The organism is Streptomyces chengmaiensis, assembly GCF_029846775.1.
In the GTDB taxonomy this organism is placed as follows: Bacteria; Actinomycetota; Actinomycetes; order Streptomycetales; family Streptomycetaceae; genus Streptomyces; species Streptomyces chengmaiensis.
The window spans coordinates 1-57671 of the sequence record NZ_JARWBG010000034.1; the positions used below are offsets into that span (position 1 = coordinate 1).

The following is a 57671-nucleotide window of genomic DNA, read 5'->3' on the forward strand; positions in this document are numbered from 1 at the left end:
CGGGGCGCGCCCGGCCCCGGGGGCCGCCGGGACTCCGCCCGCCTCCCGCGCGGGCGCGGCCTGCCCTCCAACCGGATTGCGGCCCGCCTCGGCCGCCGGGGGCCCGCCGCGGGGCCACGCCGTTCCGGACGCGGCGGCGAGGGCCTCGGCCAGGCCGCCGATCTCGACGTGGACGACCGCGACCGGCTTTGCCGGGGAGGCGGCCGCTGCGTCCTGGAGCGCGGCGGCCAGGACCTCCCCGTCGCCGAACTCCGTCACACCGTCCTCGGCGACCCAGGGGATCGCCGTGACCACGACGGCGTCGCACGCCTCGTCCGCCAGCGCCTCGGCGAGCGCGGCGCGGAAGTCGGCGGGCGTCGCGGCGGTCGTCAGATCGCGCGGCGGCAGCGGACGCAGCCCCTCCGTGCGGCAGGCGTCGTAGGTGAGGAGCCCGAGGGACTCGGAGTTGCCGAGGATCGCGACGCGCGGACCGGCCGGGAGAGGCTGGTCCGCGAGCAGCAGACCGGCGTCGACGAGTTCCGTGACGGTGTCCACCCGGATCACGCCCGCCTGGCGCAGCAGCGCCGAGACCGTGGCGTCCGGGATGCGGGTCACGGGCACCGCGTGCCCCGGCGGCGCACTCCCGCTGTGGCGGGCGCCCTTGACGACCACCACGGGCTTGACGGCCGCCGTGCGCCGGGCCAGCCGGGTGAACTTGCGCGGGTTGCCGATCGACTCCAGGTAGAGGAGGACGACGTCGGTGTCGGGGTCCTCGTGCCAGTACTGGAGGAAGTCGTTGCCCGACACGTCCGCCCGGTTGCCGGACGAGATGAAGGCGGACAGGCCGGCGCCGCGCCGGTGCAGGCCGGACAGCAGGGCGATGCCGATCGCGCCGGACTGGGTGAAGAGTCCGATGCGGCCGCGCGCCGGGGACCGCGGCGCGAGGGAGGCGTTGAGCCGGACGGCGGGCGCGGTGCTGATGATCCCGAAGGAGTTGGGGCCGATGATCCGCATCCCGTACGACCGGGCCTGGCGCACCAGTTCGCGCTGGCGCTCCCGTCCGTCCGGCCCGCTCTCCGCGTATCCGGCGGTGACCACGACCAGTCCCTGCACGCCGTGCTCGCCGCAGTCGGCGACCGCGTCGGGGACCCGCTCGGCCGGTACGGCGACGACGGCCAGGTCGACCCGTTCGCCGGTGCGTTCCACGATCTCGCCGACGGAGCGGAAGGCGGGTACGCCGTCCGCCTCGGTCCAGTCCTCGGGGAAGGCGCGGTTGACCGCGTAGGTGCGGCCGGTGTAGCCGCCTGCGAGGAGGTTGCGCAGCACGGTGCGCCCGACGCCGCCGGGCGCCCGGCCGACGCCCACGACCGCCACGGAGCCGGGGGCGAGCAGCCGCCGCACGGAGCGGGCCTCGGCGCGTTGCTCGCGGGCGCGCTGGACCGCGAGGGATCTGGCCGTCGGCTCCAGGTCGAGCGTCAGATGAACGGAGCCGTCCTCGAAGCTGCGCTTCTGGGTGTAGCCGGCGTCCGTGAACACCTTGATCATCTTGTTGTTGGCGGGCAGCACTTCGGCGACGAAGCGGCGGATGCCCCGCTCTCTGGCGACCGCGGCGATGTGCTCCAGCAGGGCGGAGGCCACACCGCGCCCCTGGTGGGCGTCCTGGACGAGGAAGGCGACCTCGGCCCGGTCGGCCGGCGCCGGGGCGGGCCTGCCGGAGGCGTCGATGCGGTCATAGCGGACGGTGGCGATGAACTCGCCCCCGACGGTGGCCGCGAGTCCCACCCGGTCCACGTAGTCGTGATGGGTGAAGCGGTGGACGTCGCGGTCGGACAGTCGCGGGTAGGGCGCGAAGAAGCGGTAGTACTTCGACTCGTCGGAGACCTGCTCATAGAAGCTGACCAGGCGTTCCGCGTCAGCGGCGGTGATGGGCCTGATGTGTGCCGCGCCCCCGTCGCGCAGCACCACATCCGCCTCCCAGTGGTCGGGGTACGCATGGTCCGACGGCGTCCGCATGGGAAAATCGTACGGCCCGTCCATCACTCGCGTCGGCGAATGACGGGGCCGGCCCCGTCCTTCCCTCCCCTGCCCTTTCTTCCCTCCCCCTGCCTTCCTCTCCTCCCCTCGGCCTTCCTCTCCTCCCCTCGGCCTTCCTCTCCTCCCCGCGGCCTCCGGCACGCCGCTTCGGCACCCCGCGTCGGGCAGTCCGCAACCCATGAGAGACTGGTCTAGACAACCGCTAGCACCTGAAGGGCAACACCATGGCTGAGCGCCGCGTCAACGTCGGGTGGGCCGAAGGCCTGCACGCCCGCCCCGCCTCCATCTTCGTCCGCGCCGCCACGGCTTCCGGCGTCCCCGTGACGATCGCCAAGGCCGACGGCACCCCGGTCAACGCCGCCTCCATGCTCGCCGTGCTCGGGCTGGGCGCGAAGGGCGGCGAGGAGATCGTGCTCGCCTCCGACTCGGGGGATGCAGAGGCCGCTCTGGACCGGCTCGCCAAGCTGGTCGCCGAGGGGCTCGACGAACTTCCCGAGACCGTCTGATCCCTTCAGGCCTCACCGGCGGGATAAAACGAAGCCGGCTGCCGCCCGAATTCGGGCGGCAGCCGGCTTCAACCATATTCGGGTGACAACCAAAAATGTCCCTGAGTCACTTTTCGAACCACCCGAATTTCTAGCCCCACTTTTGTATACGGGGCTGTTGTTAATTCCGGACGCTTGCCGTGTTTACGGCATGTTGCGAAGTCCTCACCCGCTCGGGGCGGCGCAGCCGGTGCGCGGCCGCCGCCCGTTCGGCGTGCAGCGCGGTGAGCGTCCGCGCCCGGTCCGCGTCGCCGCGCGCCACCGCGTCCACGATCGCGCCGTGCTCGGCCCAGGACTCCACGGGCCGGGTCGGCTGCTCGACCGCGTACATCCAGGTGATCTTATGGCGGAGCTGGGTGAGCAGCGTGATCAGCCCGGGGCTGCCGGACGCCTGGGCGAGCGTCTCGTGGAACCAGCCGCCGAGGGAGCGCAGATCCTCCCCCTGGCCGCGGCGCGCCCGCTCCTGTCCCAGCCTGACCAGGCCGCGCAGCACCTTCAGATGGGCCTCGGTGCGGCGCCGGGCCGCGCGCGCGGCGCCCAGCGGCTCCAGCAGCCGGCGGATCTCCAGCAGGTCGGCGGCCTCCTCCTCCGTGGGTTCGGCGACGCAGGCGCCCGCGTGCCGCCGCGTGGTGACGAACCCCTCAGACTCCAGAGTGCGCAGGGCCTCGCGCACAGGCACCCTCGAGACGCCGTAGCGGCGGGCCAGCAGTTCCTCGGTCAGCCTGCCGCCGGGCTCGAATACACCGGAGACGATGTCGTCGCGGATCGCTGTGCATACCGTGTGCGCGGGAATGCGCATGACCCAACCTCCGCCTTAATCCACTGGAAACGCAGCCGATTGACGCCTGTTCGGTGACTCTAAGGCAGTGGGCCGAATTTTCCGATGCCTTACCGAGAATCATGGATATCTTTTGGCCAGCGGCAGCGCGGGCCAGCCAAACGCGTCGAGGCCCCGGCGGGGAACGCCGGGGCCTCGACGGCAGCGGGCCGGAACAGGCCTGGTCAGACCTTGACGCCGTGCGAGCGCAGATAGGCGACGGGGTCGATGTCGGAGCCGTAGTCGGGGGTCGTGCGCGCCTCGAAGTGGAGATGCGGGCCGGTCGAGTTGCCGGTGGAGCCGGAGACGCCGATCTGCCGGCCCGCGGCGACCGACTGGCCGACCGTGACGGTGATCGCCGACAGATGGCCGTACTGGGTGTAGGAGCCGTCGTTCATCCTGAGGACGACGTTGTTGCCGTAGGCGCCGCCCCAGCCTGCCTCGACGACGGTGCCCGCGCCCACGGCGACGACCGTCGAGCCCGCGGGGGCGCGGAAGTCGACGCCGGAGTGGCTGCCGGAGGACCAGAGCGCACCGCCGGCCCGGTAACCGGTGGTGACATGGGTGCCGGCGACCGGGAGGCGGTAGGCCAGACGCCTGCGCTCCGCCTCACGGGCGGCGCGCTCCTTGGCCTCGCGGGCCTCCTTGGCGCGCTGCTCGGCTTTGCGCTTCGCCTCGGCGGCGGCCTTGGCGCGGGCCTCCTCCTCGGCCTCGGCTGCTTCGGCGGCCTTCTTCTGCGCGGCGGCCTGGGCGGCGATCTCGTCGGCGAGGGAGGTGGCGGGGGCGACGATCTGGTTCAGTGCGGTTTCCTCGACGGCCGCGTCGACGCCGGCCTCGGCGGCGACGGCGGGGGAGGCGAGGGTTCCGATGACGCCGGTGGCGGCGAGGGTCGCGACGCCGGCCAGGTTCGCGCTCCTGCGTGTCAGGCGGCTCGGGGCACGGTGCTTCCCGGTGGCACGGGTGAACGCCATGGAGGGGGCTGTTCCTTTCCTTCCTTCTCGCCTACCGGGTTAGCTGACGGGTTCGGAGCAGGAAGGTCTCCTACGGGCCCCGCCTCACGGCGGCGTCCGATTCACCCCAGGGGATGTGTGGGTCCCCGGCTCCCCTGGCTCGCGCCTGACGGGGACTCGGCGATGACTGCCCGTGCCGCGGGCGCGGCGGGACATGGGCGGACAGCCGGACCGACGCTAGGCGGCGCATCTTTCAATCACCAAACGGACAGCCCGTTTTGTAGCGCACGCCACAGGGCATACACCATGTTTCACCTACAAATCAGACATACGACGAAACCCCGGCAATGCGCCCATTGCCGGGGTGCCGTCTGCCCTGTTTCAGACCGATTCGCCCTATGGGGAAACGCTGATCGGACGGCAGTGCCGAGTCGTGTCGAACGGCGGTCGGACTCCGATCAGACGCCCGTCATCCGGCGACCACCGTCACCTGACCGATGCCGAGCTCCCTGACCGGCTCCTCGATCTGTGAGGCGTCGCCGACGAGGACCGTGACGAGCCGGTCGACGGGGAAGGCGCTCACGGCCGCGGCCGTCGCCTCGACCGTCCCGGTCTCGGCGAGCCCGGCGTACAGCCGCGCCTGGAAGTCGTCCGGGAGGAACTGCTCGACCTGGTCGGCGAGCGTGCCGGCGACCGAGGCGGCGGTCTCGTACTTCAGCGGGGCGACGCCCACCAGGTTCTGCACCGCGGCGTCCCGCTCGGCGTCGGTGAGGCCCTCGGCGGCGAGCGTGCGCAGCACCTGCCACAGATCCCGCAGCGCCGGGCCGGTGTTGGGGGTGTCCACGGAGCCGCTGATCGCGAGCATCGCCGCACCCGAGGCGTCGGGCGCGGAGCGCAGCACCTGGGTGAAGGCCCGCACCCCGTAGGTGTAGCCCTTCTCCTCCCGCAACACGCGGTCGAGGCGCGAGGTGAGCGTGCCGCCGAGGCAGTACGTCCCGAGCACCTGGGCCGGCCACTGGCGGTCATGGCGGTCCGGGCCGATCCGGCCGATGAGGAGCTGCGTCTGCACCGCGCCCGGACGGTCCACGATCACAACGCGGCCGGTGTCGTCCGCGGTGATGGCCGGTACGGGGCGGGGGGCCGCACTGTCGCCGGTCCACGCCCCCAGGGTGTCGGCGAGCACGGTGTCCAGGTCGACGCCGGCGAGATCGCCGACGATCACGGCCGTGGCGGTGGCGGGGCGCACATGCGCCTCGTAGAAGGCGCGCACGGCGGCCGCGTCGATCTGCGCCACGGTCTCCTCGGTGCCCTGGCGGGGCCGGGACATCCGGGAGGCCGCCGGGAACAGCTCCTTGGAAAGCTCCTTGGCGGCCCTGCGGGCCGGGTTGGCCTTCTCGTGCGGGATCTCGTCGAGTCGGTTGCGCACCAGCCGCTCGACCTCGTGGTCCGCGAAAGCGGGGGCGCGCAGCGCCTCGGCGAGCAGGCCGAGCGCCTTGTGCAGCCGGGAGACGGGGACCTCGAGGGCGATCCGGACGCCGGGGTGGTCGGCGTGGGCGTCGAGGGTGGCGCCGCAGCGTTCCAGCTCTGCGGCGAACTCTTCGGCCGAGTGCTTGTCGGTTCCTTCGGACAGGGCTCGCGCCATGATCGTGGCGACGCCGTCGAGCCCTTCGGGCTCGGCGTCCAGGGGGGCTCCGAGGGAGATGTCGACGGCCACCACCTGCTGGCCGGGACGGTGGCAGCGCAGCACGGTCAGGCCGTTGCCGAGGGCGCCGCGGTCGGGGGCCGGGAAGGCCCAGGGCTTGGGCTGACCGGCCGCCGGCTGCGGGTGGAGGTCCATGGTCACAACGGCGTCGCTCACTGGTCTGCCCCTTCGCGCTCGGCAGGCTCGCTGTTCTCGTCGGTGTCGTCGGTCTCGGCGCTCTCGGCGCTCTCGGCGCTCTCGGCGCTGTCGGCGGCCGGTGCGGCCCCGGCACTCTGGCCGGCTGATCCGTCGTCCCCGGCTGCCTCCGTCTCCTCGGCGGAGAGGGGCTCGTACACCAGCACCGCCCGGTTGTCGGGGCGCAGCCTGGCCGCGGCGACCGCCTGCACCTCCTCCGGGGTGATGTCCAGCAGCCGCCGGACGGCGGTGAGGGCGAGCTGCGGATCGCCGAACAGCACCGCGAACCGGCACAGTTCGTCGGCGCGGCCCGCGACCGTGCCCAGCCGGTCCAGCCACTCGCGCTCCAACTGGGCCTGGGCGCGCTCCATCTCCTCGGACGTCGGACCTTCGGCGGCGAACCGCGCCAGTTCCTCGTCGACGGCGGCCTCGATGGCCAGCACCTCGACGCCGCCGGAGGTCTTCACATCCAGCCAGCCCAAGGACGGCGCACCGGCCAGCCGCAGCAGGCCGAACCCGGCCGCGACGGCCGTCTGGTCCCGGCGCACCAGGCGGTTGTGCAGCCGGGAGGACTCACCGCCGCCGAGGACGGTGAGCGCCAGGTCCGCGGCGTCGCACTCGCGTGTGCCGTCGTGGGGCAGCCGGTATGCCGCCATCAGGGCGCGCGCCGGGACTTCCTCGCGGATCTCCTGGCGGAGCTGCTCGCCCACGAGGTCGGGCAGAACGCCGTCGCGCGGGGGCTGCTTGCCCTCGTGGGACGGGATGGAGCCGAAGTACTTCTCGATCCAGGCGAGCGTCTGCTCCGGATCGATGTCGCCGACGACCGAAAGCACCGCGTTGTTCGGCGCGTAGTAGGTGCTGAAGAAGGCGCGGGCGTCCTCGAGCGTCGCCGCGTCCAGGTCGGCCATGGAGCCGATCGGGGTGTGGTGGTACGGGTGGCCCTCGGGGTAGACGAGGGCGGTGAGCCGCTCGAACGCCGTGCCGTACGGCACGTTGTCGTACCGCTGGCGGCGCTCGTTCTTGACCACGTCGCGCTGGTTCTCCATCGACTCGTCGTCGAGGGCGGCGAGCAGCGAGCCCATGCGGTCGGCTTCCAGCCACAGCGCCAGCTCCAGCTGGTGTGCAGGCATGGTCTCGAAGTAGTTGGTGCGCTCGAAGCTGGTGGTGCCGTTGAGCGATCCGCCCGCGCCCTGGACCAGCTCGAAGTGGCCGTTCCCCGTCACCTGGGCGGAGCCCTGGAACATCAGGTGCTCGAAGAGGTGGGCGAGGCCGGTGCGGCCCTTGACCTCGTGGCGTGAGCCGACGTCGTACCAGAGGCAGACCGCGGCGACCGGGGTCAGATGGTCCTCGGAGAGCACCACGCGCAGGCCGTTGGCCAACCGGTGCTCTGTCGCCGTCAGGCCGCCTGAGCCGGCCTGCGCTGTGGCCGTGTGACCCATGGGCATGTATGTCCCTTCGATCGCGATATGGAGAACGTGATGGAGAAGTCCTGCCACTGTATGCAAGCGTGCTGACACCTGGCGAAGTTCCCCGGGCGGCCCTGACCGGGTCGCGGTCGGGCTTGTCGGTGGGACGGTCCACAATGGTCGGCGTCACATCCAGTTCTGGCACGCGAAGGAGCAGCAGCCGCGATGGCCCGCCGCAGTACGAAGACCCCGCCGCCGGAGGATTTCGAGGAGCGGATCCTCGACATCGACGTCGTCGACGAGATGCAGGGCTCCTTCCTCGAGTACGCCTACTCGGTGATCTACTCCCGGGCCCTGCCGGACGCCCGTGACGGCATGAAGCCGGTTCACCGCCGGATCGTGTATCAGATGAACGAGATGGGGCTGCGCCCCGACCGCGGGTATGTGAAGTGCGCCCGGGTCGTCGGCGAGGTGATGGGAAAGCTGCATCCGCACGGCGACGCGTCGATCTACGACGCGCTGGTGCGGATGGCCCAGCCGTTCTCCATGCGGCTGCCGCTGGTGGACGGCCACGGCAACTTCGGCTCGCTGGGCAATGACGACCCGCCCGCGGCCATGCGGTACACGGAGTGCCGGATGGCCGATGCGACGTCGCTGATGACCGAGTCGATCGACGAGGACACGGTCGACTTCGCCCCCAACTACGACGGTCAGGAGCGCGAGCCGGTCGCGCTGCCCGCCGCCTATCCGAATCTGCTGGTCAACGGCGCTTCAGGGATTGCCGTCGGCATGGCGACCAATATGCCGCCGCACAATCTGGGCGAGGTCATCGCCGCCGCCCGGCATCTGATCAAGCATCCGGGCGCGGACCTCGACACGCTGATGCGCTACATCCCCGGCCCCGATCTGCCCACCGGCGGCAGGATCGTCGGGCTGAACGGCATCCGGGACGCCTACGAGACCGGCCGCGGCAGCTTCAAGATCCGCGCCACTGCCACCGTGGAGAACGTCACAGCGCGCCGCAAGGGCCTGGTCGTCACCGAACTGCCCTTCACCGTCGGCCCGGAGAAGGTGATCGCCAAGATCAAGGACCTGGTGTCGGCGAAGAAGCTCCAGGGCATCGCGGACGTCAAGGACCTCACCGACCGCCAGCACGGTCTGCGGCTCGTCATCGAGGTGAAGAACGGCTTCATCCCTGAGGCGGTGCTGGAGCAGCTCTACAAGTTGACGCCGATGGAGGAGTCCTTCGGCATCAACAACGTCGCGCTGGTCGACGGCCAGCCGCTGACACTCGGGCTGAAGGAGCTGCTGGAGGTCTATCTCGACCACCGCTTCAACGTGGTGCGGCGGCGCAGCGAGTTCCGGCGCGGCAAGAAGCGGGACCGGCTGCACCTGGTGGAGGGCCTGCTGGTCGCCCTGCTCGACATCGACGAGGTCATCCGTCTCATCCGGTCGAGCGAGAACTCGGCGCAGGCCAAGGAGCGGCTGATGGACCGCTTCTCGCTGAGCGAGATCCAGACGCAGTACATCCTGGACACGCCGCTGCGCAGGCTCACCAAGTACGACCGGATCGAGCTGGAGAGCGAGCGCGACAAGCTGAGCGCCGAGATCCAGGAGCTGACCGAGATCCTGGAGTCGGACGCCAAGCTGCGCCGACTGGTGTCGGCGGAGCTGGCCGCGGTCGCGAAGAAGTTCGGCGCCGAGCGGCGCACGGTGCTGCTGGAGTCGGCGGGCGCTCCCGCGGTGGCGGCGGCGCTGGAGGTCGCGGACGACCCGTGCCGGGTGCTGCTCTCCTCGACCGGGCTGCTGGCGCGCACGGTCACGGCCGAGCCGCTGCCCGCGGAGGGCGGCAGGCGCGCCAAGCACGATGTGATCGTCTCGGCGGTGCTCGCGACACAGCGCGGCGAGGTGGGCGCGGTGACCTCGGCCGGACGACTGCTGCGGCTGTCGGTGATCGACCTGCCGCAGCTTCCGGAGACGTCGACCGCACCGAACCTGGCGGGCGGCGCACCGGTCTCGGAGTTCCTGACGCTGGAGGCGGACGAGTCCGTGGTCTGTCTCACCACTCTCGACGAGTCCTCGCCCGGTCTTGCGATCGGCACCCTGCAGGGTGTGGTCAAACGCGTGGTTCCGGACTATCCGGCGAACAAGGACGAGTTGGAGGTCATCACCCTCAAGGAGGGCGACCGGATCGTGGGCGCGGCCGAGCTGCGCACGGGGGAGGAGGACCTGGTCTTCATCACCTCCGACGCACAGTTGCTGCGGTACCCCGCCGCGCAGGTCCGTCCGCAGGGGCGCCCGGCGGGCGGCATGGCGGGGATCAAACTGGCACAGGACGCCCAAGTGATCTCCTTCACCGCCGTCGACCCGGCGGCGGACGCCGTGGTGTTCACCTGCGCCGGTTCGCGGGACACGCTCGACGACACGATCACGTCGGTGAAGCTCACCCCGTTCGACCAGTATCCGCGCAAGGGCCGGGCGACCGGCGGCGTGCGCTGCCAGCGCTTCCTCAAGGGTGAGGACGTGCTGGTGCTGGCCTGGGCCGGGGCGACCCCGGCGAGGGCGGCGCAGAAGAACGGCTCCCCGGCGGAGCTGCCGGAGCCCGACCCGAGGCGCGACGGCTCGGGCACGCCGCCGGCGAAGCAGTTCGCGGTGGTGGCGGGCCCGACGACCTAGCCGCAACCGGGGGCTCCGCCCCTGGACCCCCGCACGGCATGAAGGCCGTGCCTCAATGGCCGGAGAGGCTCACAACGAGCCCCGCCGGCGTTTGAGGCGCGGGGGTACGAGGGCGGAGCCAGTCGGTTACGGGAAGGAGCGGGGCAGGGGCGGGATCCCCCCGTCCCGCTCCCCTGCTTCCAACTCCCCCGCGTCCGGCTCCCCTGCTTCCAACTCCCCCTCATCCGGCTGTGGCACATAGCGCAGGACGCCCCACATGCTCCGCTCGTCCGGGGCGTCATGCGGGCCGGTCTGCGCGCACTCCGCCAGCCCCTTGCGCAGCGCTTCCTCGTCGACGCCGGAGCCGATCAGCACCAGTTGGCTGAGCCGCTCCTCTCCCCGCGCCCAAGGGGCGGGGTAGAACCGCAGAAACCGCCCGACGGCGTGGACCGCGTAGCGGCGCTCCGGATCACCCGCGCCGAAGTCGACGAACCCCTTGATCCGGTACAGCCCTTCGGGCCGCGCGTCGAGGAAGTCCATCAGCCGGCGCGGGTCCAGGGGCGCGTCGGAGGTGAAGTCGACGCTCTCGTACACGGCGTGCGGATGGGCATCGTGGTCATGCTCCTCGGCGTACAGGTCCTCGAAGGAGAGCTGCCGCACCGCGTGGCTCTCCTCGTCCCGGCGCGCCGCCCGGTCGAACAGCAGCTCGGGATCGACGCGGCCCTGCACGGCGCTGACCACCGCAGCGGAGGACCCGGCCCGCTCCAGCACGGATCCGATCGCGGAGCGCACCCGGTGCTGCCCCGCCCCGTCCACCCGGTCGGCCTTGTTGAGGACGATGAGATCGGCGATCCCGAGGTGCCGGTCGGTCTCCGGGTGGCGTGCCCGGGTCGCGTCAAACTCCGCCGCGTCGACGACCTGCACGAGTCCGCCGTACACGATCCGGCCGTTCTCGCTGGCGAGGATCATCCGCACCAGTTCCTGCGGTTCGGCGAGGCCGCTCGCCTCGATGACGATCACGTCCAGGCGGGCGGACGGCCGGGTCAGCCTCTCCAGGTACTCGTCCAGTTCGCTCGCGTCGACGGCGCAGCACAGACAGCCGTTGCCGAGGGACACGGTGGAACCGACCTGCCCGGCCACGGTCATCGCGTCGACTCCGATGGCGCCGAAGTCGTTCACCATGACTCCGATGCGGGTGCCCCGGGCACTGCGCAGCAGATGGTTGAGCAGAGTCGTCTTTCCGGAGCCGAGGAAACCCGCGAGGACGACGACGGGGATCTGCTGCGCGCTCAAAGGGGCCTCTCCTGGTGTGGTCTCGGTGTGCGGCGGACCCAGGATAGGAGGGGTCGGCGAGCCCGGCGGCAGGGGAGGGTTCCGCACGCCGGCACGCAGCGCCTGCCGTTCCCGGGCAGGAATCCGGGACCGACCGCGTCACCCGTCTGCGGACGGCTGTTCGGCCACGACGCCGAGGCTCAGCGACTGTTCGTCCTCGGCGCCGAAGCGGCGGTCCGGCTGCTGGGCGAAGCCCTGGGCGGCGGCCGCACCCGAACATCGCCCGGACCGCGGAGTCCCCGCTCCTGCCTCCAGTCTCCGATCTCCGATCTCCGACGTGCAAGGTAAGACGTCGGGCAACCAGGCCCCGGCCCGGCTGCGGAGCTGGGCCCGCAGCCGGACCGGGGGCCCGACCCCGAGTCGGCTCGCGGTCCGGTCCGGTTCCGCTGCCAGGGGCCCGGGTCCCGATGTCCGCGTCCGGTTCGGCTGCCAGGGGCCCGGGTCCCGATGTCCGCGTCCGCTGTCCGGGGAACTGGGTCATATCTCCAGGGCCCGCGGCCCCGGGGGCCAGGTTCGCCGTCCGCGGCCCCCGGCCCGGGTTCGAGGTCTGATCTGTTGTGCCCCGAGGTCCGAGGACCGGGGCAGGTCCCGGTACGGACCCGAGGCGCGGAACCGGGCCCGCAGTCCGAAACCGGGGGTCCCGGGGCGGAGCCCCGGTCACACCGCGCCCGCGCCGGTCAGGGACCGCACCTCCGTCTCCGCGTGCTTGGCCTCGTCGGGCGGCTCCGCCGAGGTCACCGTGCCGAGCCAGCCGCCCAGGAAGCCCAGCGGGATGGAGACGAGCCCCGGGTTCTGCAGCGGGAAGAGCTGGAAGTCCAGTCCGGGGAACAGGGCCTGCGGGCTGCCCGAGACGACCGGCGAGAGCACCACCAGCAGCACGGCGGGGACCAGTCCCCCGTACACGGACCACACCGCGCCCCGCGTGGTGAACCTGCTCCAGAACAGCGAGTACAGCAGCGCGGGCAGATTGGCGGAGGCCGCAACCGCGAAGGCGAGGCCCACCAGGAAGGCCACATTCAGGTCTCCGGCCAGCAGCCCGAGCCCGATCGACACAACGCCGATGCCCACGGCCGCGACCCTGGCCACCGCGACCTCGCCGTACGGCGTACGCGACCGGCCGGGACCTGCCCCGGAGTCCCGCCCGGCGTCGCGGCGTCGGCGGAGCGAGGCGTACAGGTCATGCGCCACAGAGGCGGAGGAGGCCAGAGTGATGCCTGCGACGACCGCCAGGATCGTCGCGAAGGCCACCGCGGCGACCACGGCGAACAGCACCGTTCCCCCGGTGGAGCCCGCGCCTCCGCCGAGGTTCAGGGCGAGCAGCGGCACCGCCGTGTTCCCCGCGGCGTTCGACTTCCGTACCTCGTCGGTGCCGACCAGCGCCGCCGCGCCAAAGCCCAGCACGATCGTCATCAGATAGAAGCCGCCGATGAGACCGATCGACCAGACGACCGAGCGGCGTGCGGCCCGCGCGGTCGGCACCGTGTAGAAGCGGGACAGGATGTGCGGGAGTCCCGCCGTGCCCAGCACCAGCGCCAGACCGAGGCTGATGAAGTCGAGCCGGGCGGTCCAGTCGCCGCCGTACCGCAGACCGGGAGCGAGGAAATCCCTGCCGTGGCCGCTGCGTTCGGCGGCGGAGGCGAGGAGTCGGCCGACATCGCCGTGGAAGCGCGTCAGGACGAGGACGGTCAGCGCGATGGCGCCGGCCATCAGCAGCACCGCCTTGACGATCTGGATCCAGGTGGTGGCGCGCATCCCGCCCCACGACACATAGATCACCATCAGGGCGCCGACCCCGACGACCGTCCATGCCCGGGCCGCTTCGCTCGTGCCGCCCAGCAGCAGCGCGACCAGGCTGCCGGCGCCCACCATCTGCGCGACCAGATAGAGGACGGACACGGCGACGGAGGAGGTGCCCGCCGCGATGCGGACGGGCCGCTCTCTCATACGCGCCGCGACCACATCCGCGAGGGTGAACCGGCCGCAGTTGCGGACGAGTTCGGCGACCAGCAGCAGCACCACCAGCCAGGCCACCAGAAAGCCGACGGAGTAGAGCATTCCGTCGTATCCGTACAGGGCGATGAGGCCGGAGATGCCAAGGAAGGACGCCGCGGACAGATAGTCCCCGGCGATGGCGAAACCGTTCTCCATCGGGGAGAACAGCCGCCCGCCCGCATAGAACTCCTCGGGAGAGCCCTGCCGCTTGCGGCTCACCCATGTGGTGATGCCGAGGGTCGCCGCGATGAACAGGCTGAACAGCACCAGCGCCGACGCCTGGTGGTCGCCGCTCAACGCTCCGCCTCCGCTGCCGAGTCGTACGCGTCCGTCTGCAGGGACCGCTGCTGTTCGAACACGGTCCACCGCAGATCGAGGGCCGCACCGTCCCGTCGCAGCCGGGCATGGTGTGTGTACGCCCAGGTCAGCAGGAAGGTGGTGAGGAACTGCGCCAGCCCGGCGAGCATCGCGACATTGACCGCTCCCGCCACCGGTCTGGCCATCAGCCCGGGCAGAGCGGTGGCGGCGACGACATACGCCAGGTACCAGACGAGAAAGGCGATGACGGCGGGCACGGCGAACCGGCGGTAGCTGCGCCGCACCTCCTGGAAAGCGGCGCTGCGCTGCACTTCCAGGTAGATGCCGGCCGCGGCGTCCGGCGACGGGCCGGCTCGTTCCCCAGGGCGTGCCGCAGGGCTCACCACGGGGACGGGGGCACCGCCGCCGTCGCCGGCCATCTCGCCCCACCCCGTGGCCAGCGCGTCGTACCACGGGTCGTCGAGCCGTACCGCCGAGGAATCGGGCAACCGTTTCGCCATGGGCCAAGAATGGACAGAGCGGGAAGATCCCGGCTTTGTCTCCCGCTCAGTTCACCCCATCAGGTGAAACCCGGCCGCCCGCCGGACAGACACCCCCGGACGGACCAGATCGGACGGACCAGATCGGAAGGACACCGGCTGAACGGACGCAGACCGGCCCGACACACACCGACCCGACACACACCGGGCAGACGCGCACCGGCCCGACGCGCACCGGGCAGCCGGCGGCCACGCGTCACGCGTCACGCGCCGACTAAGCGTCGATGCGCGAGCGGTCCAGCGTCGCCGCGGAGTTGCTGATGAACTCCTTGCGGGGCGCCACCTCGTTGCCCATCAGCAGATCGAAGACCTGCTCGGAGGCCTCGAGGTCCCCGATGTTGATCCGGCGCAGGGTCCGGTGGCGCGGGTCCATCGTGGTCTCCGCGAGCTGGTCAGCGTCCATCTCGCCCAGACCCTTGTAGCGCTGGATGGAGTCCTTGAAGCGGACGCCCTTGCGCTGGAACTCCAGCAGGGTCTCCCGCAGTTCGTTGTCGGAGTAGGTGTAGACGTACTTGTCCTGGCCCTTCTTGGGCTGGACCAACTCGATGCGGTGCAGCGGCGGGACCGCGGCGAAGACCCGGCCCGCCTCCACCATCGGCCGCATGTAGCGCTGGAACAGAGTGAGCAGCAGACAGCGGATGTGCGCGCCGTCGACGTCGGCGTCGACCAGCAGCACGATCTTGCCGTAGCGCGCCGCGTCGATGTCGAAGGTCCTGCCGGAGCCTGCTCCTATGACCTGGATGATCGCACCGCATTCGGCGTTCTTGAGCATGTCCGAGACGGATGACTTCTGTACGTTGAGAATCTTGCCGCGGATGGGCAGCAGCGCCTGGAACTCGCTGTTCCGGGCAAGCTTGGCGGTGCCGAGGGCGGAGTCCCCCTCGACGATGAAGAGCTCGCTGCGCTCCACGTCGTCACTGCGGCAGTCGGCGAGCTTCGCCGGCAGCGAGGAGCTCTCCAGCGCGGTCTTCCTGCGCTGGGCCTCCTTGTGCTGGCGGGCCGCGATACGGGTGCGCGCGGCGGCGACGGCCTTCTCCAGCACTGCGCGGGCCTGCGCCTTGGCGTCCCTCTTGGTGGAGGTCAGGAAGGCCTTCAGCTCCCTGGCCACCACATTGGCGACGATCCTGTTGGCCGCGGAAGTGCCGAGGACCTCCTTGGTCTGGCCCTCGAACTGCGGCTCCGCCAGCCGGACGGTGACGACGGCGGTGAGGCCCTCCAGGGCGTCGTCCTTGACGATGTCGTCCTCGGCGACCCGGAGCATCTTGCCGGCGCGCAGCACCTCGTTGACCGTCCTGGTGACGGAGCGCTCGAAGCCGGTCACATGGGTGCCGCCCTTGGGGGTGGCGATGATGTTGACGAACGACTTGACGGTGGTGTCGTACCCGGTGCCCCAGCGCAGGGCGATGTCGACGCCCAGCTCCCGGGTGACCTCGGTGGGGGTCATATGCCCGCGGTCGTCGAGGACGGGGACGGTCTCCTTGAAGGTCCCCTGACCGCTGAGGCGCAGCACATCGCAGACGGGCTTGTCGGGGGCGAGGTACTCGCAGAACTCACTGATGCCCCCGTCGAAACGGAAGATCTCCTGGCTCTTGCCCTCGCCCTCGAGGTCCCGCTCGTCGCGGACCACGAGGGTCAGCCCGGGCACCAGGAAGGCCGTCTGCCGGGCCCGCTGGTGGAGGATGTCCAGGGAGAGCCTGGCGTCCTTGAGGAAGATCTGCCGGTCCGCCCAGAAGCGCACACGGGTGCCGGTGCGGGTCTTGGGCACGCGCTTGCCCTTGACCAGCCCGCCCGCAGGGTCGAAGGGGGCGTCGGGGCCCTGTTCCGTGAAGATCCCGGGCACACCGCGCCGAAAGCTGATCTTGTGGGTGACGCTGTTGCGGTCCACCTCGACGTCGAGCCGGGCGGAGAGCGCATTGACCACGGAGGCGCCCACTCCGTGCAGCCCGCCGGAGGCGGCGTAGGAGCCGCCGCCGAACTTTCCGCCCGCGTGCAGCTTGGTCATCACGACCTCGATGCCCGAGAGGCCGGTCTTGGGCTCGACGTCGACCGGGATGCCCCGGCCGTTGTCCTTCACCTCGACTGAGCCGTCGTGGTGGAGGATGACCTCGATGTGGTCGCAGTGGCCGCCCAGCGCCTCGTCGACGGAGTTGTCGATGATTTCCCAGAGGCAGTGCATCAGCCCGCGGCTGTCGGTGGACCCGATATACATGCCGGGGCGCTTGCGGACCGCTTCCAGGCCTTCGAGTACGAGCAGGTGCCGCGCGGTGTAGTTGGAACCGTCACGGTCTGCGGTCAGCAGCGCACTGGACGGCACTGACGTTTCGGCGGTCACGCGTTTCGCTCCTCGCTGAATTTCAGATGTGGCCCCGTGGGGTAAAGGCCCGGCGTCGGTCGCCGGAGAGAGCGTACCGAGGCCTGGTAGAGCCGTTGTAACGCCACCCTCGTGATGTTCCATGCTAGTCCAGCATCGCATGAGTGTTCGATCCCTCGTGGGGGTGACGTGCACATCACGTTCCCTTCGAGGCATGAACCATTTAGGCTCCGGGCACGTCCTCATGAACAACCGGCAACCCGCCGGGAGGGCCCAAATGAGACAAGCAACGCGAAATCCGTAGAGCGCAGCAATACGGCTCATTCGCCGCCAACCGGCAGCAGACAGCCTCCTTGCGAAGAAGTTTCAGGGAAAAGGCTCGAGCGGGAACGTTTTCGGGCTGGTTGGATGTTGACCCTGGTACGACAGCTCGTCGAGCTAGAGAAGAGGCGACGTGACTACTGTTCTGACCCCCGCGACCCCGCTGACGGCCGCTGACCGCTGCGACCGCTGCGGCGCCCAGGCGTATCTGCGCGTCGTGCTGACCAGCGGTGGCGAGCTGCTCTTCTGCGCCCACCACGGACGCAAGTTCGAGCCGGAACTCAAGAAGATCGCCGCGGAAATACAGGATGAGACCGACCGCCTCACGGCCGTGCCGGCCAGTGCAAGCGAAGAGGAGCGCTGACGCACCTCGGATTCACGACGAGCCAAGGCCGGTCGGGCACCGGCGAACGGGCGGCTGACCCCGGATACCAGGGTCAGCCGCCCGCTCTCATACGGCGAGCATCCGCCACACAGGGGCGATCAGGGCTGGGCGACCGCCGAGACACGCGTGTACACACCCGGGCTGCCGGCCTCTCCGCAGCCGCTCCCCCAGGACACCAGCCCGATCAGCTTCCCCCTGGCCACCAGCGGCCCTCCGCTGTCCCCCTGGCAGGCGTCCCGCCCGCCCCTGGGGTCGCCCGCGCACAGCATGGTGGACGCCAGATAGCGTCCGCCCCTCCCGCCCGGATAGGCGATCATGCAGGCCTCGTCCGGGAGCACCTGCACCGACGCGGCGCGCAGCGAGGACGCATGGCTGCCGGACCCGGTGGTGTCCCCCCAGCCGTAGACCAGGGCCTCGACGCCCGGCTGGTAGGCCGGGTCGCCCTCGCCCGCCAACGGGAGCGCATGGGACGCGGGCAGCGTCTCCGCGAGGGTGAGCACGGCCATGTCGGAGCTGCTGGTCCAGGCGTTGTGGCCCGGGTGGATCCAGATCTCGCGTACTGCGATCTCCCGTCCGCCCGCCCCCGTCAGCTCGGACCGTCCGGCGATCACTCGCAGATGGCGCAGAGCGCTGGACGGCTCGCCCAGGACGGCCGGGCTCAGGCAGTGCGCAGCCGTCATCACCTTGGCCGGGCCCACCACCACGCCGCCGCAGAACTGGCCCGCACGTGTGTCGCCGAACCGTTCACGGCTGGCCAGGGCTACGGCCCAGGGGCTGTCCTCGACGCGGGCGGGAAAGCCGCCGACGACCACGCTGCCGGCGGCCGCCGGGGTTGGGGACGGCAGAGCCAGCAGCGGCGCGGCCGCTGCCACGGCCACCAGGGGGAGCATCCGCCTCCGGACTGTTTCGAGGGCACGACGCAGGGGACGTCGCATAGGGCCTCCTGACTCTCTGCACGGAACGTGTGCACTCAGAGTCAGTCAAGGGGACCTGCCGCGCACCGCAAAGGCCTGCACATGGCGCGTGTACGCCCACATATCCCCCCGTGTGTACGACAGGGACCCGCCTGCACGGAGAAGAGCCCGGCCCCTGAACCAGGGACCGGGCTCGTGCGCTGTGCCGCTCAGCCGTGGAATCAGTCGAGGTAGTCCCGCAGCACCTGCGAACGGGACGGGTGGCGCAGCTTTGACATGGTCTTGGACTCGATCTGGCGGATGCGCTCGCGCGTCACGCCGTAGACCTTGCCGATCTCGTCCAGCGTCTTGGGCTGGCCGTCGGTGAGGCCGAAGCGCATGGAGACCACTCCGGCCTCACGCTCGGAGAGCGTGTCGAGCACGGAGTGCAGCTGCTCCTGAAGCAGGGTGAAGCTGACGGCGTCGGCGGGCACGACGGCCTCGGAGTCCTCGATGAGGTCGCCGAACTCGCTGTCGCCGTCCTCGCCCAGCGGGGTGTGCAGCGAGATCGGCTCCCGGCCGTACTTCTGGACCTCGATGACCTTCTCGGGGGTCATGTCGAGCTCCTTGGCCAGCTCCTCCGGGGTGGGCTCGCGGCCCAGGTCCTGGAGCATCTGGCGCTGGACCCGCGCCAGCTTGTTGATGACCTCGACCATGTGCACCGGGATGCGGATGGTTCGGGCCTGGTCGGCCATGGCGCGGGTGATCGCCTGGCGAATCCACCACGTGGCGTAGGTCGAGAACTTGTAGCCCTTGGTGTAGTCGAACTTCTCGACGGCGCGGATGAGACCGAGGTTGCCCTCCTGGATCAGGTCCAGGAAGAGCATGCCGCGGCCCGTGTAGCGCTTGGCCAGCGAGACGACCAGCCGGAGGTTGGCCTCCAGCAGATGGTTCTTGGCGCGGCGGCCGTCCTCGGCGATGATCTCCAGCTCGCGCTTGAGCTTGGGGGCGAGCTTGTCGGAGTTCGCCAGCTTGTCCTCGGCGAACAGACCCGCCTCGATGCGCTTGGCGAGCTCGACCTCCTGCTCCGCGTTGAGCAGGGGGACCTTGCCGATCTGCTTGAGATAGTCCTTGACCGGGTCGGCGGTGGCGCCGGCGACGGCGACCTGCTGTGCGGGCGCGTCGTCCTCGTCGTCGTCGGAGAGGACGAAGCCCTTGCTCTCGCCTTCGGGCTCTTCCTCTTCGCCCTTGACGCCGGGCTGCACCTCGTCGATCAGCTCTTCGGTCTCGGCGGCCTCGTCGACGTCCTTCTTGGCCGCGGTCTTCTTGGCGGCCGTCTTCTTGGCGGCGGTCTTCTTCGCCGCCGTCTTCTTGGCCGCGGTCTTCTTCGCGGCCGTCTTCTTGGCAGGCGCGGCCGCCGAGGCGTCGGCGGCCGGGGCGTCGGCGGCCGGGGCGTCGGCGGCGTCCGCCATCGGCGCGGCAGCGGCGGCGACGGTCTTGGCCGCCGTCTTCTTCGCCGCCGCGGTCTTGGCCGGGACGGTCTTGGTGGCGGTGCGCTTGGCCGGGCTCTTCGCTGCGACGCTCCTGCGGGCGCGCTTAGGCGACTCCGCTGCACTGACCATCAGCGTCACACCCTCTTCCTCGAGGATCTGGTTGAGGCTGCGCAGAACATTCTTCCACTGGGTTGGCGGAATCTGGTCAGCCTCGAAGGCCCGACGCACGTCATCGCCGGCGATCTGCCCATCAGCCTTTCCCCGCTCGATGAGCGCCATCACAGACTCGGACTCGGCGATCTCCGGCGGGAGCGTACGGGATGTGCTGGCCGACACGAACAACCTCTCGGAACGATGGAAACGGCTTCCGGCCCCGCCCAGGATCGGGCCGGAGCCGACGACCACCGGGCTGCGGATGTACCGGTGGCGCGGGCGGAACCTCAGAGCTGCAACAGCGCCGTGAACGGCTGCCGTATTCCCTCCTCGGCTGTCACCTCTTAGGTCATCGCACTGTTTCGAGGAGTGTTACGCCCAATCCACGTGGCCCGAGTCACACCCCATAGGCGACGAAACGACCAGAGTAGTCCTTCGCCGTACATTCATGTCGCCGGACCCCGGCGGATAGGAGGAATCCGGCGACATCCGGCGACACTCGGCGCGTACGCCCCCGCACAGCTGACCGCGGCCGCGATCAGTGCTCGCGCGGGGCGGGCACCACTCGTTCGACTTCCGGGTGAACGGTGAGCAGTTGACGCATGGCCGTTTCGGCGGCCTGCCCGTCGCCGGCGGCCAGGGCGTCGGCGATGCGCGCGTGCTGGGCCAGCGCGCCCTCGGTAGGGTGGTCACAGGCTGTGACCGGACCGCCGGACACCTGGAGCGCGGCGGAGACGATCCCGGAGAGGTGCTCCAGCATGCGGTTGCCGGCGAGCTGGATCAGCAGGGAGTGGAACTCCGCGTCGGCCCGCGAGAAGGTGATCGCGTCCTGCTGCGCCAGGGAGTGACCCATGATCTCGATCATGTCGGCGAGCCGCTGCTGGGCGTCCTCGCGTCCGTGCCCCGCGGCCAGGCGGGCGGCGAGCGGCTCGATGGTCCAGCGCAGCTCGCTCAGCTCGCGGCGCTGGTCGTCGCGCTGGGGGCCGAAGGCGCGCCACTCGATGATGTCGGGGTCGAGAAGGTTCCAGTCGCTGACGGGACGGACCCGGGTGCCGACGTTGGGGCGGGCGCTGACCAGCCCCTTGGCCTCGAGGACTCGCAGGGACTCCCGCACCACGGTGCGGGAGACCTCGAAGCGCTGGCCGATCTCCTCGGGCACGAGGGGACGGTCGGCCCCCAGGTCGCCGGAGACGATCATCTGACCGAGCTGCTGGACGAGTTGGCCGTGGAGGCCGCGGCCGCGGCTGCCGGCCGCCCGGCGCCCCGCACGGCCCAGGTCGGCTTCGGAGCCGTCCCAGGAGGGCGGGCTGACGCGGTCGACGCCTGGCGCCTCGGCGTAGGGGTAGCGGTCGAGTTCGCCCGGGCCGGCGAGACCGGACTCGGCGGGGCGGGCGGCGGTCATCATGGTGTGCGCAAGGGTACTCACGCATCCTTTGTCGGCGCGGTCTCCGGACCCCTTGAGGTCTTTGGTGAAAAGCACACGAAAGGGTGATCGGCGCTCTCTCCTCAATTGACGCCTTATCGGAAAGAAACGGGCAAAGAAACGGGCGTTCTCAAGGAGTTGTGCGCACCGTGGTGCGATCGAACCCGCTGCGGCTATCCTCCGGCCGCCCCTTCGGGCCTCGACGGCGAGGAAGGCGCAGACGAGCACCGCGAGCGACAAGGCCGGTGCGGCCCCCACGGGTCGGGGGAGCAGTCGCCGTCCCGAGGCCAGCCAGGGGTCGGCCTCACGCGGCAGCCCGACCCATGCCAGCTCGCGCAGCCTGCCCGGGAACCCGGCGATCGAACGGACCGCCGGGACGAGCAGCGCCTGCCGCACCAGCGGAGCGAGCAACACGGGCACGGCGAGCACGGCTGCCACTCCGGCGGCGGTGGCGCGGAAGACTCCGGCGGCGAGCAGCCCCGCCCAGGCGCACCCCACGGCCAGCCCGCTCCAACCGGCCGCCGACAGCCGCCAGTTCCCCGCGAGGGACGCCAAGTCCGTCCCGTACACCAGGCGGAGGGCCTGTGCGTCGGCAGCGGCGACGAACCAGTCGAGCAGCAGGGCGGACAGGGCGGTGACCACCAGCTTCGCCAGAAGCGGTCCGAGGCGGCGAGGGATGGCGGCACGGCGAACGCGGGCACGGGCGGACGAACTGCTCACGTCCGTCGGCCTCGTCGGCGTCGGCGTCGGCGTCGGCGTCGGCGTCGGCCAGGGTGTCCCGGAGGGCAGGGAGAGGCAGGACACCGAGCAGGGGCAGGGCGGCGGGTCAGACCTCGGGGCGCAGCATCGGCGGATTGAGCAGGGTGGCGCCGCCCGCCCGGAAGAGCTGGGCGGGACGCCCGCCCTGGCGGGTGGTCGTGCCTCCTGCCGGTACGAGGAAGCCCGGGGTGCCGGTCACCTTGCGGTGGAAGTTCCGCGGGTCGAGCGCCACACCCCAGACCGCCTCGTACACCCGGCGCAGCTCGCCGACGGTGAACTCCGGCGGGCAGAAGGCGGTGGCAAGCGAGGAGTACTCGATCTTGGAGCGGGCCCGTTCCACACCGTCCGCGAGGATCCGGTCGTGGTCGAAGGCGAGCTGTGCGGGCTGCTCCTCCTCGCGGGCCAGGCCGTTCTCCTGCTTGAGGAGCTCCTCGACCGGCGCCCAGCGCACGCTGTTGGCGTCGCCGCCGGCGCGGGGAGCCGGCAGATCCGGGGCGAGCACCAGATGGGCGACGCTGACGACGCGCATGCGAGGATCCCGCTCGGGGTCCCCGTAGGTGGCCAGCTGCTCCAGGTGCGCGCCGTTGCCGGGGGCGGGCGCGGCCGGGTCGTGCGCGTACAGCCCGGTCTCCTCGGCAAGCTCACGCGCCGCAGCAGCGGCCAGGTCCTCATCCGCTCTGACGAAGCCCCCGGGCAGCGCCCACCGACCCTGGAACGGCGGCTCTCCGCGGCGTACCACCAGCGCACACAGCGCATGGCGACGCACGGTGAGCACGACCAGATCGACGGTGACGGCGAAGGGCGGAAAGGCCGACGGGTCGTAGGGGGGCATGCCCGTGATCATAGTCGTCTGCCTGACGATAAACACTCCCTTCGCAGTCCGATGCCGCCGATTCCCGCTACACCCCGAGTTGCAGCCCGGCGGCCGCCTGCTCGACCATCCCCTGGCCGAGCCGGCTGATGCGCACGGCGAACGGCTCCCCCGCCACGCGCAGCCCTGAGATCTGGACGGCTCCGAACGGTGCGCTGCGCATGGGGTGCAGCGCGACGGTGCCCGAGGGGACGTCCGGCCGGATCCCGGCCAGGCTCATCAGCAGATGGAGCCCCGCGAGGGCCGGCAGAGCCGCCGGGCGGCAGGCGGCCGGGTGCGGCGCGGGCGTGACCGCACCGGCCGTGCGCTGCTCCCCCGCGTACATCTCGGGCAGCCGATGGCCGAAACCGGGTGCGGCGTCGAGGAGACCGCGCAGCAGGGAGGCTGCCTCCTTTTCGTATCCGGCGGCGGCGAGTCCCGCGACCGCGACGGCTGTCTCATGGACCCTGACGGCCCCGGAGCGGTGCCCGAAGGGGTTGTGCCCCGGCTCCTTGGCGCCCAGACCGCGCAGCCCCCACCCGGAGTCCATGGCGGGGCCGCCGAGCAGCCGGGCCAGCTGCTCCGTCTGGACCTTGTCGAGCAGACCGGCGGCGGGCTGTCCGAGCCCGAGCAGGCCGGTGTCGAGCAGATGCACGGCGCCCGCTCCCATCAGCGGCACCGGGCGCCCGCCGGCCAGCAGGGCTGCCGCTGGACGGCCGCCGGTCAGGTCGTCGACCCAGAACAGCTCCCGGAAGCTGCTGCGCATCCGGCCGGCCCGCTGCCGCCACTCCTCCGCGCCCGGCCTGCCGCATCCGTCCAGCAGATCCGCGCCGAGGAGCGCCGCGCGGTGGGCATGTGCCTGTATCTCGGTGCGGCGGATGCCCGAGGGCCCGGGCTCCGGCAGCAGCCCGCCCTCGTCCAGCGCCTGTCCGAGCCAGCGCAGACAGTGCTCGGCCGCCGGCAGGAGTTCGACGACCTCCTTGTCGGGCATTCCCCAGCGCCGTGCCTCCGCGAGGACTGCGGGGAAGGCGAGGGTGGCCTCAACGCCCGTGCAGATCGGCGGAAGATGGGGCCCCGCGTCCCGCAGGGGGCCGGGAATCCTGCCGAAGTCCCGCCCCCGGCCGGTGAGCTGGCTGCGTGCGAACCGGCGCAGTGCGGCCGCGGCGAGTCCGGTGGAGATCGGGAGGGCGACGCGGGCTGCCCAGAGCGCCTCGGCCGGTGCGGGTCCGCACCGCCAGGGGACGCCCGCGGCCGGATACACATCGGCCGGGTGCTCGGGGTCCCGCAGCAGCAGCGCCGTGAAGTCCCCCAGCCCGGTGGCGAGCAGCGCCCCCAGCCTGGGGTCGTCGCCCTCGGCTCGTGCCTCGGCCAGGGCGAGACCGCCGGTCCTGCCGGAGGTGCGGGCGGGTCGCTCGGAGCGGACGCGCAGTTCGATGGAGCGCGCGGCGCCGGGGGACAGGTCCAGCTCCCAGCGGAGCAGCCCTGCGGAGGCCAGGGTGTCGCGCGGGGGCGGATCGGCGGTGACGATCGCATGCCCGGCTCCGGCGGCGGCCCAGCGGAGCCCGGCGTCGTGGACGCTGGCGGGCAGTTCGGGGGCGGTGCGCCCGGCCGCGATCGCTCCGAACTCCGCGAGGTCGGTGCCGAGTGCCACCTCGACGGACAGCCGCAACGGCCTGGTGGCGGAGCTGCGCAGCGTGATCCGTTCGGTGCCGTCGGCTGCGCGTGATCGTTCGACGCCGACTTCGGGGTCGGGTCCGGTGTCGGCGGGGGTCCGGACGACCGCCTTGAACACGGCGAGACCGGCGGAGACGACCCTGCCCTGGACGGCGACCGGTTCCCGGCCCGCGACCCGCAGCCGGCAGCGTGAGAGCAGCCGCCTGCCTGAGTGGTAGACGCCCTCGACCCCCCGGCCGGTGAGCTGTCCGTGCTCTGCCGAGAGGGCGAGACACGGCAGGGCGGCGCAGATGAGCAGGTGATGCACCGGGGCCGGCTCCCGCGGGCGGGCGGCGGGCGGCGGGGCCACCCGTCCGGGCCTCTCCGCGGCCCGCGGCATCGGGCCTCGCTGCGACCCCGGCCCGGGCCCGGCCTCCGCAGCGGTCCGCAGACCGGGGCCCGGCCGTGGGTCCGGGGCAGCTTGCGGTGCTGTGCCGGTCTCTGGTCCGCGGGGACGGCGGGGGGCTGTGGGGGCCATAGGTGGTCTGTTGTGCCTTCCGTGCACTCCGGGCAGCCGCGGTGATCACAGCGGGACGGGTTGCAGGGCCCCGCCACGAGGGTGAACGGCGGCACGGGCGTCCGGGTCACGGCTGCCGACCGCTCTCGGCCTCATGTGGGCCGCCGGCCGCGCGTGCGCCGTGCCGCCTGCGGGATGAACCGGTCATGGGGCCGACCGCCGCCTTCCGCGGCCTCGTCTCCGGTGTCGCCGGAGCCTTCGTCGCCGCGGAGCGGCTCGGCCTGCTTCGGCCCTCTGCGCTCTTGGGCCGCACACGACGGCTCGGGCGACGGAGGCCACGCGGCCGCCGCCCCGGGTCGTGCGGCGCCGTCCGGTCTGCGGCGGCCTCGCGGGGCTCGCGCGCTTCGCCCTCCTTGCGCTCCTTGCGCTCCTTGCGCAGACAGATGCGCAGGTCTTCCGGGTCCAGGCCGTCATTGCACGCCTGATGGAGCAGACGGGCGAAGAGATAGCCGGGATCGGCGCGTAGCGCGAGCCCGAGGGCGACCCGGGCGCCGGGCTCGTCCCCGGTGGACCAGGCGACCCAGCCGGCGAGCGTCAGCGGCGCGGCGGCATGTTCGGCCCAGCCGCCGACACAGCGGCGGGCCAGGGCCCGCCAGAGCCGCAACGCGGATGCCGCGTCCGGCCCTTCCATGCATTCCGCCGCCCGGTCCCGGGTGGTGCGGTCCTGGAGGCCGAGGATGACGGCGGCGGCCTCCTCATGGCTGATCAGCCGGTCGTCGGCGGCGTCCGCCTCGGCCCAGGCCGTGGCGGTCGACGCCTCGGCGAGACGCCCGCGGAGCCGCTCGGCCGTGGCGATGGTCTCGTTGGCCACCTGCCGCCGTCCCCGCGCGTCCAGGATGCGCGGCACGATCGAGGACCCTGCGGCGTCGAGTGCTCGGGCCTGGCCCGCCGTGTCCCCAGCGGTCCACGGGGTCAGCCGTGCCTCCATCTCGCGCAGAGTGCCGCGCACGTGGACCCCGGCATAGGCGGCGGCCGCCGCCATGGCGGAGGTGCCGGGCACCCCCAGTGGGTTTCCCTCCGGCGGGCAGCAGCGCGCGTCCGGGCAGCAGTAGGACCAGTAGCGCCCGTCGGAGACGCACAGTGCCTCGTACACCGGCACATCGAGGGCGCCGCAGGCGGTGCGCAGCTTCTGTGCGAGGGGCCGCAGGCGCTCCATCACCTGACGGCCGCTGCCGCCCTCGGGCGGGTCCTGGCAGAGGAAGACGACGATGCCGTCGGGCCGTGCGCCGCGCCGCTCGCTGCCCTCCACCAGGCATTCTGCGAGTTGCTTCGCCACGGCGGCCCATTCCTGTGAGGCGCGCGGAATGCCCAGCCGCAGCCGACCGCCGAAACGGCCGCTGCTGCCGTGCAGTGCGACCATCACGATCGAGTCGGTGGGGTGGAAGCCCAGCACATACGGGAGCGCGTCCACCAGCTCGGCGGGGCCGCGGAGGGTGACCTGTTCGTCGGCGGGTCCGGTCGGTTCGCGGTGACTGTTCATGCCGAAGACGTTCCCGCGAGCCGCAGTCCGGCCGCGACCCCTGTGGAAAAACGATTCTCCACAGGTTCGCCGACACATTCGCGCAGTGTCGGCGGCATCGGGTTGCATGGAGCCATGACCCACGCAGACCGCTCGGACCTCCGGGCCTCCGCCGACGCAGTCCTCGCCCGCCTGGTATCGGACACGACGGGCACAGCCCGGCTGCGCGATGACCAGTGGCGGGCGATCGAGGCGCTCGTCGCCGACAGGCGCCGCGCTCTGGTCGTCCAGCGCACCGGCTGGGGCAAGTCCGCCGTCTACTTCGTCGCGACGTCGCTGCTGCGGGAGCGCGGCAGCGGACCGACCGTGATCGTCTCCCCGCTGCTGGCCCTGATGCGCAATCAGGTGGAGGCGGCGGCGCGCGCGGGCATCCGTGCCCGCACGATCAACTCGTCGAACACGGAGGAGTGGGAAACGGTCAACGCGGAGGTCGCCGCCGGCGAGGTGGATGTGCTGCTGGTCAGCCCCGAGCGGCTGAACAACCCGGACTTCAGAGATCAGGTGCTGCCCAGGCTGGCCGCGGCGACCGGGCTGCTCGTGGTGGACGAGGCGCACTGCATCTCCGACTGGGGCCATGACTTCCGGCCCGACTACCGCCGGCTGCGCACGATGCTGGCGGACCTGCCGTCCGGGGTCCCGGTGCTCGCGACCACCGCCACCGCCAATGCGCGGGTCACGGCCGACGTCGCGGAGCAGCTGGGCACGGGAGCGGACACGGACGCCCTGGTGCTGCGGGGCCCCCTCGACCGGGAGAGTCTGAGCCTGAGCGTGCTCCAGCTGCCCGATGCGGCGACCCGGCTCGCCTGGCTCGCCGACCACCTCGGCGAGTTGCCGGGCTCCGGCATCGTCTACACGCTCACGGTCGCCGCGGCCGAGGAGGTCACCGCGTATCTGCGTCAGTGCGGGCACACGGTCGCGTCCTACACGGGCCGCACCGAGGACGCGGACCGCCGCCAGGCCGAGGAGGATCTGCTCGGCAACCGCGTCAAAGCCCTGATCGCGACGTCCGCGCTGGGCATGGGATTCGACAAGCCCGATCTGGGTTTCGTGGTGCACCTGGGGTCGCCGTCCTCGCCGATCGCCTACTACCAGCAGGTCGGCAGGGCGGGCCGCGGCGTGGAGCATGCCGAGGTGCTGTTGCTGCCCGGCAGGGAAGACGAGGCGATCTGGCGGTACTTCGCCTCGGTGGCCTTCCCTCCCGAAGAGCTGGTGCGTCGCACGCTGGACGTGTTGGGGCAGTCGGAGCGGCCGCTGTCGCTGCCGGCCCTGGAGCCGCTGGTCGAGCTGCGCCGCACGCGGCTGGAGACGATGCTCAAGGTCCTCGATGTGGACGGTGCGGTCCGGCGGGTGAAGGGCGGCTGGACGTCCACGGGGCAGGCGTGGACGTACGACTCCGACCGCTACGCCTGGGTGGCGCGCCAGCGCGCGGCCGAGCAGCAGGCGATGCGCGACTACGCCGGCTCGACCGGCTGCCGGATGGAGTTCCTCCGCCGTCAGCTCGATGACGAGGCCGCCGCCCCGTGTGGCCGCTGTGACAACTGCTCGGGTGTCAGGTTCAGCGACAAGGTGTCCGCGAGTGCCCTGGACGCGGCGCGCGGCGAGCTGAGCCGGCCGGGTGTGGAAGTGGAGCCGCGCAAGATGTGGCCCACCGGCATGGCGGCGGTGGGGGTGAACGTCAAGGGACGCATTCCCGAAGGGGAACAGGCCTTCGCGGGAAGGGCGTTGGGAAGGCTCTCCGACATCGGCTGGGGGAACCGGCTGCGTCCGCTGCTGGCGCCTCAGTCCGCCGACGGCCCGGTGCCAGGGGATGTGGTGGATGCCGTGGTGTCGGTCCTGGCCGACTGGGCGAAGGGGCCGGGCGGCTGGGCCTCCGGGGAGGCGGACGCGCCCGCCCGCCCCGCCGCGGTGGTCTCCATGGCCTCGTACAGCAGGCCCGAGTTGATCGCATCGCTGGCCGACCGGATCGCTCAGGTGGGACGGATGCCGCTGCTCGGCTCTGTCGAGTACGCGCCGCAGGCACAGGAGTCAGGGCCGCCGCCCCGCAGCAACAGCGCACAGCGTGTGCGGGCCTTGCACGAAGCGTTCATCGTGCCGCAGGGGCTGGCCGGGGCGCTGGCCGCGACGGACGGGCCGGTGCTCCTCGTCGACGACTTCTCGGACACGGGCTGGACGTTGGCGGTAGCTGCCCGGCTGCTGCGCAGAGCCGGTGCGAGAGGGGTGTTTCCTCTGGTCCTGGCCGTGCAAGCGTGACCCAAGGGGTGACAAGCGAGGTGACTGGGCAGGAATATGAGAGTCAAACCAGCCGATTACCGTCGGCGTTCCCCAATTGCTCGTTGCCGCATGCCGATGCGCCCGCAAGAATTGGGATGCTCCCCGCACGGCATGTGAGCGGTCTGGATGGGCCGTGCTGAGGTGTGCCCTGCCCGACCCTGCCCGCACTCTGGGCGCGTATGCGAAGGGAGGACCGTGACCTTCGGATTCGCCCCGTCTCCAGCCACTTCGATCAGCGCTCCGACCCACGTCGCCAGTCATGTCGCCCGGCTGCTCGAGCCCGCCGAGTGGTCCGCAGCCGGGATTCCGCTGCTGCGCAACCCTCGCGACGTGGTGAGCGGACTGCACGCCCGCCATCGGCCCGTGCCGGAGACGGCCGTCGTCGCCGTGCTCGACCACGAGGAACGGCTCGCCGCGAGTGCGTCGTTCACCCGGCGCGCCTCGGCAGCCGACGGCTGGGAGTTCCGGAACGCCCTGCTGGTCCATCTCCGCCGGGTCATCCCGCACGATCTGCGGCGGCGTGAGCCGGTGCGCACGGCGGTGCTGCTCTACTGCCGCGAGGGCGATGAGCGGTGGACCGAGGAGGACGGGGCCTGGATGTGGGGCCTGCGGGACGCCTGCACCCTGCACGGGCTGCGGTGTGGGGCCTACATCACGCTGACGCGCGGCGGCTGGCAGGTGCTGGGCGAGGGGCGCGGCGGACGCCGGCCCAGCTCCTCCTCACAGCCGATGGATCTGGCCGACTCCATGGCCCTGCCCCCGGCGACGGCGGTGCGCACCGCCAGCGGCGCCGCCGAGGCACTACGGCGCACGGCGGCACGCTGAAGGTGCCCGGCCGATTGAGACCCGGCTGGGCCCCGGCCGACTGCCCGGCGTGTGCAGGGCACACCGGGCACAGCCGACGGGCGGGGCGGTGTTCTCCGGCCCGGGGCGCGCCGGGGCCTCGGAGCACCCCCTCCGCCCCCCGCGGGCATCCTGAGCACGCCGGATCGCAAAGGATCCGGTCCCGGAGGAACTGCTCGCGCCGAGTCGTCTGGCGCGGCCGTGACCGCGACGGTCACGGCCCCGGGCCGGACGGTGCGGACGCTCAGACGCCCGCAGCGAGCTCGGCGTTGATCCTCTTGGGATCACCGCACACGATCAGCAGGGCTGCGGCCTTCTTCAGTGCGGCCGGAAGAGCCTGACCGGCGGCGTCGTCGGGACCTCCGTTGACCGCCACGACCACGACGGGACGAGTGGCGGCACGGTCGGCCATGGCGGCATCCGCGTAGAAGACGTCGTCGCCTGCGTCGTGCTGGGCCCAGTAGGCGGCTTCACCGAAGGACAGCTCATGAGCGGCCCAGGGGTGCTGTTCACCGGTGGTGAACACCAGGAGGTCGCCTGGGGACCGCCCGGAGTCAAGCAGCAGATCGACTGCCTCGCCCGCGGCATCGAGCGCGCCGTCGGCGGAGGCGGGAATCAACTGGATCTGCGGCAGGGAACGATTCTCCAGCTGGGGCTGCCGGGGCTTCCCAGCGTTGTTGTGGGTGCGCTGCGGCGGCGTGGGCCTGGCCGGGCCGGGGCCCGGGTGGCCAGGACGCGGCGATGCCGCGGATCGCGGACCGGGTACGGGGCGAGGGGTCGGCGCGGTCCGGCCTGCTGCCGGAGTGGCGCGGGGACCCTGGGCACTCTCGTGAATCTGAGGCTCCTCGGGAATGAGAGGCATGGGTGGATGTCTATCAAATGCCGCTGCCGTAGGCATCGGCGGGTGGGTACATGAGTGCGACCGGCTCTGGTCAGGAGTTCAGGTCAGAAGTCGAATCCCAGTTGTCCCCCGTCTTCTAGCTCGTCCCCCGCGACCACGACGCGGACCCTCTTGAGGTGCCGCCACTGGGGCAGCGCATCGAGATACGACCACGACAGCCGGTGATGGGGCGTGGGTCCCCACTCCGCGAGCGCCGCTTTGTGCACAGGCGAGGGGTACCCGGCATTGGCGGCGAAACCGAAGGGGGCGAACTCCCCCTGCAGTTCGGCCATCATCGCGTCCCTGCGCACCTTGGCGATCACCGAGGCGGCGGCGACCGCGACGCAGGACCGGTCTCCCTTGATCACCGTACGCACCTGCCACGGCCGGCCGAGATAGTCGTGCTTGCCGTCGAGGATGACGGCGTCGGGGCGCACGGGCAGCCCCTCCAGCGCACGGACGGCCGCGAGGCGCAGGGAAGCGGTCATGCCCAGTTCGTCGATCTCCCGGGGCGACGCATGCCCCAGAGCATGACAGGTGACCCAGTCCTCCAGCAGCGCGGCGAGCTCCGTACGGCGCTTCGGGCTGAGCAGCTTGGAGTCGGTCAGCCCGGCGGGCGGCCGGCGGAGTCCCGTAATGGCCGCGCACACCGTGACAGGCCCCGCCCATGCCCCGCGTCCGACCTCGTCGACGCCTGCGACGATCTTCGCGCCGGTGATCGCCCTGATCGAGCGCTCGACTGTGTGGGTGGGTGGTTCGTACGCCATGGCGCCAGCAAGGGTACGCCGCCGCCCCCGTCGTGCGACAACCGGATTCGGGTAGCGGCGGCCGGGGCCCGCTCGGCCGGCGCGCGGAGCGAGCGGCGACACCGCGACCCGTTCGATCGTCTCCGTGAGGTCGCGGTCGCACCCTTCGCGTCCGCACACCTTCGATCGGCACATCATCAGCCCAGGAACGACTTTGAGAACGAGGCTGCCATAGGCGTCGGCTTGCATGTTTCCATGCGAGATTCAGCGGTGCACCGCCCCGGCAAGGAGCCGAGCGGGGAGTTCGACCACCCCGCAGGCGGTCGCCTGCTGGATCTCTCGACCATCAGAGTGTCGCACTCGTGAACAACTGCACCCGGCGCGAAGTGGCCGTCGCGCCTTCTCCGTTGCCGCGTCGGCAGCGGTCTTCGCCCCACGGTTGCGGAGCACCCGGGCTCTCCGCGCCGACTCAGACCGCCCGGGTCGGCAGCCAGGACGGCAGGGGCTCGGTGCGGGCCAGCCAGGCGGCCGGAGGGGCCCCCGGCTCGGATGCCGCGGTGACGCCGCAGGCGATGGCGCAGGTCGTGTCCACGTCGCCGCCGACCTGGGCCGTGGTCCAGAAGACCCGTTCGAAGTCGCCGAGGCCGCGCGCGGCGGACCACAGGGCGAACGGCACGGTGTCGTGCGCGCTGGTACGTCGGCCGCTGCCCAGCACCGCGGCGACGGTCCCGGCGTCGCTGTAGTCGAGCATGTCCCGCGCCCGCCGGAGCCCCGCGCCGACCGCGCTGCGCGGCACCAGGGCGATCACCCCGTCGAGGAGCTCCTCCGGGGCCGGGGGGCCTTTGGGGGCCGCGGCGAGGGCGGCCGCCGCGGCCACGGCCATGGCGCCCACCACCGCTTCGCGGTGCTGATGGGTGGTGTACGAGGAGATCTCGGCCTGGTGCGTCGCCTGCTCGGGGTCGTCCGCGTACCACGCGCCCAGCGGCGCGATGCGCATCGCCGAGCCGTTCCCCCACGAGCCCTGGCCCTTGAAGAGCCCGGCGGCCAGCTCCCGCCAGTCGCCGCCCTCTCTGATCAGCCGCAGCATGCGGTTGACCGCTGGTCCGTACCCCCGGTCGAAGTCGTGGTGCTCGGCGAAGGAGGCGGCAAGCCTGTCCTGGTCCACACGGCCGTGGGCGGCCAGCACGGCAAGCACCGAGCAGGCCATCTCTGTGTCGTCGGTCCACTGCCAGGGGCCGGCCGGCAGCTCATGCCGTCTGAGCAGCGGATAGTACGAGGGAACGAAGAACTGGGAGCCCAGGGCGTCTCCCACGGACAGTCCGCGCAGGCTGCCCAGTGCGCGTTCGAAGCGCCGGTCGCGAGAGGAGTCAGCGGTCATCTTCCTGCCACTCTAACCGGTGACACCGTACGGTTCGGGAGTACGCCACCGTTCGAACGGCCGGTCCAACGTGTACCGTCCGTCGTCACCCAGCTCCAGCATCCGGGTCTCTCCGTTGCTGGGGTTGGACAGACACTCGAATTCCGCGACCGTCCAGTGGAACCAGCGCATGCAGAACAGCCGCATGGTCAGTCCATGGGTGACCAGCAGGACGTTCGGCGGGTGGTCCGGGGCCTCGAAGCTGCGGAAGAGGCTCTCCAGGAAGGCCCCGACCCGGTCGTAGACGTCGGCGCCGGACTCCCCCTGCGCGAACCGGTAGAAGAAGTGGCCGTAGGCGTCCCGGTACGCCTTCTGCAGGCGCACGTCCTCCCGGTCCTGCCAGTTCCCCCAGTCCTGCTCGCGCAGCCGGGGCTCCTCCCTGATCCTCACCAGCCCCGCGTCGAGGCCGAACGCCTGAAAGGTCTGGTGGGTGCGACGGTAGGGCGAGACATAGACGCTGACGCGCTCCCGTCCGAACAACCCACGCAGCCGGACGCCGGTCCGCTCGGCCTGCGCCCGTCCGGCGGCGGTCAGCCCGAGGGCGTGGTCCGGCACACGCTCGTACACGGAGTCGTCGGCGTTGCCCTCCGACTCCCCGTGCCGGACGAGGACGATGCGTCGCGGTCGTGCCATGGTCACGACTCTAAGTCGCTCCAGGTCGGGCCGAGCGGTGCACCCGGACCCAGACGGCGTACGCGCGGGCAGTCGCGAGCGGCGCCCCGGCGGCTCCAGCGCGGCTCCCCGGCGGCTCCAGCGCGGCTCCCCGGCAGCCCCCGGCGACCGGGCGGGGCGGCCCCCAGGTGAGCCGCTCAGACCGTCCAGGACGCCTCGAGCTCCACGACGTCCCCGGTCAGAGCCTCGATGTCCGCCTCCGTCTGGGTCCGCAGCAGCAGCCGCTCCACCCGCTCCACTCGGTACTTCCCGTGCTCCGCCGCTGATTCCCACATCGACATCACCAGGAACTCGTTTCCCGGCGCTTCACCGAACAGCCCGCGCACCATCCCGGGGGACCCGGCCATGGCCGGATTCCACACCTTCTCCTGCATCAGTGCGTAGTGCTCCACCCGCTCCTCGCGCACCTTGCTGTGAGCGACCCGGACGACGTCCACACCGGTGAAGCGGGGCTCAAAGCCGGTCTTGACATCGAATCTATGCTCGAACAGCTTGACCTGGCCGTCCTTGAAGGTGCCCGACTGGGCAGAGGCGAGTCGGTCGTGCGATCGCGCCATGAAGGAGTCGTAGAACGCCCGGCTCTCCCAGAAGGCGAAGACATGGGCGACATCCGGCCTCGCCCTGCTCCATCCACCCCCCTGCCCCCGGAATCCCGGCTCGCCCAGCAGCCCCGCCCACTTCCGCTGCCCCCGTTCGAACCCTCGACGGTCCATCACGGTGCAGCGAATCCACTTCACCAGCACCGCGCCATCGTACGGCCCCGGCACTCCTCCCCAGGCCAGGTAGTACGGCGGGCGGGCGTGGCAGCATGGTCAACGGACCGGGGGTTCCCGGCAGTTACGGCGGCGATCGGGAGGGGCATCTGGTGAGCAGTCTCAACAAGGGGGTCCGCAAAGTGGAGGTGGCTCTCAAGTGGGATCCCAGTCCGCTGGGGGAGCCCGACCACGATCTCGACATCGTGGCCTCCGTCTACACGGCGGACGCCCCCCGTGGAGCTCCGGCGTACAGCGTGCACTTCGACAGCCGTTCACCCGACGGCACGATCGCTCTGACCAGGGACAGCCGCACCGGGCAGGGCTTCGGCTTCGACGAGGTCATGACCCTGGAGTTCGACCGGCTGGCCCCGGTGTACGCGCGCGTGGTGGTGGGCGTGGCCATCCAGCAGACGGCCGGCAGGAGGGTCTTCGGCGACATAAGGAACACGCTCGTCCGGGTGCGGGAGGGATACGCGGAGCTGTCCGAGCGCGACCTCTCCGAGGTTTCCGGCGCGACCTGCGCCGTCATCGCGGAGTTCGCCCGTGACGGCGAGGGCCGCTGGTCGTTTCACGACGCGGTCAGGGGCTACGACGCCGACCCGCAGTCCTTCGTCTCCCTGATGGGCGCCGATTCGCCCCGATAGCGACGCGCCCTCGGGCATGAGTAAGGGGCGCGGCCCCGTGGCCAACGCCCCTTACATCACCCACTCAGCTCAACTCACCGCTCAGCTGCAGCCACTGGTGGACCCGCAGCCCTCGCAGATGTAGCAGGAGCCGGCCCGCTGCATCTTCGTGCCGCACGAGAAGCACAGCGGCGCATCCGCGCTGACGCCCAGCTGCATCTCGACCAGCTCCGCCGAGGTGTGCGCCTCCTTGGGAGCCGGCGCCTCACCGCGGGGGCCGCTGACGGACTTCAGCGTCTCCTGCTGGCGCGGAGCGGACTGGGCCAGCCCCTCCACGTCCATCTCGTCATCGTCCAGAGCAGGCTCGTAGGAACCGGTCTCCAGGTGGCGCTGGCGCTCCTCGGCCGAGTGGATGCCGAGCGCCGACCGCGTCTCGAAGGGCAGGAAGTCCAGCGCGAGACGGCGGAAGATGTAGTCCACGATGGACTGGGCCATCCGCACGTCCGGGTCGTCCGTCATGCCGGCCGGCTCGAAGCGCATGTTGGTGAACTTCGACACGTACGTCTCCAGGGGGACGCCGTACTGCAGACCGACCGAGACGGCGATGGAGAAGGCGTCCATCATGCCCGCGAGGGTCGACCCCTGCTTCGACATCTTCAGGAAGACCTCGCCGAGGCCGTCGTCCGGGTAGGAGTTGGCGGTCATATAGCCCTCGGCGCCGCCCACCGTGAAGGAGGTGGTGATGCCGGGACGGCCCTTGGGGAGGCGCTTGCGGACCGGGCGGTACTCGACGACCTTCTCGACGGCCGAGCGGATCGTCTCCTCGCTCTTCTCCGCGACCGCCTCGACCTCCTTCTCCTTGGTCTTGGCGGACAGCGGCTGGCCGACCTTGCAGTTGTCGCGGTAGATGGCGAGCGCCTTGACGCCCATCTTCCACGCCTCGAAGTAGATCTCCTCGACCTCCTCGACGGTCGCCGACTCCGGCATGTTGACCGTCTTGGACAGGGCGCCGGAGATCCACGGCTGGATCGCGGCCATCATCCGGACATGGCCCATCGGGGAGATGGCGCGCTCGCCCATGGCGCAGTCGAAGACCTCGTAGTGCTGGGGCTTCAGTCCCGGAGCGTCGATCACATTGCCGTGCTCGGCGATATGGGCGACGATCGCCTCGATCTGCTCCGGCTGGTAGCCGAGGCGGCGCAGGGCCTGCGGCACCGTGCCGTTCACGATCTGCATCGAGCCGCCGCCGACCAGCTTCTTGAACTTGACCAGTGCGAGGTCGGGCTCGAGACCGGTGGTGTCGCAGGACATCGCAAGACCGATGGTGCCGGTCGGGGCGATGACGGACGCCTGCGAGTTGCGGAAACCGTTCTTCTCTCCGAGGCGGACCACGTCCTGCCAGGCCTCGGTCGCAGCGGCCCAGACCGGGGTGTCCAGGTCGTCCATGCGCTTGGCCTGCGCGTTGGCGTCGGCGTGCTGCTTCATCACGCGCTTGTGGGCGGTGGCGTTGCGGGCGTAGCCGTCGTACGCCCCGACGACTGCGGCCAGCTCGGCGGAGCGCTTGTACGAGGTGCCCGTCATCAGGGAGGTGATCGCCCCGGCCAGGGCACGGCCGCCGTCGGAGTCGTACGCATGGCCCGTGGCCATCAGCAGGGCGCCGAGGTTGGCGTAGCCGATGCCGAGCTGGCGGAAGGCGCGGGTGTTCTCGCCGATCTTCTGGGTGGGGAAGTCGGCGAAGCAGATGGAGACGTCCATCGCGGTGATCACCAGCTCGACGACCTTGGCGAAGCGCTCGCAGTCGAACGACTGGTTGCCCTCGCCGTCGTCCTTGAGGAACTTCATCAGGTTCAGCGAGGCGAGGTTGCACGAGGTGTTGTCCAGGTGCATGTACTCGCTGCACGGGTTCGAGCCGTTGATGCGGCCGGACTCCGGGCAGGTGTGCCAGCGGTTGATGGTGTCGTCGTACTGGATGCCGGGGTCGGCGCAGGCCCAGGCGGCCTCGGCCATCTTGCGGAAGAGCGCCTTGGCGTCGACCTCTTCGATGACCTCTCCGGACAGCCGGGAGGTGAGACCGAACTTCCCGCCGGACTCCACGGCCTTCATGAACGTGTCGTTCACCCGGACCGAGTTGTTGGCGTTCTGGTACTGGACGGACGTGATGTCGTCGCCGCCCAGGTCCATGTCGAAGCCCGCGTCGCGCAGCGCGCGGATCTTCTCCTCTTCCTTGACCTTGGTCTCGATGAAGCCCTCGATGTCGGGGTGGTCGACGTCGAGGATCACCATCTTGGCCGCGCGGCGCGTGGCGCCGCCCGACTTGATCGTCCCGGCGGAGGCGTCGGCGCCGCGCATAAACGACACCGGACCGGAGGCGTTGCCTCCGGAGGAGAGGAGCTCCTTGGAAGAGCGGATGCGGGAGAGGTTCAGGCCGGCGCCGGAGCCGCCCTTGAAGATCATGCCCTCTTCCTTGTACCAGTCGAGGATCGACTCCATGGAGTCGTCGACGGACAGGATGAAGCAGGCGGAGACCTGCTGCGGCTGGGGCGTGCCGACGTTGAACCACACCGGGGAGTTGAAGCTGAAGATCTGGTGCAGGAGGGCGTACGCCAGCTCGTGCTCGAAGATCTCGGCATCGGCGGGCGAGGCGAAGTAGCCGTGGTCCTCGCCGGCCTTGCGGTAGGTCTTCACGATCCGGTCGACCAGCTGCTTGAGGCCGGTCTCCCGCTGCGGGGTGCCGATGGCCCCGCGGAAGTACTTGCTGGTGACGATGTTGACCGCGTTCACCGACCAGAAGTCGGGGAACTCGACGCCACGCTGCTCGAAGTTGACCGAGCCGTCGCGCCAGTTGGTCATGACGACGTCACGGCGCTCCCAGACCACCTCGTCGTACGGGTGTACGCCGGGGGTGGTGTGGACGCGCTCGATACGCAGGCCCTTGCTCGCCTTGGATCCCTTGGAACGGGACCCCCGCGCCGGGCCGCTCGTCGTCTCTGTCATGCCGCCTCCCATATACGGGCAAAAACGCCCTGAAGTGCCCAGATCTTCCCAGGACACATATCTGTCTCTTGCCGCGGACGCCGCGCTCAGCACCGCCCGTGACACGTTGTGCGCCGCTCCGGCCGATCGCCGGGCGGCCGCCGCCGCCGCATGCCCCGGCCGACAACGGCCGCGGCCGCTCAGTCGGCGGACGCGGCGGGGGCCGGAACCTCCAGGGGTTCGCCTGCCCCGCTCTCCTTTACGGGCGGCCGCTGCTCGCGGAGCTCCGCGATGGCGGCCTCGAAGTCGTCCAGCGAGTCGAAAGCCCGGTAGACGGAAGCGAAACGCAGGTACGCGACGAGGTCGAGTTCCTGCAGGGGGCCGAGTATCGCCAGACCCACGTCGTGGGTGGTCAGCTCGGCGCTGCCGGTGGCGCGCACCGCCTCCTCGACCCGCTGGCCGAGCTGGGCGAGGGCGTCCTCGGTGACCGGTCTCCCCTGGCATGCCTTGCGGACACCGGAGATGACCTTGGTACGGCTGAAGGGCTCGGTGACGCCGGAGCGCTTGATCACCATCAGTGAGGCGGTCTCCACCGTGGTGAAGCGGCGGGAGCAGTCGGGACACTGACGGCGTCTGCGGATCGACGTGCCGTCGTCCGTGGTGCGGCTGTCGACGACACGGCTGTCCGGGTGCCTGCAGAAGGGGCAGTGCATGGCTCCCAACCCTCCCTCACAAGCACGATGAAATGGCCTCGCCAGGGCGGTCAGAGCCCTTCGAAGCAGCCCCCAGCATAGGCGATGACCCATCCTGAACCACAACTTGTGGGCTGCCGGGATAACTCAACCACTACATCTAGGGCTTGGTCGAGCTTCGCACACACATCGCGTGTCATGGGAGCACGGGGTTCGCGACCGGTCACACGACGCCGCGCGGAGGCGGTTCAGGGGTACGCCGGATCCACCGGAGGCCGGCCATGAGGGTAGCGGGCGGCGCACTGCTGCACCGACTCAGGGGGGACGGATGTCAGACTGGGACCAGCCCCTGGGCCGGGCCGGCGATGGCCGTCACAGTCCGTATCGGCGCCGCGGGCCACCGTGACGGCCGGAGCAAGCCGCGCGAGCCGATCGTTCGCACATACACCCAGCGAGGCGTTTACGTCAGCCAATCTGCGATTTTTCACTCGAACGTGTGTTTGGCGCAACCTTTCGAAACCAACTACCGTTGTCCAGCTAGGGAGACCATTCGAGAGGGGCCGACGTGACCACCACCGCAGACAGTGCCGCCATCACTGCCCAGGACCGCTCCCAGACCCGATACGAGCCGGTGCATGCCATGAACGACGCCACCACGCCCCCGGAGGGGACGGAACCGCCACGACCTGCACGTTCGCTGCCCGGTCGACCTCCAGGCATCCGCGCCGACAGCTCCGGCCTCACCGATCGGCAGCGCCGTGTGATCGAGGTGATCCGTGACTCCGTGCAGCGCCGCGGATACCCACCGTCGATGCGGGAGATCGGCCAGGCAGTGGGACTGTCCAGCACCTCGTCGGTCGCCCACCAGCTGATGGCACTGGAGCGGAAGGGCTTCCTCCGCCGGGATCCGCACCGCCCCCGGGCCTATGAGGTACGGGGCTCCGACCAGCCCAGCACGCAGCCCACCGACACCACGGGCAAGCCCGCCGCCTCCTATGTGCCGCTCGTCGGCCGAATCGCGGCCGGCGGTCCGATCCTCGCCGAGGAATCGGTGGAGGATGTCTTCCCGCTCCCCCGCCAGCTCGTCGGCGACGGTGAGCTCTTCGTCCTGAAGGTCGTCGGCGACTCCATGATCGAAGCGGCGATCTGCGACGGCGACTGGGTCACCGTCCGCCGCCAGCCCGTCGCGGAGAACGGCGACATCGTGGCCGCCATGCTGGAAGGCGAAGCCACGGTCAAGCGCTTCAAGCGGGAGAACGGCCATGTGTGGCTGCTCCCGCACAACGCCGCCTACCAGCCCATCCCCGGCGACGACGCCACCATCCTCGGCAAGGTCGTCGCCGTGCTTCGGCGCGTGTGACCACCCGCCGAGCCCTCGACCGGGCCCCGGGACCCACTGCGCCGGTCCCGGGGCCCAGCTGTTGGCGCGCACAGCCGTGCGGCCTCCCCGCGGCAGCCGCACAAGGAGACCTACGCGCCATCCGCCTTCGCAGCGGCGTCGATCGCCGCCAACGAGCGCCGCACCTGATTGCGGTCCACCGTGTACCAGAAGTCGGGCAGTGAATCCCGCAGAAAGCTGCCGTACCGGGCTGTCGCCAACCGCTGGTCGAGCACCGCGACGACGCCCCGGTCGCCCGTGGCCCGCACCAGACGGCCGGCCCCCTGCGCCATCAGCAGCGCCGCATGGGTCGCGGCCACCGCCATGAACCCATTGCCGCCCGCCTCCTCCACGGCCCTCTGACGGGCGCTCATCAACGGGTCGTCGGGGCGCGGGAAGGGGATCTTGTCCATCACCACCAGCTGGCAGCTCGCACCCGGGACGTCCACGCCCTGCCACAGCGACAACGTGCCGAACAGACAGGTCTGAGGGTCCGCGGCGAAGTTCTTGATCAGCTCTCCGAGGGTCTCCTCCCCCTGGAGCAGGATCGGGAACTCCGCAATCCGCGTCCGCAGTTCCTCGGCCGCGGCCTGGGCCGCCCGCATCGAGGAGAACAGGCCCAACGTGCGGCCGCCGGCCGCCTGGATGAGCTCCGTCAGCTCATCCAGCATGTCACCGCGCTCCCCGTCACGCGCCGGCCGCGCCAGGTGTCTTGCGACATAGAGAATGCCCTGCTTCGGATAGTCGAAGGGAGAGCCGACGTCCACACCCTTCCACTGGGGGACGTCCTCCCCCTCGGTGCCCTCCGGAGCCAGCCCGAGCGACGCCCCGACACCGTTGAAATCCCCGCCGATCTTCAGCGTGGCGGAGGTCAGCACCACCGAACGTTCCGCGAAGAGCTTGTCGCGCAGCAGCCCGGAGACGGACAGGGGCGCCACGCGCAGGGAGGCGCCGAAGCGGTCATGGCGCTCGTACCAGACGACGTCGTACTCGGAACCCTGGGTGATGCGCTCCGACACATCGTGAATGGTCTCCACCGCTGCCAGGGCCTGCTTGCGCACCGCGTCCTCGTCCTGCACCGACTGGTCGCGGGTCGCACCGAGGGCGGAGATGACCGCGCGGGCCGCGTCGCGCAGCGCCGACAGGGTATAGCCGAGGTCCTCGGGGATCTGTTCCAGACGACCCGGCAGGGCCAGCTCCATCAGCCGCTCGAAGCCCTCCGCGGCCGTCTGGAGCTGGTCGGCGATCTTCTCGTTGACGAGCTTCGCCGCGCGCCGCACCGCCCGGTTGACCTGGCCCGGGGTGAGCTCGCCGGTCGCGACGCCGGTCACCCGGGAGACCAGTTCATGCGCCTCGTCGACGATCAGCACGTCGTGCTGCGGAAGCACCGGCGCGCCCTCGATCGCGTCGATGGCGAGCAGGGCGTGGTTGGTGACGATGACCTCGGCGAGCTTGGCTCGCTCCCGCGCCGCCTCGGCGAAGCACTCCGCCCCGTAAGCGCACTTCGACGCGCCCAGGCATTCACGGGAGGAGACCGACACCTGCGACCACGCCCGGTCGGAGACACCGGGGGTGAGGTCGTCGCGGTCCCCGGTCTCCGTCTCGTCCGACCAGTCGCGCACCCTCAGCAGATCCTGGCCCAGCCTGCTCGTCGGCGCGGCCGACTCGAAGACGTCGAACAGCCCCTCCTCCTCGTCCTGCGGCGCGCCTTCGTGCAGCCGGTGCAGACACAGATAGTTGGAGCGGCCCTTGAGCATGGCGAAATCGGGACGGCGGCGCAGCAGCGGGTGCAGCGCATCGACCGTGCGGGGCAGATCCCGCTCGACGAGCTGGCGCTGGAGTGCCAGCGTCGCCGTGGCCACCACCACTTTCTCTCCGTGGGCGAGCGCCGGTACGAGGTAGCCCAGCGACTTGCCGGTGCCGGTGCCCGCCTGGACCAGCAGATGGGAGCCGTCGTCGACGGCTTCCGCAACGGCGTCGGCCATAGCCGCCTGGCCTGGGCGCTCCGTGCCGCCGACGGCGGTGACGGCGGCGTGGAGGAGCTCGGAGAGGGATGGCTTCGTCATAGGCCGTCCACCCTACGGTGCGGCGCCGACAGCCCGGTCGGGGAGCACGCTCCGAGCGTCGGGAACCGGCCCGTCAGCACGCGGCGAGAGGGTTGGGGACGGTGCCGTGCACTGCGGCGTGCGGGCGCAGCGCGCGGTCCCGGTATCCGTCCAGGTGGAGCCGGTTGCGGTTGAGGCAGAGCCGATCGATACGCGGGGTGAGCAGGTCGAACAGTTCGTAGCGCTCCTTGAGCTCCGGAAAGCGCGCCTGGTGGCGGAGGATCTCGGCCCGTACAAGGGAGAAGAAGGCGTCCTCCGGCACCCCGAGCTGCTCCTCGCACAGGGGCGCGAGAAAACGGAAGACCCCGACGAACAGCCCGGAGTGGATGAACTGGGTGAGGAACCCCGGCTCTTCGGTGAGCAGGGTGCGCCGGACCTCGTCGGGCATCGCGTCGTGCTCCGGCAGCGGCTGGGCGCTGACGTTGACGTCGTCGACGAAGTCCTTGATCGCAAGCCGGACCGGTGTCTCCCGGTCGTCGAAGACGACGATGGCGTTCTCGCCGTGCGGGGAGAAGACGGTGCCGTAGCGGTAGAGGAAGTGCAGCAGCGGGGGCAGCATGGCGGCGAAGAGCCGCTGCAGCCAGACGGCGGGGGCGAGTCCGGAGCGTTCGACGAGCTCCGCGGCGAAGGCGCGCCCCTGTGGGTCGGTGTGCAGCAGGGAGGCGAGGGTCCTGGCGCGCTCACCGGGGGCGAGCTGCGGCTGGAGCGGCTCGCGCCAGATGGCTCCCAGCAGTTCCTTGTACTGATAGGGCACTTCGGGGAGATGGTCGTACAGCGGGTGCTCGACGGTGACCGAGGCGACTTCGCCGAGCAGGATCACTCCGCAGGCGTCGCGGAGGAAAGGGTCGGCGTCGCGCAGGCCGTGGACCCAGGCGGTCACTGCGGGTGCGGCCATGGTGCGCTCGGTGGGCAGCCCGCGCCACACCAGGGTGTTGAGGATCGACAGCGGCAGCTTGACGGTGTGCCGGTCGAGCCGGTCGGCGTTGACGAAGGTGCGGATCGACTGCTGCGGCAGCCGCCGGTCCCCGTCCGCGGGCAGCGGGACGATGTCGCCCGCCGCGATGGCGGGGGCGAACAGGGGCAGCAGCACATCGTCCCACTGCCAGGGGTGGACGGGCAGATACAGGTAGGCGTCCGGGTCGCGGCCCGCCGCGCGCAGCTCGGCGGCGAAGCAGCTGCGGACGGACGGGTCCAGTTCATGTGCATAGAGGTTCTCGGGGGCGGCGAGCCGGGGGACTCCGCGGTAGACGCCGATGCGGCGGCTGACCGCGATCCACGGCAGCCGGGCGGGGGTGCGGGCCTCGGGCGACCAGCGGGCGGTGTCGGTGGCGGAGAAGCCGATCCGGCCCTTGTTCAGGACCAGCCACGGGTGGCCGGTCTGATGGCCCTCGATGTCGGCGTACTCGAGTTCGGCGAGTTCGGCGGCTCGGAGGGCTCCGTGGTCGAGCCGGGTGTCGGAGAGGAGGGTGGTGGTGAGCTCCCTCAGGAGGTGGCCGAGGGTGGCGCCGTCGAGGGCGAGGAGGGTGCGGGCGCGGGCGAGGAAGGCGAGCGGGTCGGTGAAGGGGCTGCCGGCCTCGGTGATGGAGCGCGGGTCGACGCGCCAGCTGTCGTAGACGCCGCGGCGGGCGCGGAAGGTGAGGGTCGCGCCGTCGTCCAGGGTGAGGCTGTACCGGTCGGCGCGGTCGGCCGCGGGGACGGGTTCGATGATCTCCTCATAGGCGAATTCGCCGAGCATCTTGGCGAGCAGACGGCGTGCCGCCCGTTCCCAGGCCTGCTGGTTCAGGCCGGGCGGGGCGTACAGGGCCGTGGGCGGCTGCGGGACTGCGGCGGGCTCAAACGCGGGGGCCGGGGCGGCCGCGGGAGCCGCGTGCGGTGGCGGCGCGGAGCCGGCGGCATCAGCGGAGTCATGGGTGGCTGAGGTCTTCGGCACGGGGACTCCTCGGGTGGATAGCCGATGCGGGCGAGCGGGGGTATGCCGGATACGGGGGTCAGCGGGTCGTTCACAGCAGATGGCGCAGGGCTCGGTCGCGGATCATCAGTGCGGCTCGCTTGTCGGGAAGGTCGACTTCCGCGGAGTAGCGGAATCCGGCGCTCAGGAAGGCGGAGACGGAGGGGGTGTTGCGCAGGTCGGGCTCCGCGATGACGCGGGTGCAGCGCGGCCGTTGGTCGAGGATGTGGTCGGCGACGGCGTTGAGCAGGGTCGAGCCGATGCCCCGGCCGCGGTCGGCGACGCCTCCGATGAGCAGGTGGATGCCGGTGTCGTGCGGCCGGGCCGGATAGTGGCGGGCGAGCGGGTCGAGATCGGCGCGGTAGATCTCGAAGTAGCTCATGGCGATGGAGTCGAGGACTCCGAGGCAGGGGATGCTGCGCCCGTCGCCGTCGAGTTGGCCGCGCAGATGGGCCGCGGTGACAAAGTCGGGTCCCGCCAGCTCCCAGAAGGAGGCCACGGCGGGGTCGTTCATCCAGCGGGTGATCAGCGGCAGGTCGCGCTCCATGCGTACGGGGACGAGCTGGAACCGCCCGGCCGGGGTGGTGACGGGTCCCCATGCGGCCGGGGAGTCCAGCAGGTCCGCGGAGGCGGTGCCGGGGTCGGTCCGTGAGGGCACGGAGGCGAGTTCGTCCTCGCGGAACAGCGTGAGCAGTTCGCCGGAGAGCCGTAGGTCCAGGGTGTCGTCAGCGCCGTCGCCGAGCCGGGGGCCGGGACCGGGGCCGGCGCCGGTGCTCGCATCGGTGGGAGGCACGGTTGGCTCTCCTTGTGTCGCGTTGGGGGCCCCGGCCTGGCGGCGCCGGGGTTCTTCCTTCAGGAGCGGAGTGGGTTGGCGATGGTGACGTAGACCGACTGGGTGTCTACGGGGCCGATGAGTTCGTCGAGCCCGTGCAACCGGGTGAGCAGATTGGCTTTGGAGCGCAGCGTGGGCGCGTCGAGGAGCAGCGCGGGCAGAGGTGAGCCCAGGTCCGCGGCGGAGGCGAGGAACTGGCGGAAGGCGGCGAGGAGCACCCGCTCGTCGGCGAGGCGCTGTGCGCCGAACGCCCCAATGAGGCCGAGGACGTTGTTGATGCCCAGGTAGTAGGCGAAGCGCTCGTCGGTGACGGTGTCGGAGACGAAGGTGTCGCTGTCCTGGCCGACGCCGGGCAGCCGCCGGTCGAGGTCGGCGCGACGGGATTCGCGGAAGTAGTAGCCCTGGTTGTCGCGGTAGCGGCCGCCGACGGGCCAGCCGTCGGGGTCGAGGAGCACCAGGGTGTTCTGCTGGTGGGCTTCGAGGGCGATGCCGGCGACGCCGTCCAGCCAGAGCACCGGGCGCACCACCTGGTCGAGGTAGCGCAGGAACCACTCGGCGGCGACGGCGCTGACGGGCCGGCCGGTGCGTGCGGAGAGGGTCCGCACGGTGGCGGCGATCCGGGAGTGCATGCCCGCTTTCCCCGGCCAGGGCCGGGGAGCGGTCAGGCCCGCGATGCAGACGGCGTCGTCCCCGGGCCCGAAGGGGTTGTGGCGCAGCAGTACGTCGAATCCGGGGAGGGGCCGGCCCTCTCCGGTGTCGACGGCCAGCCAGGCGGGGTCGCGCACGATGTCAAAGCCGGGGTGCTCGGCACGCCACTGCTCGGCGAGGCCGGCGCGGAGCAGCCGGTGGACTTCGACGCCGCGGTGGAGTTCCTTGCGGAGGTTCTCACGGCGGGAGTTGGTGATCCGGACCCCGAGCGAGAGTTTGAGCATGGCGGCGACGCCGGGCCGGTGGACGGTGCGCACGGAGGATGTGGGGTGCCAGGGCTCGCCGTGGGGGCCCAGGTCGTGCAGCAGACCGGCGTCCAGGAGCGCGGCGACGGCGGGGCGGTGGGGCAGGTCGCGGGCCTGCCAGGGGTGCAGCGGGAGGGGGACGGTGTCCTCCGGGTGGGGCAGTTCATCGCTGAGTCGGCGGACGAGTTGCTCGGCGGGGACGCTGCGGCCGCCTTCCGTCCAGGCGGATGCGCAGGCCAGGACGGATCGGTCGACGGCCATCCAGTGGAGCGGGAAGGAGCCGTGCAGCTCGGGTGAGTAGCGGCGGACTTCGGTGTCGGAGAGTCCTTCACGGCTTTTGGGGGTGGGGTGCAGGGGGTGGCCGAGCAGCAGCGACTGCTCGGCGGTGAGGAAGAAGTCCGCGGCGGGCTGCGGGGCGGGGCTGACCCTGCGGTCGGCGATGAACTCCGCCGTACGGCGTACGGAGTCGGCGACCCGGCCCACCAGGTCGACGCCGCCTTCGCGCCGGCCGGACTCGCGTCCGAGGAGGGCGGCGAGGGTGACGGCGTCCACGGGCGGGGCGTCCCGGGGGCCGCCTTCGAAGACGGGCGGGTCGAAACGGTGCCAGCCGGCGGGGGACCAGTAGCGGACGGGGACGAGGAGCGCGCCGACGCTCGCCTTCAGCGGGATGCGCAGGGCGGGGCCCTCGGGATGGGCGAGGTCGTTCTCCCGTACCCAGCAGCGCAGGAGGTTCTCGACTCCGGCGGCGTCGGCCGCGCGGTGCGGGTCCGGGTGGTCGAGCGGATCGTCCGCGGTGACGGCGGGGTGGGCGGCCGGGGCGCTCTCGGCGGAGGGGCCGGTGGAGGGCAGGCAGTCGTCTGCGTGGCCTCCCGACTGCTGCCGGGGGACCGTCACCGTCTCGACGGCAAGATGTCCGCGGAGCCTGTTCGCCCCTGTGGCGCGGGCGGCGGAGCGGCCGTCGGGCTCGGGCGCATCGGGCGAGGGAGTGGAGTTCACGGGTCTTCCTTGTGCTGTCGCGTGCGATGTCGGCCGGGGTCAGTACGGCTGCCCGCTGTCGGAGCTCGGCGGGGAGGGGTGTGGTGCGGTACGGCCTGCCGGGTAGGTGCGGCCGACCGCGGCGTGGCGCGTGGTCGCGGTGGTTTTCTCGGCGGCGGCCAGGGCGTCGGCGAAGCGGTCGAGGACGGCCGCCGCCTGTTCGTCGGTGAGGGTGAGGGGAGGCAGCAGACGGACGACGCTGGAGTGCCGTCCGCCCAGTTCGACGATGAGTCCGCGTCGCAGGCACTCCCGCTGCACGGCGGCGGCGAGGGCGGGTGCGGGCGGCGGGGCGACCGCGTCGGCAGCGGGGGCGTCCAGGTCGACCAGCTCGACGCCGATCATGAGCCCGCGGCCGCGGACGTCCCCCATGCCGGGGTGGGCGGCACAGAGCCCCTGGAGCTGGCTGAGCATCCGGGCGCCGAGTGTGGCGGCGCGGTCGGCGAGGCGGTTCTCGCGGACGAAGGCGAGGGTGGCGGCGCCAGCGGCCATGGCGAGCTGATTGCCGCGGAAGGTCCCTGCGTGGGCGCCTGGCGGCCAGGCGTCGAGCCCCGAGCGGTAGACGATCACGGCGAGCGGCAGCGAACCGCCGATCGCCTTGGAGAGCACCATCACATCGGGGACGACACCGCTGTGTTCGACGGCCCAGAAGGCGCCGGTGCGGGCGACGCCCGTCTGGACCTCGTCGGCGATCAGGGGGATGGAGCGGGCTGCCGTGAGGGCGCGCATCCGCCGCATCCAGTCGTCCGGGGCGGGGATGACCCCGCCCTCTCCCTGGACCGGTTCGAGGATCATGCCGGCGGGGGCGGGCACGCCCCCCTTGGGGTCGTCGAGGAGGTGCTCGGCCCAGCGGGCGGCCATTTCGGCCCCGCGGTCGCCGCCGATGCCGAAGGGGCAGCGGTAGCCGTGTGGAAACGGCAGCCTCGTCACCCGCACGTCGGTGGCTCCGCCCGAGGCGTCGAGCGCCCCGGCGGTCATGCCGTGGTAGGCGCCGGTGAAGGCGAGCAGCCCCTCGCGGCCGGTCGCGGTGCGCACGAGTTTGAGCGCTGCCTCGACGGCGTCCGTGCCCGCGGGGCCGCAGAACTGGATGCGTGCGTCGTCGGCGAGTTGACGCGGCAGCGTGGCGAACAGCTCGGTGGTGAAGGCGTCCTTGACGGGGGTGGCGAGGTCCAGGACGTGCAGCGGGGCGCCGGAGTCCAGGACCTTCTTGATCGCTTCGAGGACGACTGGGTGGTTGTGGCCCAGTGCCAGACTGCCGGCCCCTGACAGGCAGTCGAGGTAGCGGCGTCCGTCCGCGCCTTCGATGGTCAGCCCCCTGGCCCGGACGGGGACGATGGGCAGCGACCGGGCATAGGTGCGGGCGGCGGACTCTCGCAGCGACTGCCTGCGCAGAATCCCCTCGTGTGCCGCGGGGGGCGCGGCAGGGGCGGGTTCGGTCACGGACACGGCTGTTCGTCCTCCTGCGTTGACAGATGCGCCGCCCCGACGTGGCGCCGGCACGCCCGGGCGACGGGGGTGGAGGGTGAACTCCCATTCCCCCGTACGTGCTAACGACAGAGGGGCTCGGGGATCACGGGTCATCCGAAGATCATTCGAAGATCCTTCGAAGATCTCGCACGGGCGGGCCGGAACCGCGGACCTGCTGCGTGCCGTCCCTGTCGGCACCGGCATAGTGGGGGGCCGCGTCCCGACCGTGAACACATCGGCCGGGATGCACCTGTGCCCGTTCGACGGTGAACGCAGTGAACAGATTTCTGACGTCCGTTCTGAAGTCCCAGGGGGATCACGAGATGCGACCCATTCGCCCGACGCTGGCGGCGGTCTCCACGGCCGCCGTGCTGGCGCTGACCGCTGCCGCGTGCGGTCCGAGCGAAGATGCGGCAGGCGACAAGCCCGGCGCGCCGGCGAGCCAGTCCGCCGACCAGAAGATCACGATCCCTGACGACCTCAAGGACAAGCTCAAGGAGCACGGGATCGATCTGGACAAGTGGAAGAACGGCGAGTGGAAGAACTGGGACAGGGACACCTGGCTGCGAGAGGCCAAGGACTTCGTCAACCCGATCATCGAGGACCTGTGGGACCCGGACCGGATGCGTGAGGCCGACCCGCTGCCGGAGGAGCCCGTAGAGGACGACATCTCCGACGACCAGGGCGTGACCGACCCGACGCCGGAGCCGGTGGACGCGCGTTTGGTGAAGGCTCCGTACCACGCCGGTGAGCCCGAGGCGGGCAAGCTCTTCTTCGACGGCCCGAAGGGCTCCATGGTCTGCTCGGCCACCGTCGTCAAGGACCCGGCCAACCCCGGCAAGTCCAACATGGTGTGGACCGCGGGCCACTGCGTCCACGCGGGCAAGGAGGGCGGCTGGTACCGCAACATCGCCTTCGTGCCGTCCTACAACGACGGCGCCAAGCCCACGGCCCAGCTGGAGCAGACGCCCAAGGAGGAGATCGCTCCGTACGGCGTCTGGTGGGGTGACTGGGCGCAGACCTCCGAGCAGTGGATCTCCGGCGGCGCGACGACCGGCGGACAGGGCGCGCCGTACGACTTCGCGGTGATCCATGTGACGCCGGAGAAGGGCGGCGACGGCAAGTCGCTGGAGGAGACGGTCGGTTCGGCGCTGCCCGTGGACTTCGACGCGCCGACGGCCCCGGACATCGCCGCCATGACCGCGACCGGCTACCCGGCGGCGCCGCCCTTCGACGGCCAGCGCATGTACCAGTGCTCCGACAAGCCGGGCCGGCTGTCGATCAAGGCGGACGAGCCGACGATGTACCGCATCGGCTGCACCATGACGGGCGGTTCGTCCGGCGGCGGCTGGGTCGCCGAGGGCCGTGACGGCAAGCCGGCGCTGGTGTCCAACACCTCCATCGGCCCGGTGACGGCCGGCTGGCTGGCGGGGCCTCGTCTGGGCAAGGAGGCCCGGGGCGTCTACACGGCCGTCAGCGAGAAGTTCGCGGGCCGGTAGGCCCCGGGCCCGTCCAGCGGTCAGCAGTCAGCAGTCAGCAGTCAGCAGTCAGCAGTCAGCAGTCAGAGGCCAGCAGGTCCACCGCCGCGGCGGAAGGCCCGCGCTCCCGGGAACGAGAGCGCGGGCCTTCCCCGTACGGCAGTAGCGCCCGGCAGGCAGCCGGCGCGCCGGGCTCGTCAGCCGGCCACCGGGACGTACGGGGCCAGCGCCGCGGCCAGCTCCTCGTGCACACGGGCCTTGAGCAGCGTGCCCTCCGTGGTGTGCTCCTCGGAGATCACCTCGCCGTCGGCATGCACCCGCGAGACCAGTGCGCCCTGGGTGTACGGCAGCAGCACCTCGATCTCGACCTGCGGCCGCGGCAGCTCGGCGTCGATCAGCGCCAGCAGCTCGCCGATGCCCTCGCCCGTCCGTGCGGAGACCGCGATCGCATGCCGCTCGACGCGCAGCAGCCGCTGCAGCACGAGCGGATCCGCCGCGTCCGCCTTGTTGATCACCACGATCTCGGGCACGTCCACCGCGCCGACATCGCCGATCACCTCGCGCACGGAAGCGAGCTGCTCTTCTGGGGTCGGATGCGATCCGTCCACCACATGCAGGATGAGATCGGAGTCGCCGACCTCCTCCATGGTGGAGCGGAACGCCTCGACCAGGTGGTGCGGCAGATGCCGGACGAATCCCACGGTGTCGGCCAGCGTGTAGAGCCGGCCGCTGGGCGTCTCCGCCCGCCGCACGGTCGGGTCGAGGGTGGCGAACAGTGCGTTCTCCACCAGGACGCCCGCGCCCGTGAGCCGGTTGAGCAGCGAGGACTTCCCGGCGTTGGTGTATCCGGCGATGGCGACCGACGGCACCTTGTTGCGGCGCCGCTCCTGCCGCTTGATCTCCCGGCCGGTCTTCATCTCCGCGATCTCCCGGCGCATCTTCGCCATCTTCTCGCGGATCCGCCGCCGGTCCGTCTCGATCTTGGTCTCACCGGGGCCGCGGGTGGCCATGCCCCCGCTGCCGCCGCCGCCCATCTGCCGGGACAGCGACTGACCCCAGCCGCGCAGCCTGGGCAGCATGTACTGCATCTGCGCGAGGGCGACCTGCGCCTTGCCCTCTCGGGACTTGGCGTGCTGGGCGAAGATGTCCAGGATCAGGGCGGTGCGGTCGACCACCTTGACCTTGACGACGTCCTCAAGGTGGATCAGCTGGCCAGGGCTCAGCTCACCGTCGCACACCACGGTGTCGGCGCCGGACTCCAGCACGATGTCGCGCAGCTCCTGCGCCTTGCCCGAGCCGATGTACGTGGCCGGGTCCGGCTTGTCGCGGCGCTGGATGACACCGTCGAGCACCACTGCGCCCGCCGTCTCGGCGAGGGCCGCGAGCTCCGCGAGGGAGTTCTCCGCGTCCTGCACGGTCCCCGAGGTCCATACGCCGACGAGTACCACGCGCTCCAGGCGCAGCTGCCGGTACTCGACCTCGGTGACGTCTTCGAGCTCGGTGGAGAGGCCGGCGACGCGGCGCAGTGCGGCGCGGTCGGAGCGGTCGAACTGGTCGCCGTCCCGGTCTCCGTCGATCTCGTGGCTCCAGGCGACGTCCTCTTCCATCAGGGCATCGGCCCGAAGGCTCTCGGCACGACGGCCGCCGCTGGGCTTCCGTGCGAAGCGCGGCTCGTCCTGGGAAGGGGATGAAGAGGAGGTCATTGGATCCTTACGTCGATGGGAGTGATGGCGACTGTCGTCGTCGTTGTGTCCGTCACAACGTGTGACATGGCCGGATGATTCCCGGGCGGCCCCGGGCTCCCCGGGGGCGGTGCCCGCCGGGCACGGCCGCGTCGCCGGCATGTCGATGGTCCCACGCCGCCGCGGGGTGCGTCACCCGGGTTTCAGTGCGCTGCCGGGAGGGCGTCGGCGGGTTGCCGGGCGCCGGTGGCGGGCCCGGTCTTCCAGTCGGGGTGGCCGGGCATGGGCGGAGTGCGCTTGCCGTACAGCCAGTCCTGGAAGAAGCGCGAGAGGTCGCGTCCGGCGATGTCGGAGGCGAGCGAGGTGAAGTCCGCGGTGCTCGCCGTGGAGTCGCGGTGGGCGCGCACCCACTCCCGCTGCAGCCGGTCGAAGGCGGCCGCGCCGATCTCCTGCCGCAGCGCGTAGAGCACCAGGGCGCTCCCGTCGTACACGATGGGGCGGAAGAGGCTGAGCTTCTGCCCTGGGGCGGCCGGTTTGGGTGCGGCAGGCGGTCCTCCGTCGGCCCGCCATGCGTCGGACTGCGTGTACGCGTGGCGCATGCGCCGCTCCAGGGTGTAGCCCTCGTGCTCCTCCGCGTACAGGGATTCGTACCAGGTGGCGTGGCCTTCGCTGAGCCAGAGGTCGGACCAGCGGCGGAGTGAGACGCTGTTGCCGAACCACTGGTGCGCCAGCTCGTGCACCATGATCGAGTCGACATACCACTCGGGATGTCCGGGTTCTGTGAAGAGCCCGCGCTCGAACAAGGACAGCGTCTGCGTCTCCAGCTCGAATCCGGTGCGGGCGTCGGCGATCAGCACCCCGTAGGTCTCGAAGGGGTACGGGCCGACTCTCTTCTCCATCCAGGCCAGTTGTGCGGGGGTCTTGTCGAGCCAGGGTTCCAGCTTCCGGGCGTCCGCGGCGGGCACGACGTCCCGCAGCGGGAGCCCGCGCGGTCCCGTGCGCTTCAGGACGGCGGAGCGGCCGATGGAGACCTGCGCCAGCTCCGTGGCCATGGGGTGGCCGCCGCGGTACGACCAGGTGATGTGGTCGCCGGCGCCCGTTCGCGCCGTACGCACTCCGTTGGCCACCGCGGTCAGCTCCTTGGGGGCGGTGATGCGGATGGTGAAGTACGCCTTGTCCGCTGGGTGGTCGTTGCAGGGGAAGACGCGGTGGGCGGCGTCGGCCTGGTTGGCCATGGCCAGTCCGTCGCCGGTGCGCACCCAGCCTCCTGCGTTCTTGTCTCCCCGGGGGTCGCTGGTGTGGTCGACGGCGATGCGCAGCCGCTGCCCGGGGGTGAGGGGCACGGCGGGTTCGACGACCAGGTCCTCGCCCGCGGCGGCGAATTCGGCGGGGGCGCCGTTGACCCTGACGCTGCGGACGGTCCCATGGGTGAAGTCGAGGTTGATGCGGTCCAGCGGCTGCGTCGCCCAGGCGTCGATCTTGGTGATGGCGTCGAGCGGCTCGGCGTTGTCGCCGTGGTACGTGAGGGCGATGTCGTACGCGACCACGTCGTAGCCGGGGTTGCCGAGGCCGGGAAAGAGCGGGTCCCCGATGCCGAGGGGTGCGCGCTCGGGCAGCGCCGCGGCGACGAGGGCGGCCGAGGCGGCGGTCAGCAGGGCGACGCGCAGACGGCGGCGGGCCGACGGCCGACGGGACGGCGGTGAGGTGTGCGGCATGCCTTACGGCTATCAGCGCACGGATGGCGGCAGGACGCGGCGCGCGTCATGCCACCCGAACGGGTCGGCTGTCCGAACCCGGTCGGCCCGCATCGGGGCGGCGGGAGTCCGGGCGACCCGCACCCGTCCGCCCGAACGGCTCAGCGTGGACCGGTCATTGCGCACGCGGGCGCGGTGCGCACCGGTCGGTGCGCCGCGTCGGCAGACGCCGTTTCAGCCGGTCGCCGCGGGGTGCCGGGCGCGGCTGACGTCGTAGACGCCGGGTACGTCGCGCATGGCGCGCATCAGCGCGGGAAGGCCCGCCGCGTCGGGGAGTTGCAGGGTGTACGTGTGCCGCACGCGCTGCTGCGCGGGCGGTTCGACGGTGGCGGAGACGATCGCCGCGCCTTCTGCGGCGATGGCTTCGGTGAGGTCGGCCAGCAGCCGGGGCCGTCCGAAGGACTCGGCGACGAGCGTGACGCGGCATTCGGCGGCGTCTTTCCAGCGCACGGGGAGGGGTGCGCGGCCGAGGGCCGTCATCCGGGTGACGGCGGGGCACTCCTCGCGGTGGACGGTGACGAACCCGCCGCGTACCGCGAAGCCGGTGACGGCGTCGGGCGGGACGGGTGTGCAGCAGCCGGCGAGACGCACGCCGGCGTGGGCGCGGCCGCCGGGGTTGCGGGGGCCGGGGTTCCCGGAGTCAGGGTTCCCGGAGTCAGGGTCCCCGATGTCGTCCAGCAGCTCGACGACCGCGTTCGCGGCCGCCGGTCGGTCGGCGGTCAGGGGCGCCGGTCTGCGGGGCGCGGCCGCGGGGATCTTCACCCCTTCGGGGTGCGCGTCGAGCCAGCTGCTGATCGCGATGCGCGCGGCCGGGGTGCGGGCGTGGTCGAGCCACTCGGGCGAGGGGCCGGAGGCGGCCGCGTCCTGCGCGAGCAGCACATGGACTGTGTCGCCGTCGCGCAGCACGGTGCTGAGGGTGGCGAGCCGGCCGTTGACCCGGGCTCCGATGCAGGCGTGGGCCTGGGTGCCGTACTGCGCGTACGCCGCGTCCACGCAGGTGGCTCCGGCCGGGAGACCGAGGGCGCCGCCGTCGGCGCGGAAGACGGTGATCTCGCGGTCCTGGGCGAGATCGGCGCGGAGCGAGGTCCAGAAGGCATCCGGGTCGGGGGTGGCTCGTTGCCAGGTGAGGAGGCGGCAGAGCCAGCCGGGACGGGTCGGGTCGGCACGCTCGCCGTCGGCCGCGGACTCCCCCGTCGTCTCGCCGGGTGCGTAGGGGTTCCCGAGGGCGACGACGCCGGCTTCGGCGACCGTGTGCATCCGCTGGGTGCGGATGAGGACTTCGGCGACCGCGCCGTCGGGGCGGGCGACGGCCGTGTGCAGCGACTGGTAGAGGTTGAACTTGGGCGCCGCGATGAAGTCCTTGAACTCCGAGATGACGGGGGTGAAGCAGGTGTGCAGCTCACCGAGGACGGCGTAGCAGTCGGCGTCGTCGGAGACGAGCACGAGCAGTCGGCCGAAGTCGGTGCCGCGCAGCTCGCCCCGTTTACGGCGGACGCGGTGCACGGAGACGAAGTGCCGTGGACGGACGAGGACTTCGGCGGCGATTCCGGCATCCTTGAGGACGGTTCTGAACTCCTCCGCGATGGCTTCGAGGGCGTCGCCCGCGGTGGCGTTGTCGGCGATGAGGGTGCGGGTGCGCTCGTACTCCTGCGGGTGGAGGATCGCGAAGACCAGGTCCTCCAGCTCGGTCTTGAGGGCCTGGACGCCGAGCCGCTCCGCCAGCGGGATCAGCACGTCGCGGGTGACTCCGGCGATCCTGGCCTGCTTCTCGGGGCGCATCACCCCGAGGGTGCGCATGTTGTGCAGCCGGTCGGCGAGCTTGATCGACATCACGCGGACGTCGTTGCCGGTGGCGACGAGCATCTTGCGGAAGGTCTCGGGTTCGGCGGCCGCCCCGTAGTCGACCTTCTCCAGCTTGGTGACGCCGTCGACGAGATAGCCGACCTCCGCGCCGAATTCGGAGTGCACCTGGTCGAGCGTCACCTCGGTGTCCTCGACGGTGTCATGGAGGAGTGAGGCGGTCAGGGTGGTGGTCTCCGCGCCCAGTTCGGCGAGGATCAGGGTGACGGCCAGCGGATGGGTGATGTAGGGCTCGCCGCTCTTGCGGAACTGTCCGCGGTGAGAGGACTCGGCGAGGACGTAGGCCCTGCGCAGAACGGAGAGGTCGGCGTCCGGGTGGTGGGCGCGGTGGGCTTCCGCGACATGCCCGATGGCGTCGGGAAGCCGGTCGCGCGCGGCGGGCCCGAGCACGGCGGCCCGGCCCAGCCTGCGGAGGTCGATGCGGGGACGGCCGCGCCTGCGGCTATGGGCGCCAGGGTTGGCGGCCTCTGCACTCATGGGGCACCTCCGGCAGCATTCGACCGGCAGTGGGCGGCGGTGTGCCCTCCGGGCCGGTGCTTGATGCTACCGAGCCCACCACGTGGCGCAGTCCGGCTCTCGCCGAGCGTGAACCGGATCACCCATTCGAGCGAAGGTCTATGCGATCTCGGTTTGGATGCGGCAGACCGGGCTGCTATTGCGGCGGAGTGAGGAGCGCGGGATCGAGGCTGCCCTCGGCGATGATCACCGCGGGGCCCGTCATCTCGATCTCGCCGTCCGGAAGCTCGGTGATCAGCAGACGGCCGCCGGGGAGGTCCACGGTGTAGGTGACGGGGGCGCCCGTGACGGCCGGGTCGAGGCCGTCGCGGCGGGCGGCCGCCACGGCGACGGCGCACGCGCCGGTGCCGCAGGAGCGGGTCTCGCCGGAGCCGCGCTCATGGACCCGCATGGCCACATGGCGTTCGCCCCGGTCGGCGACGAATTCGACGTTGACGCCGTCCGGGTAGACGGAGGACGGGGTGTACGCGGGGGCCGACCGCAGGTCGCCGGCGTGGTCGAGGTCGTCGACGAAGGCGACCGCGTGGGGATTGCCCATGTTCACGTTGCGGGTGGGCCAGCGGTGGCCGCCGACGGCGACCGTGACGCCCTCCTCGGGGAGCCGGGCCCGGCCCATGGAGATCGTGACGTCGCCGTCCTTGGCGAGGTGGACCCGCTTGACGCCGCCTCGGGTGGCGACGGCGAGTTCCCCGGCCGCTGCGTGGCCGGCGCGCTGCAGATAGCGGGCGAAGACCCGAACGCCGTTGCCGCACATCTCGGCGATCGAGCCGTCGGCGTTGCGGTAGTCCATGAACCACTCGGCTTCGCCGGCCATTGCCCGCGCCTCGGGGTGGGCCGCGGACTTCACGACGTGCAGCAGTCCGTCGCCGCCGACGCCGGCGCGCCGGTCGCAGATCCGGGCGACGGCCCAGGCCGGCAGTTCGATCTCATTGGCCGGGTCGGGAACGATCACGAAGTCGTTCTCGGTGCCGTGGCCCTTGAGGAAGGGGAGGGGCGCGGGGTACAGGGCAGTCACGCGGACCATCGTACGGGGCGGCGCGGCGCTGCACGGAGGGCCCTGGACGCTACGCCGACGCCGCCGGACACGGGTCGCCCGGGAACGGAAGCTGACCCGTCGGGGACCGCCTCAGCGGAGGCGGGCGACACGCCAGACGGCCAGGGCGACCAGGGCCGCGGCCACGCAGACGTACAGGGCGAGGACGCGCCAGTCGGGGCGCTCGCCGGAGCCGCGGGGCGGCAGGCCCGGCCAGGTGTGACCGACCTTGCGCGCCGCCATCACCCCCCACCCGGCGGCGCAGCAGCTGATCAGCAGCCCGAGCATGGCGACGACCGCGCCTCCGTCGCCGCTGCCGAAGGCGAGGGGGAAGGCGAACATCAGGGAGCCGAGCGCGGCGAGCATCACGATCGGGGCGAGCTGCCAGATCCGCAGCCGCCGCTGGGGCCGCAGCTCCACCTCTACCTCGTCGGCGATCAGATCCTGCTCGTCGGGGCCGTCCGGGCTGAGCCGCGGCCCGGTGTCCGCGTCGCCGCCCGTGCGCTCCAGACCGTCCACGCCGTCCATCCCGCGGTCCGCATGGTGGACGTCCAGCGCGCGGTCCACGCTGTCCGTGTCACCGGCACGGGTCGCCGCGTCACGGCGCTGCTGCTCGGTGTCGCGAGGGCCGGCCTCCATCGCCACGCGCCCTCCCAACTCGGACTCCACTGGTCGATCGATGCTTGATGATGGCACGCTTGCGGGCGCCGAACTGACGGGCGGCGCGTCCCGATGCCATCACGTGATCAGGCTGTAATCGCCCGTTCGACCAACGTCAGCGCCCGGTGCGGAAGTTCCGTCCGGCTGTCGGCTGCCCCGCTCAGCCAGTGGACGCGCGGGTCGCGGCGGAACCAGGAGTCCTGACGCCGCGCAAAGCGCTTGGTGGCGCGCACCGTCTCCGCGCGCGCCTCCTGGTCCGTGCACTCCCCCGCGAGCGCGGCGAGCACCTGCTGGTAGCCGAGGGCGCGCGAGGCCGTACGC

Annotated in this window: 41 protein-coding genes and 1 riboswitch (1 of these 42 running past the window's edge); of the genes, 8 read left to right on the plus strand and 33 right to left on the minus strand. The window is 71.4% G+C overall.

The features are described from left to right. The coding region (locus tag QCN29_RS24740; protein WP_279930894.1) for a GNAT family N-acetyltransferase at positions 1-1992 on the minus strand (1992 nt) is incomplete at its 3' end. Positions 1993-2237: 245 nt separating this feature from the next. Here QCN29_RS24740 and QCN29_RS24745 point away from each other — a divergent pair. Beyond that, positions 2238-2519, plus strand: coding sequence for an HPr family phosphocarrier protein (locus tag QCN29_RS24745; protein ID WP_279930896.1), 282 nt, complete (start codon positions 2238-2240; stop codon positions 2517-2519). A gap of 160 nt (positions 2520-2679) precedes the next feature. On the opposite strand, the gene QCN29_RS24750 is transcribed toward QCN29_RS24745, so the two are convergent. The 4 genes from QCN29_RS24750 to QCN29_RS24765 form a co-directional block, all read right to left on the minus strand. Then, positions 2680-3357, minus strand: coding sequence for a GntR family transcriptional regulator (locus QCN29_RS24750; protein ID WP_279930897.1), 678 nt, complete (start codon positions 3355-3357; stop codon positions 2680-2682). A gap of 203 nt (positions 3358-3560) precedes the next feature. Further along, positions 3561-4346, minus strand: a complete 786-nt coding sequence (locus QCN29_RS24755) for a M23 family metallopeptidase (protein WP_279930899.1) — start codon at positions 4344-4346, stop codon at positions 3561-3563. A gap of 14 nt (positions 4347-4360) precedes the next feature. After that, positions 4361-4518: riboswitch (cyclic di-AMP (ydaO/yuaA leader) on the minus strand. A 276-nt stretch (positions 4519-4794) separates the two neighbouring features. Then, the gene (locus QCN29_RS24760) at positions 4795-6162 is read right to left on the minus strand and encodes a M16 family metallopeptidase (protein WP_398859900.1); all 1368 of its coding nucleotides are present in this window, start codon (positions 6160-6162) and stop codon (positions 4795-4797) included. A gap of 17 nt (positions 6163-6179) precedes the next feature. Further along, positions 6180-7646 (minus strand): M16 family metallopeptidase, encoded by a 1467-nt coding sequence (locus QCN29_RS24765; protein ID WP_398859878.1) that lies wholly within the window; start codon positions 7644-7646, stop codon positions 6180-6182. A 186-nt stretch (positions 7647-7832) separates the two neighbouring features. Between QCN29_RS24765 and QCN29_RS24770 the strand changes: the two genes are divergently transcribed. After that, positions 7833-10283, plus strand: a complete 2451-nt coding sequence (locus tag QCN29_RS24770) for a DNA gyrase/topoisomerase IV subunit A (RefSeq protein ID WP_279930903.1) — start codon at positions 7833-7835, stop codon at positions 10281-10283. A gap of 126 nt (positions 10284-10409) precedes the next feature. Here the strand turns inward: QCN29_RS24770 and QCN29_RS24775 are convergent, their stop codons facing one another. The 4 genes from QCN29_RS24775 to QCN29_RS24790 form a co-directional block, all read right to left on the minus strand. Then, a complete protein-coding gene (locus tag QCN29_RS24775) occupies positions 10410-11555 on the minus strand; it encodes a CobW family GTP-binding protein (protein ID WP_279930904.1) in 1146 nt (381 codons plus the stop codon). Positions 11556-12251: 696 nt separating this feature from the next. Further along, positions 12252-13883, minus strand: a complete 1632-nt coding sequence (locus QCN29_RS24780) for a solute symporter family protein (protein ID WP_279930905.1) — start codon at positions 13881-13883, stop codon at positions 12252-12254. Continuing rightward, a complete protein-coding gene (locus tag QCN29_RS24785; protein ID WP_279930906.1) occupies positions 13880-14404 on the minus strand; it encodes a DUF485 domain-containing protein in 525 nt (174 codons plus the stop codon). Before QCN29_RS24785 ends, QCN29_RS24780 begins: the two co-directional genes overlap by 4 nt. A gap of 253 nt (positions 14405-14657) precedes the next feature. Next, positions 14658-16775, minus strand: a complete 2118-nt coding sequence (locus tag QCN29_RS24790) for a DNA gyrase/topoisomerase IV subunit B (protein WP_279930907.1) — start codon at positions 16773-16775, stop codon at positions 14658-14660. A 433-nt stretch (positions 16776-17208) separates the two neighbouring features. On the opposite strand from QCN29_RS24790, the gene QCN29_RS24795 reads away from it, so the two are divergent. Continuing rightward, complete coding sequence (locus QCN29_RS24795; protein ID WP_240137873.1) at positions 17209-17439, plus strand: DUF7455 domain-containing protein; 231 nt, start codon at positions 17209-17211, stop codon at positions 17437-17439. Between the two features lie 119 nt (positions 17440-17558). Here the strand turns inward: QCN29_RS24795 and QCN29_RS24800 are convergent, their stop codons facing one another. The 6 genes from QCN29_RS24800 to QCN29_RS24825 all read right to left on the minus strand — a co-directional run bounded on the left by QCN29_RS24800 (position 17559) and on the right by QCN29_RS24825 (position 26741). Beyond that, complete coding sequence (locus QCN29_RS24800) at positions 17559-18395, minus strand: S1 family peptidase (RefSeq protein WP_398859882.1); 837 nt, start codon at positions 18393-18395, stop codon at positions 17559-17561. A gap of 200 nt (positions 18396-18595) precedes the next feature. Further along, positions 18596-20182, minus strand: a complete 1587-nt coding sequence (locus tag QCN29_RS24805) for an RNA polymerase sigma factor (RefSeq protein ID WP_279930908.1) — start codon at positions 20180-20182, stop codon at positions 18596-18598. Positions 20183-20537: 355 nt separating this feature from the next. Next, entirely contained in the window at positions 20538-21425 is an 888-nt protein-coding gene (locus tag QCN29_RS24810; protein WP_279930956.1) for a FadR/GntR family transcriptional regulator, read from the minus strand. 823 nt (positions 21426-22248) lie between these two features. Next, positions 22249-23013, minus strand: a complete 765-nt coding sequence (locus QCN29_RS24815) for an NUDIX hydrolase (protein ID WP_279930909.1) — start codon at positions 23011-23013, stop codon at positions 22249-22251. 67 nt (positions 23014-23080) lie between these two features. Then, positions 23081-25084: a glycogen debranching N-terminal domain-containing protein gene (locus QCN29_RS24820; protein ID WP_279930910.1), complete on the minus strand. Its 2004-nt coding sequence runs from the start codon at positions 25082-25084 to the stop codon at positions 23081-23083. Between the two features lie 244 nt (positions 25085-25328). Beyond that, on the minus strand, positions 25329-26741 hold the full coding sequence (locus QCN29_RS24825; RefSeq protein ID WP_279930911.1) for a DUF4192 domain-containing protein: 1413 nt from the start codon (positions 26739-26741) through the stop codon (positions 25329-25331). Between the two features lie 114 nt (positions 26742-26855). On the opposite strand from QCN29_RS24825, the gene QCN29_RS24830 reads away from it, so the two are divergent. Both QCN29_RS24830 and QCN29_RS24835 read left to right on the plus strand, forming a co-directional pair. After that, entirely contained in the window at positions 26856-29030 is a 2175-nt protein-coding gene (locus tag QCN29_RS24830) for a RecQ family ATP-dependent DNA helicase (protein ID WP_279930912.1), read from the plus strand. Positions 29031-29246: 216 nt separating this feature from the next. After that, the gene (locus tag QCN29_RS24835; protein ID WP_279930913.1) at positions 29247-29876 is read left to right on the plus strand and encodes a hypothetical protein; all 630 of its coding nucleotides are present in this window, start codon (positions 29247-29249) and stop codon (positions 29874-29876) included. 262 nt (positions 29877-30138) lie between these two features. On the opposite strand, the gene QCN29_RS24840 is transcribed toward QCN29_RS24835, so the two are convergent. The 5 genes from QCN29_RS24840 to QCN29_RS24860 form a co-directional block, all read right to left on the minus strand. Beyond that, positions 30139-30756 carry a hypothetical protein gene (locus tag QCN29_RS24840; RefSeq protein WP_279930914.1) on the minus strand — a complete coding sequence of 206 codons (618 nt, stop codon included), beginning with the start codon at positions 30754-30756 and terminating at the stop codon, positions 30139-30141. 83 nt (positions 30757-30839) lie between these two features. Beyond that, positions 30840-31541, minus strand: a complete 702-nt coding sequence (locus tag QCN29_RS24845) for a ribonuclease HII (protein ID WP_279930915.1) — start codon at positions 31539-31541, stop codon at positions 30840-30842. 448 nt (positions 31542-31989) lie between these two features. Beyond that, positions 31990-32898 (minus strand): ADP-ribosylglycohydrolase family protein, encoded by a 909-nt coding sequence (locus QCN29_RS24850; RefSeq protein WP_279930916.1) that lies wholly within the window; start codon positions 32896-32898, stop codon positions 31990-31992. Between the two features lie 12 nt (positions 32899-32910). Then, on the minus strand, positions 32911-33570 hold the full coding sequence (locus QCN29_RS24855; protein WP_279930917.1) for a histidine phosphatase family protein: 660 nt from the start codon (positions 33568-33570) through the stop codon (positions 32911-32913). A 176-nt stretch (positions 33571-33746) separates the two neighbouring features. Then, positions 33747-34352 (minus strand): YdbC family protein, encoded by a 606-nt coding sequence (locus tag QCN29_RS24860; protein ID WP_240137885.1) that lies wholly within the window; start codon positions 34350-34352, stop codon positions 33747-33749. Between the two features lie 122 nt (positions 34353-34474). On the opposite strand from QCN29_RS24860, the gene QCN29_RS24865 reads away from it, so the two are divergent. Beyond that, entirely contained in the window at positions 34475-35008 is a 534-nt protein-coding gene (locus QCN29_RS24865; RefSeq protein ID WP_279930919.1) for a TerD family protein, read from the plus strand. A gap of 81 nt (positions 35009-35089) precedes the next feature. On the opposite strand, the gene QCN29_RS24870 is transcribed toward QCN29_RS24865, so the two are convergent. Together QCN29_RS24870 and nrdR are read right to left on the minus strand one after the other, a co-directional pair. Further along, positions 35090-37981, minus strand: a complete 2892-nt coding sequence (locus QCN29_RS24870; RefSeq protein WP_279930920.1) for a vitamin B12-dependent ribonucleotide reductase — start codon at positions 37979-37981, stop codon at positions 35090-35092. A 179-nt stretch (positions 37982-38160) separates the two neighbouring features. Beyond that, positions 38161-38673 carry a transcriptional regulator NrdR gene (nrdR, locus tag QCN29_RS24875; RefSeq protein ID WP_240137888.1) on the minus strand — a complete coding sequence of 171 codons (513 nt, stop codon included), beginning with the start codon at positions 38671-38673 and terminating at the stop codon, positions 38161-38163. A gap of 544 nt (positions 38674-39217) precedes the next feature. On the opposite strand from nrdR, the gene lexA reads away from it, so the two are divergent. Continuing rightward, positions 39218-40012 carry a transcriptional repressor LexA gene (gene lexA, locus QCN29_RS24880; protein ID WP_240137889.1) on the plus strand — a complete coding sequence of 265 codons (795 nt, stop codon included), beginning with the start codon at positions 39218-39220 and terminating at the stop codon, positions 40010-40012. A gap of 110 nt (positions 40013-40122) precedes the next feature. On the opposite strand, the gene QCN29_RS24885 is transcribed toward lexA, so the two are convergent. The 5 genes from QCN29_RS24885 to QCN29_RS24905 all read right to left on the minus strand — a co-directional run bounded on the left by QCN29_RS24885 (position 40123) and on the right by QCN29_RS24905 (position 48346). Then, a complete protein-coding gene (locus QCN29_RS24885) occupies positions 40123-42096 on the minus strand; it encodes an ATP-dependent DNA helicase (RefSeq protein WP_279930922.1) in 1974 nt (657 codons plus the stop codon). 73 nt (positions 42097-42169) lie between these two features. Further along, positions 42170-44065: an IucA/IucC family protein gene (locus QCN29_RS24890; protein ID WP_398859889.1), complete on the minus strand. Its 1896-nt coding sequence runs from the start codon at positions 44063-44065 to the stop codon at positions 42170-42172. Between the two features lie 70 nt (positions 44066-44135). Further along, on the minus strand, positions 44136-44876 hold the full coding sequence (locus tag QCN29_RS24895; protein WP_279930923.1) for a GNAT family N-acetyltransferase: 741 nt from the start codon (positions 44874-44876) through the stop codon (positions 44136-44138). A gap of 59 nt (positions 44877-44935) precedes the next feature. Further along, entirely contained in the window at positions 44936-46864 is a 1929-nt protein-coding gene (locus tag QCN29_RS24900) for an IucA/IucC family protein (protein ID WP_279930925.1), read from the minus strand. Positions 46865-46903: 39 nt separating this feature from the next. Next, positions 46904-48346 carry a diaminobutyrate--2-oxoglutarate transaminase family protein gene (locus tag QCN29_RS24905; protein WP_279930926.1) on the minus strand — a complete coding sequence of 481 codons (1443 nt, stop codon included), beginning with the start codon at positions 48344-48346 and terminating at the stop codon, positions 46904-46906. 344 nt (positions 48347-48690) lie between these two features. On the opposite strand from QCN29_RS24905, the gene QCN29_RS24910 reads away from it, so the two are divergent. After that, a complete protein-coding gene (locus QCN29_RS24910; protein WP_279930927.1) occupies positions 48691-49866 on the plus strand; it encodes a trypsin-like serine peptidase in 1176 nt (391 codons plus the stop codon). Between the two features lie 176 nt (positions 49867-50042). On the opposite strand, the gene hflX is transcribed toward QCN29_RS24910, so the two are convergent. The 6 genes from hflX to miaA all read right to left on the minus strand — a co-directional run. Further along, a complete protein-coding gene (gene hflX / locus QCN29_RS24915; RefSeq protein ID WP_279930928.1) occupies positions 50043-51548 on the minus strand; it encodes a GTPase HflX in 1506 nt (501 codons plus the stop codon). 182 nt (positions 51549-51730) lie between these two features. Then, positions 51731-53242 carry a M1 family metallopeptidase gene (locus tag QCN29_RS24920; RefSeq protein WP_279930929.1) on the minus strand — a complete coding sequence of 504 codons (1512 nt, stop codon included), beginning with the start codon at positions 53240-53242 and terminating at the stop codon, positions 51731-51733. Positions 53243-53455: 213 nt separating this feature from the next. Continuing rightward, positions 53456-55618 carry a RelA/SpoT family protein gene (locus QCN29_RS24925; RefSeq protein WP_279930930.1) on the minus strand — a complete coding sequence of 721 codons (2163 nt, stop codon included), beginning with the start codon at positions 55616-55618 and terminating at the stop codon, positions 53456-53458. Positions 55619-55793: 175 nt separating this feature from the next. Beyond that, on the minus strand, positions 55794-56681 hold the full coding sequence (dapF, locus tag QCN29_RS24930; protein ID WP_279930931.1) for a diaminopimelate epimerase: 888 nt from the start codon (positions 56679-56681) through the stop codon (positions 55794-55796). Positions 56682-56783: 102 nt separating this feature from the next. Next, positions 56784-57329: a hypothetical protein gene (locus QCN29_RS24935; RefSeq protein ID WP_279930958.1), complete on the minus strand. Its 546-nt coding sequence runs from the start codon at positions 57327-57329 to the stop codon at positions 56784-56786. Positions 57330-57436: 107 nt separating this feature from the next. Continuing rightward, positions 57437-57671, minus strand: partial view of a tRNA (adenosine(37)-N6)-dimethylallyltransferase MiaA gene (gene miaA / locus QCN29_RS24940; protein WP_240137899.1) — the 3' portion only. Its footprint extends 704 nt past the window's final position; only the last 235 of its 939 coding nucleotides appear in the window; its start codon lies beyond the right edge, outside the window — the gene reads right to left on this strand; it ends in the stop codon at positions 57437-57439.

What these genes read in the sequence shown, in the direction of transcription:
- QCN29_RS24745 (WP_279930896.1), top strand. Translation starts at nt 2,238, where the DNA reads ATGGCTGAGCGCCGCGTCAACGTCGGGTGGGCCGAAGGCCTGCACGCC.
- QCN29_RS24750 (WP_279930897.1), bottom strand. Translation starts at nt 3,357, where the DNA reads ATGCGCATTCCCGCGCACACGGTATGCACAGCGATCCGCGACGACATC.
- QCN29_RS24755 (WP_279930899.1), bottom strand. Translation starts at nt 4,346, where the DNA reads ATGGCGTTCACCCGTGCCACCGGGAAGCACCGTGCCCCGAGCCGCCTG.
- QCN29_RS24760 (WP_398859900.1), bottom strand. Translation starts at nt 6,162, where the DNA reads ATGGACCTCCACCCGCAGCCGGCGGCCGGTCAGCCCAAGCCCTGGGCC.
- QCN29_RS24765 (WP_398859878.1), bottom strand. Translation starts at nt 7,646, where the DNA reads ATGCCCATGGGTCACACGGCCACAGCGCAGGCCGGCTCAGGCGGCCTG.
- QCN29_RS24770 (WP_279930903.1), top strand. Translation starts at nt 7,833, where the DNA reads ATGGCCCGCCGCAGTACGAAGACCCCGCCGCCGGAGGATTTCGAGGAG.
- QCN29_RS24785 (WP_279930906.1), bottom strand. Translation starts at nt 14,404, where the DNA reads ATGGCGAAACGGTTGCCCGATTCCTCGGCGGTACGGCTCGACGACCCG.
- QCN29_RS24800 (WP_398859882.1), bottom strand. Translation starts at nt 18,395, where the DNA reads ATGCGACGTCCCCTGCGTCGTGCCCTCGAAACAGTCCGGAGGCGGATG.
- QCN29_RS24815 (WP_279930909.1), bottom strand. Translation starts at nt 23,013, where the DNA reads ATGCCCCCCTACGACCCGTCGGCCTTTCCGCCCTTCGCCGTCACCGTC.
- QCN29_RS24820 (WP_279930910.1), bottom strand. Translation starts at nt 25,084, where the DNA reads ATGCCGCGGGCCGCGGAGAGGCCCGGACGGGTGGCCCCGCCGCCCGCC.
- QCN29_RS24825 (WP_279930911.1), bottom strand. Translation starts at nt 26,741, where the DNA reads ATGAACAGTCACCGCGAACCGACCGGACCCGCCGACGAACAGGTCACC.
- QCN29_RS24830 (WP_279930912.1), top strand. Translation starts at nt 26,856, where the DNA reads ATGACCCACGCAGACCGCTCGGACCTCCGGGCCTCCGCCGACGCAGTC.
- QCN29_RS24840 (WP_279930914.1), bottom strand. Translation starts at nt 30,756, where the DNA reads ATGCCTCTCATTCCCGAGGAGCCTCAGATTCACGAGAGTGCCCAGGGT.
- QCN29_RS24845 (WP_279930915.1), bottom strand. Translation starts at nt 31,541, where the DNA reads ATGGCGTACGAACCACCCACCCACACAGTCGAGCGCTCGATCAGGGCG.
- QCN29_RS24850 (WP_279930916.1), bottom strand. Translation starts at nt 32,898, where the DNA reads ATGACCGCTGACTCCTCTCGCGACCGGCGCTTCGAACGCGCACTGGGC.
- QCN29_RS24855 (WP_279930917.1), bottom strand. Translation starts at nt 33,570, where the DNA reads ATGGCACGACCGCGACGCATCGTCCTCGTCCGGCACGGGGAGTCGGAG.
- QCN29_RS24870 (WP_279930920.1), bottom strand. Translation starts at nt 37,981, where the DNA reads ATGACAGAGACGACGAGCGGCCCGGCGCGGGGGTCCCGTTCCAAGGGA.
- nrdR (WP_240137888.1), bottom strand. Translation starts at nt 38,673, where the DNA reads ATGCACTGCCCCTTCTGCAGGCACCCGGACAGCCGTGTCGTCGACAGC.
- QCN29_RS24885 (WP_279930922.1), bottom strand. Translation starts at nt 42,096, where the DNA reads ATGACGAAGCCATCCCTCTCCGAGCTCCTCCACGCCGCCGTCACCGCC.
- QCN29_RS24910 (WP_279930927.1), top strand. Translation starts at nt 48,691, where the DNA reads ATGCGACCCATTCGCCCGACGCTGGCGGCGGTCTCCACGGCCGCCGTG.
- hflX (WP_279930928.1), bottom strand. Translation starts at nt 51,548, where the DNA reads ATGACCTCCTCTTCATCCCCTTCCCAGGACGAGCCGCGCTTCGCACGG.
- QCN29_RS24920 (WP_279930929.1), bottom strand. Translation starts at nt 53,242, where the DNA reads ATGCCGCACACCTCACCGCCGTCCCGTCGGCCGTCGGCCCGCCGCCGT.
- QCN29_RS24925 (WP_279930930.1), bottom strand. Translation starts at nt 55,618, where the DNA reads ATGAGTGCAGAGGCCGCCAACCCTGGCGCCCATAGCCGCAGGCGCGGC.
- dapF (WP_279930931.1), bottom strand. Translation starts at nt 56,681, where the DNA reads ATGGTCCGCGTGACTGCCCTGTACCCCGCGCCCCTCCCCTTCCTCAAG.
- QCN29_RS24935 (WP_279930958.1), bottom strand. Translation starts at nt 57,329, where the DNA reads ATGGAGGCCGGCCCTCGCGACACCGAGCAGCAGCGCCGTGACGCGGCG.